Genomic DNA, 56,499 nt, shown 5'->3' on the forward strand with positions numbered 1-56,499 from the left:
CCAAACGCGGGCCCAGAATCAACGCACCAGCCAGAGCGCCGGCACCACCAACAGCATGCACCAGCGTCGAGCCGGCGAAGTCAGCAAAGCCCGCCTCCTCAAGCCAGCCACCGCCCCACTTCCAGGAGCCGACCACGCAGTAGGCGAAGACCACGAACAGCGGGCAGAAGATCAGGAAGGGCAGCAGTTTGATACGGCCGGCCACCGCACCCGAGATGATGGTGCAGCAGGTCGCCGCGAACATCGCCTGGAAGAAGAAGTCCGTCCAGACCGTGTAGCCCGTGTTGTAAGCAGGCGTGATGCCCGCATAGTCCGTCGAGCTATAGATGCCCTCGCCACCGATACCGAAACCGAAGGCAAAGATGCCAGGAATCTGCCAGTCGCTCGGATACATAACGATCCAGCCACAGACCCCGTAAGCCACGATGCCCAACATCACGATCATCACATTTTTAAAGAGAATGTTGACCGTGTTCTTAGCACGCGTCAGGCCCGACTCGACCATCGCAAACCCGAGGTGCATGATGAAGACCAGACAGCCCGCGATCATGATCCACAGGTTGTTGGTCTTGAAATCGTTGAGATTGAAGAGAACGGGTGCCGGATTGCCGTCATCGTCCTCGCCTACCACGTACTCGTACTCATCAGCGATCACAGGCGGTATGGCAGCATTCAACGCCGCCACCTCAGCCTCAACAGCAGCCGTATCAACAGACTCGGCCGCTTCGGAGGCAGCCTCCATGACAGCCGCTGCTTCATCCTGAGCCCAGACGCCCTGGGTCAAACCCAGCGTCAGCGTCACGGCCAGGAGCGGGATCAGCCATCCCCTGATGCGTTCCAACATTCGTGATCTCCTACAAAAAGGGGTCGAAAGATGCGCCGTCCTAGCGCGAGAGTGTCCTAATCTCAAGGCAACATACTGAGTGAATGCCTAGTTTGCAATCGCTATTTTTTCAGAACGCTTAGAAGCTAGGCGTTTAATGCCCCGCAAAGAGGGCCGGATACCGACGTTTTCCGCGATTACTCGCCGGAATGGGCCTGAAACAGCCTATTTTCGCAGCCCCACGAACCCTCCACCTAACGCCTCGGACAGCCATAAAGGCCTCACCCAAGGCATCCAGCCCCGCTCCGCGGTGACAACATGGCGGGCCGGCCACGGGTGACCGGGAGAAAAAAAGCGGGCACCCGACAAGGGTGCCCGCTCATCGCCCCCCAGGAACGCCCTGGGGGTGGCCTGCGTCCAATTTCAGTGGCTCGTCCGGCGAAGCCGCCTCATCGAGCCGCCGTCTTGGCTTCTTGCCACGACGACGCCTCACACAGTGCGAATCCCGGACCACTCGACCACCCAACCCACAAAATAATCCGCCAAGGTGCACGCAAAACGCCGTTAATCCCTGAAAAACAAGCACCTAGGCGAAACGACTTTTTCGCTCACAAAGCCAATGTGAATCAGGGATCATCCCTAATCCCCAAGGCAGAACGATTACTTATTGTGCACTCTGGAGAGTGATGCACAAATGATGTGCAGGCCATCGCAGATAGGCCGAGTCAGTTTTCGCGTAGATCAGGAGGACGAACCCGACGTGCGTGAAACGCCGTCATCCGTCAGAATGTCTACAGATGGGCCCGGATGTGTGCCCGGGTCGCAGTTCAGCTCGAATCGCCACGCCGACGCGTTGACCGCGTGACGCCATCAAGAGGTTTAGACGTGATCCATCGCTTCTCAGGGGCCCCCCGCACCGGGCTACGCAACCGCCGATTGCATCATCCACTCACCGCCGCGTGCCTCTGGCTGCTGGCTCTGGCCACGGCCCCGCTGGCGTCGGCCCAGACAGGCACCGCCGAACCGGTGCTCACGCTCGACTGGCGCGGGTTGCTCGAAGCGCCCGGCGTGCTCGAGCCTTCGATCGATGACCCGGTCTGGTCACTCGAGCCGCGGCCCGGCAGGCAGCAGGTCATGATCCCGCTGACGGTCACCGCGGGAACCGACCCTGCGGGCGAGCCGGTCGAGCTGCGGACGCCGGAAATGGGCCTGCGGAGCGCGCAGTTCCTGGGCTGGTACATCCCGCCGGCTGACTTATCTCAAGACGGGTCTGTTAGTGACACCGGTCGGCAGGCGGGCGGTATCGGCGGGCTTGGCGGTCTCGGGGCCGTGGGCGGCCTGGGTGGCGGGCCGGCTGGCGGGTTCGGCGCGACCAACGCCGGGCTGACCGGTGCCGGGGCTTCGGACGCTGAAGCCAGCCAGAGCCCTCGTCTGGCCAAGTCGATCACCCTTGATCCGTCGGGCAGGGTGACCTGGGGCATGGATCGGGTGATCGTGGGCGCGGCCATCGGATCGGGTGGAGCCGGGGGCAATCCTTACATCCTCAAGCTCGACCCGGCGGCAATGCGTGAGCTGCGGCCGACCCCGCCCGACCGCAGCCGGGGCAACACGGACCGGAACGCGCAACGGGAAGCGCTGGCGACGTTCCGGGCGGCGAACGCCGAGTACAACGAGCTGCGGAAGCAGGTCCGGGACCTGCCGGAGACGTTCGAGGCGACGCCCGAGCGCGTCTGGGCCGTCTACAGCCTGAGTGAGCGGGAAGACACCCTTGAATTCACCAACCCGCTTGGCGGGGGTGAGGCGTCGACCTGGACGCTGACCATCGCCGACCTGGCCGAGCTGCGAAGCCGTGTTGGGGCGAGTCGAGGCGGTGGCGGGCAGGAGCCGGCGGATGGCAACCTCGGGGCGCGGCTGGCGATGAGCGGGCATCCGCTTGGCCTGCGCGTCTTTGCGCTGGCCGAGGTTCAACGGGGAGCGCTGGCGAATCTGGACGAGAGCAACGTCATGATGCAGCGCGGGGTTGAGCAGCTCTTAAATAGTCCGGATGAACCGACACGGGCGATCATCGTGCAGGCGCTGGCTGACAAGGAAGTCATTGGCCCGGCGTCGATGCGGCTGCTGGAGCAGGCGTCGCACGACCCTGCGGCCGACATCCGGCTGATCGCGATGACCGGTCTGCTGCGTGGCGATGCGGGCGATGAACGGCTGGCGACGGCGATCGCGGACATTCTCCGGAGCGGTGAGATCCCGGCGACAGAGGTGCTTGAGCGCGTGGCGGCGCAGGCGGACCCGGTGTTGTCGGGTCAGGCGCGCACGCGTGGTGATGATGAGACCGACCCGGTGGCGGCCTGGACGACGCTGGTCGATGGGCTGCCGATCGTCGAGGTCGCGATGCGTGATGAGGCGGTGGTCTCGCAGGTGATTGCGTTGTCTTCGACGAGTCCCGCGGCGCGGCGCTGGCTGGAGCGGGGCCTGTTGTTGTCGGACGATCCTGTGTTGCTTGACCGGGTGTTTGCGGGTCTGGCGTCGTGGCCGGAGGATCGCGAGCGGCTGGTGCTGGAGGATGTCACGCATCCGTTGATCGAGCGGCTGGCGGTGTCGCCTAGCGACGAGGCGTGGGCCGGGCTGTGGGCCTACCGGCCCAACGGCGAATCGAACCGGTCGGGCGGAAGAGCGGGGCAGCCGGTCGGCGTGATGGGCGGGCTTGGTGGCGGTATCGGCGGAGGTATCGCTGCGACTCAGACTACGGATCCGGAGACGGCGATGGATCGCGTGATCCGGCTGGCGGTGGCGGAGGACCCGACGCCCGGGGCGGCGGTGGCGTTCATCGAGCGGGCCGGGAGGGAGGAAGCGGTCGGTCGGGGTCGGCTGATCCTGGCGGGCCTGGGTCGCGGGGAGGCGGCGACGCTGGCGGGCCAGCGGCTGCTGGCGAGTGACGTGTCGCTTGGCTCGGTGCTGAACGAGCTCCCTGCCGAGCGGCGAGGCGTGCTGGTGTCGGGGTGGTACGCCTCGCTGGGGCTGGAAGCGCCGGCGGCGGTGATGCTGCTGTCGGGTGAATCGAGCGGACGGGGCGGGGGCGATCTGCAGCGGTGGTTCGTGGAGCGTGTCGATGCCGGGGTGCTGCCTGATGGGGCGGCGTGGTCGGCGGCGTTTACCTCGGATGAGCCGTTGCTGGCTTATACGGTGAGCGAGAACCCGGACGTGGCGGAGGCGGCCTGGGTGACTTTGGTCGAGCGGTTCGGTGGCGATGTGTCGCTGGGCGAGCAGCTCACGGATGAAGCGGCGGCAGAGGGCATCACGGAGGTTCGTGCGGCGACGGTGTTCTGGGAGCGGACGCGGGCGCGTCTGAACGCGGAGCAGATCGCGGAGCAGAGCGGGTCGTATCGGCTGGAGGTGGAGCGGATCGGGCGTGACCTGTCGGAGAGCCAGATTGCGCAGCTGGGTCTGATCGAGTTGTACGAGCAGAGCGGGCGGCTGCGGGTGCGTGGCGACGGGCTGAGCATCGAGCCGGGTGAGGCGTCGATGACGATTGTTCTGCGGAACCCGAACGCGTTGGAGACGATGGCACCGGATGGCCCGACGGTGCTGGCGGGTGTGGACTGGCCGCGGACTCTGCTGCTGGAGAGCCGTGAGGGCGGGGTCTGGGAGGGGACGGAGCGGACGGGCGGGACGACGATCCGGGTGGTGTTAACACCTGTGGGGGAGTGAGTTAGGGGAACTGGCCCATTGGGGTATCGGCAAAGGGTCTGGTTCTGTGGGCACGCGACGTGCCCAGAGCCACCCATGTTTTATGGTGCCTCAGTACGGGATTAAGCTGGGTACACGCGACGACCGCGCTTCGGGCTCCGGACGAATGGTGAGGTTTGGGCTGTGAAGTTGGGGTAGGGGTTGTCCTTAGGGTGGCTTTTGTGGGTGGAAGTCTTAGGATGTAAGTCCTGCCTACTGGAGTGGTGACGCAGATGTACGTCGTTCGCTGCCCACATTGTGGACATGATTTGTCGCTGGCCTTCCTGCGGTTGGGTGCTGCGCGTCGTTGTCCTGCGTGCGAGAAGACGTCTCGGATTCAGTTGGGGCACGTGGTTGAGAAGCCGGATGGAGTGACGTTGACGGGTGACGAGACGCCGGCGCGGGTGCAGGTGGCGGATGCGGCTGAGCCGGAGGTGGAAGCGGCGGAGACGGCCGTGGCATCGGGCGGCAAGAAGCGGCGCGGGCTGTTGAGCTATCTGGGGCTGTGTGTGGGTCTGACGTTGGTGGTGGGTGGGATTCTCTGGGTGACGCCCGGGGATGGCATGGATGATCTGTTGGTGGTGGGTTCGATGCCTGCGAGCGGGCCGTTGGCGGCGGGGACTTCGTGGACGGTATCGACGCTGGAGGTGCGCTCGACCGAGCATGGCGGCGAGGTGATGCTGCTGATTCCGGAGCTGGCTCGGGGCGGGTTGTCGGGGGAGGTGGTGATGCGTTTGCGTCCGGCGGCTGACGATGAGGCGGTGGCTGGCAAGTCGCTTGAGGACGAAGCTTATGGCTGGGAGGCTCGGGTTCCGGGCTCTGCGGAGGGTGTGGTGGGTGTGTCGGTGGCGGGTGACGAGGGCGCCTGGTGGACGGTGACGGTGGTGGATCTGCTCGAGCCGTGATGTGGGTTGGTGTGGTGGGTGGGTTGTGATCGGCTATGCTCGGGGGACTTTCGCTGGCGTGTGACGGCGTTGGTTGTGTATTGTTGAGGCCGGGCTGCTTATGTTGTTACCGCTAAAGACTGATCGCCCGCAGCGTCGGACGCCTTACGTGAACTACGGGCTGATCGGTCTGTCCGTGCTGGCGTTTATTTTTACGCCCGGGGTTCGTGCGGCGTTGGGGACGGAGCCGTACCGGCAGGCGGCGCAGTTTTTTCTGTGGCCGGGTGCGGAGACGGTGTGGCAGTTCATCACGTATCAGTTTCTGCACGCGGACTGGGTGCACCTGACGGGGAACATGGTGTTTTTGTATGTGTTCGGGAACGCGGTGGAGGATCGGTTGGGGAAGGTGGCTTATCTGTTTTTCTACCTGGCGGGCGGCGTGGTGGCGGGGCTTGGGCATGTGCTGACGGATACGTCGCCGGTGTTGGGGGCGAGTGGTTCGGTGGCGGCGGTGACCGGGGCTTATCTGGCGCTTTTCCCGCAGAGTGTGGTGACGATTCTTTATGTGCTGGTGATCATCGGGACGTTTGAGGTGTCGGGGATGGCGCTGATTCTGTTTCGGGTGGCGCAGGATCTGTTGTTCTATTGGATGGGGATCGGGCGGGTGGCGTACATGGCGCATCTGGCGGGTTATGGGTTTGGTTTCGCGGTGAGCATGGGGTTGCTGTTGACGGGTCTGCTTAAGCGCGAGCCTTACGACCTGCTTTCGCTGATTGCTCATCGTCGTCGGAAGGCAGAGTTTTCGCGGATGTCGAAGCGGGGCTACAAGCCGTGGGAGGGCATTGAGGCTCAGGGGGGTGTGACAAAGGCGGATGAACCGTTGAGTGAAGCGCAGCAGCGGGTGGCGGCGGTGCGGAAGCAGATTGGCGAGGCGATGGGCAAGGGGGAGCTGAGTCGGGCGGCGGTGTTGTATACGGATCTGCTGACGATCGATGAGAAGCAGGCGCTGGCTGTGGATGCTCAACTGGATGTGGCGAATCAGTTGATGAGTGATCAGCGCCATGACGCGGCGGCGCGGGCGTATGAGAACTTTTTGTCGGTGTATCCGACGTATCACGAGCGGGCGCAGGTGCAGCTGATTCTGGGGCTGCTTTATGTGCGTTATCTGGATCGGCCGCAGCGTGGGCGGGAGTTGCTGGCTTCGGCGGAGCCGCGGTTGTCGGGGGATGAGCGCGAGCTGGCGAAGCGGGTGATGGGGGAGATTGATTCGGAGGAAGGTTGAGGCGGCTGTTGCTTTGAGCTTGCTTCTGGGTGCTTGTCCCGAAGCTCGCGCGTCGGGCTCGTGATGGTTGTCGTGGAGGTTGCTGGGGTGGGTTTACTGGCGTTGGATGGTTGAGGGGCGGTTGGGTTGGTTCTGGTCGAGGTCGGCGGTTTCGGGTGGGACGAAGCCGGGGGGTGCGGGGAAGGCGCGGGCGAAGTCGATGCCCTGTTGGGCGGCGTGTTCCTGGAGGACGGACTGGAAGCCGGCGTAGGTTGCTTCCCGGAGTTGGACGGGGGTGTTGGCGTAAGCGCGGGCGCGGTAGATGATGGGGACCGAGGCGTTGCGCATGAAGGCTTCGTAGGACTTGGTGAGCATGACGTTGAAGGGTTCGAGCTGGAGTCGCTGACGGGGGGCGTTGGGGATCTGGTAGTCGCGTTCCTGCTGGTACCAGCCGTGCATGGTCTGGGCGATCTCGACGGAGCGGGCGAAGATGTCGGGGCGTGATCGGGCGAGGCCCTGGTTGAGGCCGCGTGCGATTTGGGCGTCGATGAAGGGGACGACGGTTTGGCGCTGGTCTTTGTCGAGCCAGAGCTGGAGCATGACGAATTCTTCGAGGGCGAGGGTGTAGCGGCCGTCCATGTGGTTGTCGCTGAATTCGCTGCGTGCTTTTTGGTAGTAGTTCTGGGCCTGGTCGACGTCGCCATAGAGGTAGGAGTAGACGATGGCTTTGTGGAGGAAGTTCTCGTAGCCGGAGGCGAACTGGCTGATGACGCCTTCGCGGTCGAGGTCGACTTCGCCTGAGCGTTCGGAGCCTTCGTAGACGGCGAGTTCGTAGGGTTCGATGAAGCGTGGGTCGGGGAGTTGGTCGACGGTGCCTGCGAAGGGGTCGTAGGTGACGCGGCCGGAGAACATGAGGACCTGGAGGCCGTGGATGACCTGGCGGTCGGTGTTGAGGATGTCGTAGCGGTCCTGATCGAAGACGACGCGGGTGCGTTCGATGCCGAGGGCGGCCCAGTAGATGGCGTGGGCGGCGGGGTGTCGCCAGTCGAGGGGCCCGTACTTTTCGAGGAGGAAGAGCATGAACTGTGGGTCCATGCGGTACTCGTTGACGAGGGCCTGGGCTCGGAGGTAGGGGACGAGGGCGCGGAGTCCGGGGACGAAGTTGTTGTCGAGCATGAAGCCGAGGGCGACCTGGCGTTCGGGGGAGAGCTGTCCCTGGTTGGCGAGATCGACGAGGGCCTGGGCGGAGTAGTACTGGGTGAAGATGAGGTTGACGCCGACGGCGCGGAGGAAGTTGGTGTCGGGTTCGATGTTGTTCTGCGCGAGGATGTCGAGTAGGGGGATGACCTCGGGGCTGTCTTCGGCGAGCATCTCCAGGGGGTCGCGGGTGGAGCGGACGATCTGTTCTTCGGCGAGTTCGAGGACGCGGTCGAACTGGTCGTCCTGTTCGCGGGCGATGGAGAGGATGTCGGTGCGGACGCGTTGGAGTCGGTCGCGGAGGCGGACGGCTCCGATGTCGAGGAGGTCGTCGATGGTGTCTTTGAGTTCGGGGTGATCGTTGGCGAAGCCTTCGAGGATCATGCGGGCTTCGTGGGGGGGTCGGTTGAAGACGAGGTAGCGGTCGGCGGCCTGGGCGATGGGTCGGATGCGGTTGGCGGCTTCTTCGGCGGTGGCGCCTTCGGTGGGTGCGCCGAGGACTTCCTGCCATTCGCGGGCCCACTGGAGTTTGTAGTACCAGTTCATGTCATCCGAGAACTGGCCCATCTTGTGGAAGAGGATCCAGGCGAGTTCGCGGTAGAGGCGGATGGCGGTGGGGTTGTTGGGGATGCCTTTTTCACGGAGGAGTCGGATGCCTTTGGAGACCCAGTCCCATCGTTCCTCGGGGGTTTTGGTGATGACGGAGATGTTGTAGGCCATGTTCCAGGCCTGGAAGGACCAGACCTGTGGGAAGCGTGGCTGGAGGGTGGTGATGACGCGGGCGAGCTGGTTGGCTTCGTAGAGCTCGCCGTCTCGTTTCATCATCTCGATGCGGTACCAGGCCCAGTTGGCGAGGATGCCGCGGAAGGAGCCGAGTCCGGCTGCGAGGAGGGTGTAGGTGGCGGGGATGTCGTCGCCGGTTTCGATGTCGTAGGTGAGGTGGAGGTCGAGTCGTTGGCGGTTGATTGAGGGGGTGATCATGGTCGCGCCGGCGAGGAGTGCGGCGGCGGTGATCAGGCTGATGAGCTGGATGGTGCGGGTGTTACGCATGGTGGTCAGATGGAGGGTTTACGATTGTTTCGAGGATAGAGTTCGGTGGTGTGGCTAGACGATGACCTCGGCGGGTTCGCGTTTGGATAGTAGGAGGTAACCGATGAGGTAGATGACGGCGGTCCAGATGCCTGCGACCCAGAGTAAGGCGCTAAGAACGGTCATCCAGGAGATGTAGAGGCCTTTGGCGATGGACTCGGTGGCGGTGTATTCATGGAAGGAGGGGACGAGGAGCATGAAAGCTCTGCCGATGCCACGGATGACGACTTTGGCGGCGTCGACGATTTCGCCCTGGGTGAGCATGGTGAAGAAGGTGCTGGGGTACCAGGCGATGACTTCGAGGGTGCTGGCGGAGGAGGGTGGTCGGTCGCCGAACCAGGTGAGGGATTCGTCGAGGAAGGCGGAGCCGGAGGCACCGGCGAAGATGAGTATGGCGAGGAGGCAGGCGACGGGGAAGCCGAGGAAGGAGGCGGCGGCGAGGCCGGCCATGGCGAGGAAGGCGAGTCGGGTCCAGAGCAGGAGGGAGGCTCGGAAGAAGTTGTTTTCGAAGGTGTCGACACGGTAGAGGAGTTGCATGCCGTCGGCGGGGTTGAAGCTGATGGAGGGCTGGCCCGGGGTTGAGTTGATGAGTTGGATGCGGAGGACGCCCTGGTCGTCGATGACGGAGGTGGGGATGTCGAGGACGTGGTGTGTGTCCTCGGAGAGGGTGATGCGGCCGTCGGGGAAGACGCGATCGATATAAGGCCGGTTGTTGAGGCGCATGCGGAGTTCGACCATGCCGTTGGGGACCTGTCCGGCGGCGTTGGGTTCGATGCGGAGTTGGATGTTGCCGCCTAGGGCTTTGGCTTCGCGGAGGTTGTCGAAGGTGTAGGTCTGGCTGTTGCGTGGTGCGATGGAGAGCCAGTCGGCGATGGCGATGAGGCGGATCTGCTCGACGGCGGTGGGTGAGAGCCGGTCGATGGGGTCGTCGAGGTCGCCGTAGGTATCGGGTTGTTCGAGGCGGAGTCGCTGGACCTGCTGGAGGAAGCGTGCGTTGAGTTCGTCGGCGGAGGCCATCTGGGGTTCGATGGCGATGCGTGCGGCGAGGACCTGGGTGTCGACGCCTGCGCGGTCGGCGGGGTCGATGGCGCGTTGGGCGGCGACGACGGTGGTGAAGGCGTAGATGCCTCCCGAGGCGACGGCGACGAGTAGGGCGTTGAGCATGACGATGCCGAGCCATTTGCCGAGGAGGTATTGCCAGCGGGCGACGGGCTTGGTGAGGGTGAGGAAGATCTGTTTCTGGCTGAACTCGGTGGCGACGGAGCCGACGGCGAGGAAGATGGTGAGGAGGCTGAGTAGGCCGGAGGCGGCGATCATGGACCAGCTGAGGAAGGAGGCGACGCGGTATTCGAGTCGCTCGGCGGGGTCCATGATGAGGGGGAGGGCGGGGACGAGGAGTAGGAGGAGGATGAGGAAGACGAGGGGGACGCGCATGCGGACCGACTCGTCGATGAGGGTTCGGGCGATGCCGAGGATGGGGTGTCCGGGTCGGAGGAGGAATCGGATGAGGCGCATGCCGAGGACGTAGGCGAGTCCCATGACGTAGACGCCGACGGCGAGGGTGACGCCTGGGATCCAGCCGAAGAGCAGGCAGGCCTGGACGGCGATCCATGTGAGGGCGGCGGAGCCGACGTAGGCGGTGATGGTGGCGACGAGGTGGAGGTTGCGGAAGTAGAAGCAGGCGGCGGTGAAGATGACGAGTCCGAGGCAGAGGCCGATGAGGCTGATGAGGTTGCCGGTTTCGGCGAAGCCCTGGAGTCCGAGGATGAGGGAGGTGAGGGAGCCGGCCCAGGCGACGAGGGTGGCGATGGCGAAGAGGCCGGAGTAGGTGCCGTAGCTGTCGCGGGGGTGCTTGAGGTAGTTGATGATGAGGACGACGAGTGAGGCAAGGGTGAGAGCGATGCCGACGATGACGCCTGGCAGGAGATAGCCAAAGTAGGCGAGACCGAAGACGGCGACGAGGGCCGTGAGGATGAGGCCGACGGCGGCCTGGAGGAGTTGTTCTGGCAGTCGTTTCACGGTCGCGCGTCCTCAGGAAGCCTTACGAGGAAGGGCGATCCTGGTTCGGGTTGGGTTTTTCGATCAGGTCGTCGATGAGGGATTCGTCGATGTCGTTGTCGGTGGCCGGTTTGGCGGTCTGATCGTCGTGTGGCTGAGCTTCGGCTCGGGGTTGTTTGGCGGGCGGGTCGAGTTTTTCGAGGAGGGTGTCGAGGACTTCGGTGGCCTCTTCCATCTCGGGGTCGGCGGGGGGTGGCGGGGGGACGACCTGGACGCCTTTGGGTTCGGGTGCGGCGACGGGCTCGGGGGGTGTGTCTGGAGTTTTGACGAGCTGTTCGATCATCGCCTGGGTGTCGTCGGTGTCTTCGTCGGTTTGGCCGGTGGCGAGGAAGCCGGTGATGGCTGCGCCGGAGCGGGCGCCGGAGGTGGCGAGGCCTTCGCTTTCGGCCTGCTTAACGATGTCGAGGAAGAGTTGTTCGAGGGTGTTGCGTGGCTGTCGGACGGCGTCGATGGCCTTGCCGTGGTGGCGGAGGGTTTCTTCGAGTGCCTGGATTTCGGCTTCGGAGAGGTGGGCGGTTTCGACGGTGGTTTTGCCGGAGTCTTCGAGGAGCTGGTCGACAGGTCCGTTGGCCCGGACCTTCCCGCCAAACATGATAGAGACGCGGTCGCAGACGGACTCGACATCGGCGAGGAGGTGCGAGCAGAGGATGACGGTTTTGCCGCGTTCCTTGAGCTTGAGGAGAACTCGTTTGACGTCGGCGGTGGCGATGGGGTCCATGCCGGTGGTGGGTTCGTCGAGGATGAGGATGTCGGGGTCGTTGACGAGTGCTTGGGCGAGGCCGATTTTTCGCTGCATGCCCTTGGAGAACTCGCCGACGGGTCGTCGTTCGGCGTGGGTGAGTCCGACGAGTTCGAGGAGGGTGTCGACGCGGGTTTGTCGCTGGCGTCCGTTGAGGCCGAAGAGTCGGGCGTAGTACTCGAGGGTTTCGCGTGCGGTGAGGAAGCGGTAGAGGTAGGACTCCTCAGGGAGGTAGCCGATGGATTTTTTGACGGCGACGTCTTCGGGGTGTTTGCCGAGGACGGCGATCTGGCCGGAGCTCGGGCGGAGCAGGCCGAGGATCATCTTGATGGTGGTGGATTTGCCGGAGCCGTTGGGTCCGAGGAGACCGAAGACTTCGCCTCGGTAGACGTCGAGGTTGATGGCGTCGACGGCTTTGACGCGGTCGCGGAGCCAGAAGTCTTTGAAGGTTTTGGAGAGGTCGATGCAGCGGATGACCGCTTCGGCTGCTCGTTGCCCCTGGGCGATATCGGTTTGTGTGGAGGTGGCGGTCATGGGTTGATCCTAGCGCACGCCCTGGAACTCGTTGGCCTGGGCGTCGATGGCCTGGATGCGTTGTTCGTCGATGCGTCGCTGGACGTCGGGGTCGCGGTTGACTTGGATGCGGATCTGTCCTGGGGCGAGGTAGAAGGCTTCGTTGGACTCGCCGGAGAGGATGTCTCGTCGGGCGGCTTCGCGGATGCGGTTTTCGACGATGGTGGGGTTGGTGCGGTGCTCGGCGAGGATGGATTCGAAGCGTCGGACTTCGGAGCGGATGGCTTCGACTTCCTGGGTTCGGAAGGTGGCGGCGGTGTTGATGATGGATCGGACCTCGCCAACGATGGGGAGCCCGCCGAACTCATCGGGGAGCATCTGGTTGGTGAGGGCGGTATCGAGCTGGTCCTGGAGGAGGTCGACTTCGTCGGTGTCGCCTGCTGTCTGGGCGAACTCGTAGGCCTGGATGAGGTCGAAGAGTCCGTCGGCGCCGGGGCCGGCGGTGTCGCGGAGGATCTGGGTGGCTTCCTGGCGTGCCTGGTTGATGAGGTTGGCGCGTTCGGACTCGGCGTCGTTGACCTCGCGGTAGGCGGCGAGGACGGAGAGGGGCATGGTGGTTCGGCTGGCGGCGAGGGTGGTGATCTCGATGCCGGTTTCGAGTTCGGCGAGGGTGTCCTGGGCGATGCGTCGGGCGCGGTTCTGGTTGATGCGTCCGCGGACGGCGTCGTCGGCGTTGATTTCGGCGACGGCCTGGATGATGGCGGACTCGACGGCGGAGCGGACGAGTTCGTCGGCTTTGTCGGTGTCGCCGACGTTGGTGACGTAGTGGATGGGGTCGTTGGGTCCGTCGCCTATGCGGTAGCCGATTTCGAACTGTGCGTGGACGATGTTGGCATCGCCTGTGATGAGGGCTCCGTCACGTTCGGGGTTGAGGGGGCCGGCGCCGGCGGCCATGTCGTCGAGGGTGCGTCCCTGGTTGGCCTCGGTGACCTCGAACCAGAAGGGTTCGTTGATGCTGATGGTTCGCGGGGCGGTGGGGATCATGATCTTGTCTTCGATCGGGTAGGGCCAGCCGAGGTGCCAGCCGGGTCCGTAGACCTGCTGGCCGGGTTCGCCGGCGATCTTTCCGAAGAAGAGGCGTACGGCCTTTTGCTGCTCCTGGACCTGGAAGGTGCCGGAGAAGGCGTAGAAGGCGACGAGGATGACCATGATGAAGGAGAGCAGTCGGAAGGAGACGCGGAGGGCGTCGGCGAGCGACTGCTGCGCGGCGTCTTCTTCCTGGCGGTCCTGGGGGTGTGGCTCGGGCTGGTAGGGGGTGGCCTCGGGCCCGGGTGTTTTGGGGTGTTCTTCGGTCATGGTTTACTGCTGCTCCTCGGCGTTGAGGAGTGAGCTGGCGCCGAGTTGTTCGGCGTTGAGGAGGAACTTGGTGTTGTTGGCAAGGATCTCGCGGAGGGATTCCATGGTGTTGAGGAAGATGGCGAGTTCTTCGTTCTGGGCGAAGGCTTCGTAGTAGGAGGCGGCTTCCTGGAGGCCTTCGGAGCGGATGCCCTCGGCGCGTCGCTGGGCGAAGGCGAGGATGCGGTCGCGTGCTGACTCGGCGTCGGAGCGGATGGTGGAGGCGCGGGCACGGCCTTCGGCGCGGGCTTTCTCGGCGAGTGCCTGGCGGGTGGTGCGCATGCGCTCGAAGACTTTTTCGGTGGTTGACTCGGGGAGGGTGAGGCGTCGGAAGGAGACGCGTTCGATGGCGATGCCGTAGTCGAGTCCGGCGAGTTTGTTGCGGAGTTCCTGGGCGGCGGCGTCCTCGATCTCGCCGAGGGCGAGTTGTGCGGGGTCGTTGTTCACGAGCTGGTCGAAGCGGTACTGGCTGACGACGGCGGTGAGCTCGCGGATGAGAGGGTTGAGCTGTTCTTCGGCCTGCTCGACGGTGCGGAGGCTGCGGAAGAAGGCGAGGGGGTCTTCGATGCGCCAGACGAGGTCGGTCTTGACGATGACGGCGTAGCCATCGGCGGTCTGGAACTCTTCGAGCTGGTCTTCGAGGACCTGGAGCTTGGTGGAGAACTTGTAGACGCGGTTGACGGGGATGGGCCACTTGAAGCGGATGCCGGGGTCGCGGACGACGTCGTTTTCCTCATCGACAACGCGGTCGAAGAAGGTGACTACGGCGACTTCGTCGTAGCGGACGGAGTAGCTGAAGGTGTAGATCAGCAGCACGATGACGACGACTGCGGCGATGATGATGGTGTTGAGGTGTTTGGTCATGGCTGTTTGTTTTGCTCTTTGGCTATGTGGCTTTAGAGATAATGGATTGGTTTAGTTGCCCAGGATGGATTCGAGCCCTGTGCGGGTTTCCTGGAGGTCGAGTTGGATGACGCGTGCGTTGGCTTCTGCCTCGGCATCGGGGTCGGTAAGGACGATCTTGGGTCGGTCCTGGAGGGACTCGGTGAGTGCTTCGTAGTAGCGGCGGGCTTTGAAGTAGTCGGGGGCCCGGGAGTAGGCTTCGAGTTCAGCGGGGAACTGCTCGGCCTTGGCGCGTTCTTCGATGGCGTATTGCCAGCGGAAAGCGCGGGCTTGAGCGATGCGTTGGGCGGCTTCGCCGCCGGCTTCGGAGACGAGTTGTTCGATAAGTGCTTCCTGAAGGGCGATCTCGGGGCCGAGGTTGGCGCCGTTGGCGGCCTGGAGGCGGAGGGATTCGAGCTCGGCAATGGCTTCGCTGATTTCGAGGGCCTGCTCACGGGAGCCGGCGACTTCGGCGAGGGTGGTGATGGCGTCGCGGTTGGCGCGGTTGACCTCGGAGAGGCTTTCCTGGAGGGCGTCGATCTGGTCGTGGAAGCTCTGGGCGACTTCACCCTTTTGTGGTGGGTGCATGCTGATGATGGAGACGGAAAGGACCTCGACGCCAAGCCCTGAGGCTTCGGCTTCGGACTGGATGCTGCCTCGGAGTCTTCTGGAGGATTCGATGCGGTCGGCACGTAGGAGGTCGTCGATCTGGCGGGTGGCGAAGTACTGGTTCATCTGCCGGCTCGAGATCGCTGTAAAGAGGCGGTCGGGGTCATCGGCGGAGGTGATGAAATCGAGCAGGCCGTCGTTGGGGTTGATGCGGTATTTGACGATCACATCGCCGCCGATGAGCTCGCCGGCTGCGACGTCTTCGCTTTCGGGTTGATCGGGGAAGCGGGAGGGCGCCGTAACCAGGAAGTCTTCATCACCCATGATGTGGTCGTTGGTCCAGAGTATGGCGGCGTCCTCGATGCGTTCGTAGCCCTCGGCGGAGCCGATGCGTAGGGCGTTGACGCGGTAGACGTCGTAGCGGTCGATGGTGCTGATGGGCCAGGGGGCTTTGAAGTGGAGGCCGGCGTTGAGGACGCCGCGGTCGCGGTCGAGGGCGCCGAAGGTGATGATGACGGCCTGCTGGTGGGGCTGGACGACGACGATGCTGGTCATGGCGAGGAGGACGGCGATGCCGGTGAGGAACATCGGCGTGACGAGGCGCATGACCTGCTGATAGGCCTGGGATCGGGAGAGGTCGAAGCCGAACTGGTAGGCGATGGTTTCGGAGACGATCTTGCCGATGGACTCGGGGCTGGACATCCAGCCGAGAAGTCGGGAGTCGAAGCCGGGGCGGCGGAACTGTCCGGGGCGCTTGGGCTGGTAGAGGGCGAGGGTGAGGTTGGCGACCATCTCCAGGCCGACGAGGGTGGTGATGGCGGGGATGGCGAGAGCGAGCCATTCGAAGGCGGGTTCGAGGCCGAGGAGGTGGGCGACGGCGGCGATGATGGCGAGGATCGTCAGGAAGACGATGCCCATGAGAGCGCTGGCGCCGCCTCGGAGTGCCTGGTACTCGTCGGTGCGGGTCATGCCGGATAGGAATCGGCCGACGAGGAAGGTGATGAAGGCAATGGTGGCGAGGAGGATGATGAGGAGCCCGCTGTGGACATCGGGTCGGATCCAGGGCTCGATGGCGTCGTTGGCGACGCGGAGGTAGTGGTTGTAGAGGAGTGCCGGCCCGACGATGAGCATGAGGCTGGCGGTGAAGATTGATGCGATCGTCAGGCCCCATTTGTTGAGCCAGTCGAGACGCTGTCGGGCGAGTTGGAGGTTTGCGCCGGCCTCTTCGAAGAGTGCGGCGGCGCGGACATCGGCGCGGGAGAGGCGTTCTGCTTCGAGGGCCTCTTCCTGTTCCAGACGCTGCTGGTAGAAGAGGAGTATGAGGGTGATCCAGATGGGTAGGCCGGTGGCGGCGTGCCAGGTGAGGGCGGTGATGGCGCCGGCCTGGGCGTAGAGGCCGAGGAGGCCGAAGGCGGCGAAAAGGGCTGCCTGGGTGCAGAGGCCTGTGATGGCGGCGTTGGTGGCGCGTCGGTAGGTCAGTGCGTCTTTAGCCATGATCTTTTGGACGATCCTTGTGGGCGTCGGGTTCGGTCCTGGTTGCCGGCGGGCGATTTTGTCGTTTTGGGTGTCGGTTGCTGGCGGGGATTGTAGTCTCCGCGGCGATGGATGCCGAGCTAAGTCGTTGCGATGCGTATGATAGTCGCGAAGTGCGGGTTGTCTCTGGTGGTTTAGACCCGGAAGGGCCTCTTGATGTTCCAGCAGTTCTGGTCGATTGCGTTGAACACGTTCGCTGAGGCGGTGCGTCAGCCGATTTATGTGGTGATCACGCTGGTGGGCATTCTGCTGCTGGTGATCAACCCGATGCTGGCTGCGTACACGCTAGAGAACGACAACAAGCTGATGATCGATCTGGGGCTGTCGACGGTGCTGCTGGCGGGGCTGTTTTTGTCGGCTTTCTCGGCGACGGGGGTGCTGGCGACGGAGATCGAGAATCGGACCGTCCTGACCGTGGTGAGCAAGCCGGTGAGTCGACCGGTGTTCGTTTTGGGCAAGTTTTTTGGGGTCACGGGAGCGATTGGTCTGGCGTTTGGGATTCTTGCGGCGGTTTTTGTGCTGACGATTCGGCATCGGGTGATGCAGACGGCTCGGGATGACTTTGATCTGCCGGTGATTCTGTTTGGCGTGGGGGCGTTGCTGGTTTCGCTGGGGGTGGCGACGGTTGGTAACTATCTGTACCGATGGGTGTTCACGTCGGTGTTGATGAAGATGCTGGCGGTGACGCTGGCGGCGGCGTTTTTGCTGGTCCTGGTGATCGGTAAGGATTGGACGCTGCAGGCGCCCTGGCATGATCTGACGGAGCATGACGGGGAGTTGGGGCAGACGCTGGCGGGGTTGATTCTGGTTTTCCAGGGGGTGCTGGTGATTGCGGCGGTGGCGGTGGCGGCATCGACGCGGCTGGGTCAGGTGATGACGCTTTTGATTTGCTTCGGGGTGCTGGTTTTGGGGGTGACGGCGGGGTTTTTATCGGGCTGGGTGGATCAGCAGGTGCGTGTGCCGGTGGGGTATGGGACGTGGGCGACGTTCGGCGCGATTTTTGAGGCGGATGCGGCGGCGGGGGTGAAGGCGGTTTATCTCGGGGTGAAGGGGATGTATCTGATGTTGCCGAACTATCAGTTCTTCTGGCCGGCGGATGCGATCACGCAGGGGAATCCGTTCACGGCGGCGTATATCGGGAGCGTGGTCGCGTATGGGATGTTGTATGTGGGGGTGATTCTTGGGTTGGCGGTGGCGTTGTTTCAGACGCGTGAGGTTGGGTGAGGGTAGATGGCTTGCGGGAGGTGTCTTGGCGTGGCAGCTACGGGGGGATTGTCCTGAGGCTTGCGTTTCAGGCTCGTGTTTGGGAATCGAGCATCGTTTGGGTGCGACTTGTTTGCGGTGACAGCCCGCGGTGCCGGAAATGACTGGATGGGTGGTTAGGTGCAAGGCACCCCGGGCTCCCGCCCGGGGCTCGTGTGCGGATGCTGGGACGGGTTTGGGATCAGGCGGGGGCGAGGCCGGGTGGGGTTGTGGTGGGTTGTGGGGCGGGGGCTGAGGCTTTGACCTGCTTGAGGGCTTTGGCTTCCATTTCTTCGATTTCTTCGCCGCAGCGGACGAGGCGGGCGGAGTTGAAGATGACGACGAGGGAGCTGACGACGTGGAGGATGGCGGCGATGATGGGGCTGACGTAGCCGGCGGCGGCGAGGGCGAGGAAGATGATGATGAATCCGCCCCCCAGGGCGACGTTCTGGAGGACGACGGCGTGGGTTCTGCGGGAGAGGTCGATGAGGAAGGGGATGCGGTTGAGGTTGTTGTTGTTGATGACGATGGAGGCGGAGTGGATGGCGACGTCGGAGCCGGCGGCGCCCATGGCGATGGAGATATCGCCGGCTGCGAGGGCGGGGGCGTCGTTGACGCCGTCGCCGACCATCGCGACCTGGTGACCGCGGGCTTTGAGGTTGTCGACGAGTTCGAGCTTCTGGCCGGGAAGAACTTCTGCCTGGTATTCGGTGCTGAGTTGGGCGGCGACTCGTTTGGCGACGGACTCGCGGTCGCCGGTGCACATGACCATGCGCTTGATGCCGAGGTTGCGGAGCCAGTCGACGGCGTGTGAGGCTTCGGGCCGGGTGTTGTCGGCGAGTCCGATCCAGCCGAGGAACTGGCCGTTCTTGACGACGCAGAGGACGGAGAGGCCTTCGGTTTCGGGGCTTTGGGCGATGGCGGCGGCCTGATTGCGGGCGTGGTCGTCGATCTGCTCGGTGGCGAGCCATGAGCTTCGGCCGACGAGAACCCAGCCGTCGGTGAGTTGGGCGCGGACGCCTTTGCCGGCGACTTCCTGGAAGTCCTGGGGTTCTTCGAGGTTGAGGCGGGCTTTGCGGGCGACGCCAAAGACGGCGCGGGCAACTGGGTGTCGTGAGTTCTGTTCGGCGGTGGCGGCGGCACGGAGGAGGTCGACGCCTTCGACGCCTTCGGCGGGTGCGAGGCGCGAGACCTGGAGGGCACCGGTGGTGAGGGTGCCGGTCTTGTCGAAGATGACGGAGGTGAGTCCGCGGGCGGCTTCGAGGTTGACGACGGATTTCACCAAGACACCCAGGCGTGCGGCGGCGGAAAGCGCGGCGACCATGGCGGTGGGTGTGGCGAGGATGAGGGCGCAGGGGCAGGCGATGACGAGCATGGCGACGGCCCGCTGGGCGGCTTCGGTGGGGTTGGTCTGGCTGGTGAAGAACCAGACGATGAAGACGAGCATGAGGACGGTGGGTGTGTACCAGGAGGCGTAGCGGTCGATCATCCTCATGAAGGGGGCCTTGGTCTGTTCGGCCTGGAGGATCATTTCCTTGACGCGTCCGAGGGTGGTTTCTTCACCTGCGGAGGCCACGCGGATTTCCATGACGCCGGTGAGGTTGATGGTGCCGGAGAAGACTTCGTCGCCCTCGGCTTTCTCGGCGGGGATGGATTCACCGGTGATGTTGGCCTGGTCGATGGTGGAGGCGCCCTTGAAGATGACGCCATCGGCGGGGATGTTGTCGCCCGGGCGGACGCGGACGATGTCGCCTGGGAGCAGTGCGGCGGCGTCGACTTCCCGTTCCTGGCCGTCGACGATTTTGTGGGCGCGGGTGGGTGTGATTTTGACGAGTTCCTCGATCGATTTCTGAGCGCCGAGGGCGGTTCGGTTTTCGATGAGGACGGAGATAATCATGAAGAAGGCGATCGCGCCGGCTTCGATGTATTCGCCGAGGGCGAAGGCGGCGAGCACGGCGAGGGCGACGAGCTCGTTCATGTGCATGTGGCCGTGGAGGATTTCCTTGACGGCGGTGTAGATCAGGGGTCCGGCGAGGAGGATGGTGGCGGCGGCGGCGACCATCTTGGCGGTGTCCTGGTTGTCGTAGAGTTGGGAGGCGATGAACGCGGCGATGAGGAGCGTTCCGCCAAGGAGTGTGAGGATGATCTGGAAGCCGAGGCGTCCGCCTTGGGCGTCGAGATGGAACTGGTCTTTAACGAAGTCGTGTGCCATGCGGGCATGATAGCCCGAGGTTTGTGTAATTGGGATGGGGTTGGCGTTGGTGGTTTGTAAACGACAACCGCCGGCCTGTTGGAGGTCGGCGGTTGGTATTGGTTGGGTGGAAGGCCGGGCCGTTGGCGAGTGAAAGAATCAGAGAGGGTTTGGGCTGTCGGGAAGACGAACTTGGCCGCGATGCTTTCCAGGTCCCAGATTGTCAAAGTGCCCCTCAGGATCCGTCCGCCCGTCGTTTTTGGGCTGCGGGCCGGGCCATGGCTGAGGGGTCCGGTGAGAGCCGTTTTTGTGTTCGGCTCTGGAGATAAGGATACAAGAGTCTTTTGCCTTGTCAAGCTGATTGGGTGGGTTGTGGAGAAGTTTTTTGGGGTGTTGGATGGGTCAGACCGTTGGGTGCGATGCTCGGCGGAGGCGGTCGGCGATGGCGGGGGCGATGCCGGTTGATTGGCTGGTGGTCTGGGCGACGATGAGGTCGAGTTGGAGGCTGTCGAGTTCGCGGAGGGCGGCGAAGAGACGGGTGGCGGCGAGGTTGAGGTCGCTTTCGGGGGAGAGGCAGCGGGTGGTGGTCCAGGGGTGAGCGTTTTCGGCGTCTGGATCGGGGGTGAGGGTCAGCAAGGCTGCCCCCCCCACTTTTGCCCCCCCCACTTTTTGCCCCCCCTTCTCACGGGCTGTTGTCGGGTCTGGTGGTCTTGATGCCTGGCGGATGGCGTCTGGTGTCGGGGGCTGATCTATATACAACAACACCGGGGTTCTGGGTGCGTAATGGCGGGGCGACTGGCCGGGGGCGGATTGGGGGGTCGCGGGGTTATCGGACGGTGATGGGCGTTGGAGGGGGCCGGTGATGGCTTCGATGGTTTCGATCGAGAGCCCGCCTGGACGGAGGAGGGTGGGTTGGGTGGTCGCCAGGGAGATGACGGTGGATTCGAGGCCTGTGGTGGTGGGTCCGGCGTCGAGGATGAGGGTGGGCTTGTCGGGGAGTTCATCGGCGACGTGCTGGGCGGTGGTGGGGCTGATGCCGGTGAAGCGGTTGGCGGAGGGTGCGGCGAGTGGGCCGATGCGTTGGATGAGTTCGCGGGGGACGGGGTGGTCGGGGCAGCGGAGGGCGACGGTGGGTGTGCCGGCGGTGACGATGTCGGGGACGAGGGGTTTTTTGGGGAGGACGAGGGTGAGGGGTCCGGGCCAGAAGGCGTCGGCGAGTTGTTGGGCGGTGTCGGGCCAGTCGGCGGCGAGGTCGGGTGCGGTGTCGGCGGTGTGGATGTGGACGATCAGGGGGTCGAAGCGCGGGCGGTTTTTGATGGCGAAGATCCGGGCGACGGCTTCTGGATTGAGGGCGTCGGCGGCGAGGCCGTAGACAGTTTCGGTGGGGATGGCGACGGTCTGGGCGTCGCGGAGGAGGCGGGTGGCTTGAGCGAGGCTTTCGGTTTTGGGTGGCTGGATGCGGCTGGGGCTCATGGGCATCAGGGTACCGCGGGGGCGGCCTTTATCGGATGGGGGTTGTGGGTTGAGGGTGTGGTTAACCATTGATGGTTGAGTCGGGGTTGGATCCGGCCGATGTGGTGCTTATCTGACCGACTTCTGGTGTGGAGCATCTATGGATCGGCTTGGCGTACTACGACACACGGCGGCTGCCTGCCCGGTGAGCTGGCGGGTGTTGGTGGTTGAATCGGACGCGGCGGAAGCTGAGCGGCTGATCGGTTATCTGGAGGGGGTGCGGCCTAACTGGGTTATTGAGCACCTTGAACGGTTGGCGGATGCTGTCGATCTTGAGGACGAGCCGGATGTGATCGTGGCGGCGGCGACGCTTATTGATGGGAGCGGGTTGGATCTAGCGGAGTCGTGGCGGGATCGGGGGCTTGAGGTGCCGGTGATCATTCTGGGGGCGAATGAGGAGACGGAGCGGGCTTCGGAGGCGATTCGCCGAGGGGCCTATGATTTTGTGGTGCGGACCGAGCATCTGGCGGAGCTGCTGCCGACGATCATCGAGAAGAATCTGGAGATGCACCGGATTCGGGAGGACAACCTGAATCTTCAGGCGCAACTGCAGATGACGCTGACGCAGATGCGTCACAAGAATCAGCAGCTTGAGGATGCGGTGAGCAAGCTGGAGACGGTGGCGGCGACGGACCCTTTGACGGGTCTGGCGAATCGGCGGGCGTTGGCGGAGGCGCTGGATCGCGGGGTGGCGGAGGCGCAGCGTTATGGGCGTGATCTGGCTTGTCTGATGATGGACCTGGATGGGTTTAAGGAATTGAATGACTCGGCGGGGCATGCGTTCGGGGATCTGATTCTGCGGGAGCTTTCGCGGGTGCTTCAGGCGAACTGTCGGCGGTCGGACTGTGCCGGGCGGATGGGTGGGGATGAGTTTGTGCTGTTGATGCCTGAGACGGACCTGGGTACGGCTCGGACGGCGGCGGAGCGGATTCGTGAGGAGTTTGAGGTGGCCAGTCGGGCGCAGTTGCTGCGTCACGGGCAGTCGGGGTCGTCGAGTGTGAGTGTGGGCTTGGCGACGCTAAACGAGTCGGGTTGCCAGAGCGGGGAGGCATTGCTGGCGAAGGCGGATGCGGATCTGTATGCGTACAAGCGGAAGCATCGGGTGAATCGGAAGCGGGGTCGGGCGGAGGCGTCGGGGATGACGTTTCGGCTGGTTGATGATTCCGAGGGCTAGCGGGGTGTGATTATTGGTCGTGTTTCTAGGGGGGGCGGGCTAACGGCGCTTTCTGCTGGTGCTGATGAGGGTCGTGTTAGCTGGCGGGTCGTTTTGGTTGTCTTGAAAGCGTGGGTTGGTGGTGATGGTACTCAAGGGTGGGGTTGGCTTGGCCGACGTTAGAGCGGTGCACCGCTGGGTTAGCGGTTGAACGGAACGCTATCGGACGGAGGCCCAAGATGGCAGCGACAGAAGAACAGAGCAACGAACTGGCACAGAAGATTGCGGAGGCGGAGATCGATGGTAAGGCCAACGGTGTGGATGGCGAGCTGCTTCAGCTCGTGAGCTTTGTGGTGGGTGAAGAGGAGTATGCGGTTTCGATCCTGAGTGTTCAGGAGATCAACAGGATGATGCAGATCACCCAGGTGCCGCAGAGTCCGTCTTATGTGGAGGGTGTGATCAATCTACGGGGGAAGATCATTCCGGTGATCGATCTTCGCAAGCGTTTCGGGATGCCGGTGCTCGAGAACACGGCGGACGCGCGGATCATCGTGGTTGAGGTGTCGAATCGTGTGATTGGTTTCACAGTGGACAGTGTGAACGAGGTGCTGCGTATCAGCTCGGACATCGTAGAGCCGGCGCCTTCGCTGGCGACGTGTGTGTCGAGTGATTACGTGCAGGGCGTGGGCAAGTTGCAGGATCGGCTGCTGATTCTGCTGGACCTCGAGAAGCTGTTTGATGACGAGGAGCTGAGCAACCTGGACCAGGCCACGAAGCGTGCGGCGTGATGTGATTTGAGGGTTGATGTACCGGCGTTAGCCGGAGGTGATTGATTCTGTCTTGACGATCTGAAGGAGAGCCGATGCCAGCTGGAGCGACCCTGAAACTGAGTGACTCGCAGTTCGAGCAGTTGCGGAAGATTGTTTATGACCGCGCGGGTATTCACTTTCAGGAGAGCAAGAAGTACGTGCTTGAGAGCCGGCTGTCGCGTCGGGTGGAGGAGCTGGAGTTCACGGATTTCGATCAGTATCTGATGTTCCTGACGGCGGGTCCGTATCAGACGGACGAGTTTCAGGAGATGTTCAATCGGATCACGATCAACGAGACGAGCTTCTTCCGGAACGATGCGCAGCTGGAGGTGTTTGAGAAGCGTGTGCTGCCTCAGGTGCTGGAAGCGCGGAATACGAAGAAGCAGCTGAGGATCTGGTCAGCGGCGTGCTCGAGCGGGGAGGAGCCTTACACGCTGGCGATTCAGCTGCATCGGTCGCTTGGTGTGCGGTTGGCTGACTGGAAGATTGAGATCCTCGGGACGGACATCAGCGAGAAGGTGCTGATGACGGCGACGCAGGGCGTTTACAACAACTACGCGATCCGGTCGATGGATCCGTTGGTGTTGTCGCGTTACTTCACCAAGGAGGGTGAGAACCACGTGATTGATCCTGAGGTGAAGTCGCTGGTTCACTTCGAGAAGCTGAACCTGAAGGACACGTTCGCGGCAAAGCGTTTCGGGACGTTTGATGTGATCTTCTGCCGGAACGTGATGATCTATTTTGATGATGAGATGCGCACGCGTGTGGTGAAGACGTTCCACGATCAGCTGGCTGATGACGGGACGCTTTTCATTGGGCACAGCGAGACGCTTCGGAGTTTGGACGTGGCTTTTACGCCGATGCAGGAACCGCAGGCGTTTGCCTATACAAAGTCCTGAATGGGTATCAGGGAAAGAGAGTAACGCACGATGGATGGTGTTGATCCGAGTTTACTGCAGGACTTCCTGACCGAGTCGGGCGAGCTGATTGATCAGCTTGACAGCGATCTCGTGAAGCTGGAGACGGCGGATGAGGTTGAGCAGAAGGAGCTGCTGAACAGTTGTTTCCGTGCATTGCATACGATTAAGGGTGCGGCGAGCTTTCTGAATCTGGAGAGCATCATTCGGTTTGCGCACGCGCCTGAGGATGCGTTGAATCGGATGCGTAAGGGCGAGATTCCGGTCACGGATGTGACGATGGACGTGCTGCTTCAGAGTGCGGATGTGGTTCGTCGGATGATTGATGATCTTGGTCAGGGCCGGGAGGTTGAGCCTGCTCCGGAGCCGTTGATGGCGTCGATCAAGGAATTGGTTGATGCGCCTGCGTCGGCGGGATTGGCTGAAGCGGCGGCGGAGCCGTTGGCTGTGGCGGTTGCTGAGGAAGTGGTTGCAGCTGGTGATGGTGCATCGGGTGGGGGTACGGCGACGAAGCCGTTGACGCTCGGCGAGCAGAAGCTGGACCTGCTGGACTTCATGGTGACGGACCTGAAGGAGACGGTAGAGCAGCTTGATGAGGCGGTGGCGGGTCTGGGTAATGATGCGACGCGGGCCGATGCGGCGGAGCACCTGGTCGAGATTGGTGACAGTCTGGTGAAGACGGCGGCCTTCTTTGAGCTGGATGATCTGAGCAGGCTGGTGTCGTCCTTGTTCGAGAAGGCCGAGAAGTTCAAGTCGCTGGAGGGTGCGGCTGTCGACGAGGTGATGGTGCGTGTGCGTGCCATCGCGTGGCTGGTTGAGCGGTCGGCGGAGGCGCTGACGAATCGTCGGGCGCTGGACATGGATGTTGATGGCCTGGTGCTTCGGCTCAAGGCACTGGCGGATGGGGAGGCGATTGAGGACGTGGTCGCTGGGAAGCACGGCGGGGAGGTGAAGGCGCTGCTGCTGCTTGATGGCGTGCTCACGGAGGCTCAGTATGGCGAGCTCTCGGGCGATGCGGTGGCGGAGGTTGAGTCTGCGATTTCGGCTGTGACGGAGAATCTGTCCGAGGTGGCGGCGGCGGTGGATTCGGCTGCGCTAACGGAGGCGGCTGCTGCGTCGGCACCGGCCAAGGCTCCAGAGGCTGCGGGTGGCAAGAGCGAGCCGGCGCGTGCGGCGGCGAAGCCTGTTGCGGAGCAGACGATTCGTGTGGAGGTGGGGCGGCTGGAGTCGCTGTTGAACCTCGTGGGTCAGCTGGTGCTCAACAAGAACCGGTTGCTGGGCCTTACGCGAACGATTCGTGACAGCGGGGTCCCGCAGGAGTTGGCGGAGAACTTTGCTGGTGCTTCGGGTGAGTTGGATCAGCTGATGGGCGAGTTGCAGATGGGTGTGATGCGGACCCGGATGCAGCCGCTGGCGAAGCTGTTTGATCGTTACCCGCGGGTTATTCGGGATGTGGCTCGGACGACTGGCAAGAAGATCCGGCTCGATATTGAGGGCAAGGACACCGAGGTCGACAAGAGTGTGCTGGAGCAGTTGTCTGACCCGCTGGTGCATATTCTGCGGAACTCGGCGGACCACGGCGTGGAATCGATCGAGGACCGGAAGGCGCAGGGCAAGCCGGAGGAGGGTGTGATTCGGCTGGTGGCCGAGCATCAGGGCAGCCATGTGCGGATTGCGATTATCGATGATGGGAAGGGTCTGGACCGGGAGGTACTGGGTGCCAAGGCTGTCGAGCGCGGACTGGTGACTGAGGACGCGTTGGCGACGATGGAAGATGAGGACGTGTTTCGTTTCATCTTCCAGGCAGGCTTCTCGACGGCGAAGGCGGTGAGTGATCTGTCGGGTCGTGGGGTGGGGATGGATGTGGTTCGGACGAACGTTGAGAAGATCAACGGGACCATCAACATCAGCTCGAAGAAGGGTGAGGGGACGACGATGGAGATCCTGATTCCGCTGACGGTGGCGATCATGCCAGCGATGGTGACGGGGGTTGGCGGTCATCTGTATGCGATTCCGCTTCAGAGCATCGTTGAGATCGTGCGGCCGGACGAGCATGGTCGTCACACGGTGAAGGGCCAGGAGGTGATTCGTCTGCGGGATACGGTTCTGCCGTTGATCGACATGGTGGATTGCCTGGGCGAGCGTCGGTCGGATGACGCGGGTCGGTTCGCGGTGGTGATTGGTGTTGGCAATCAGCGAGCGGGGCTGCTGGTTGATCGGCTGGTGGGGCAGCAGGAGATTGTGATCAAGCCTTTGGATGATGGCTACACCCAGGGTGGGCCGTTTAGTGGCGCGACGATTCAGGAGGATGGCGAGGTGAGCCTGATTCTGGATGTGGCGCAGGTGCTTCGATACCAGAAACCGGTTTTGGAACAGATGGCGGCCTGAGCGGTCATAACCAAGGAGACAGGTGTGGATTCTTCATCGATTACCCCTTTTGTGACATCGACCACGAATGTGTTTGAGACGATGCTTCAGCTTCCGGTTGAGATCGGGAAGCCTGGCATCAAGAAGGAGCCGGAGCCGACGCATGACGTGTCGGGGATCATCGGTCTTTCGGGCGACATCGAGGGTCTGGTGGTTGTGAGTTTTCCTACGGCGACGGCCGAGCGGATTGTGAGTCTGTTCACGGGCGAGAGCCTGGACGCCTCGAACCCGGATTTTGCGGATGCGGTTGGTGAGTTGGTGAACATGATTTCCGGTGGTGCGAAGGCGCAGTTTGAGGGTCGATCGATCTCGATCTCTGTGCCTTCGGTGGTGGTCGGGAGCGGCCATACGATCTTCGGCAAGTCGGACATGACTGGCGTGACGATTCCGTGCAGTTGTGACGTTGGCGAGTTCAGTGTGGAGGTCTCGATGAAGCAGTGGGTGGCTGCAGCTGCCTGAGTGAGCTCTCTCGGAATGGATGTTGAAGGCGGCCGGTCGGGCTGCTGGCTGACGACAATTATCTCACCCCCCCTGCTGAGGCAGACGGGTATCAGGAGTCAAGAACGATGAAGGTCATGTTGGTTGATGATTCGAAGACGATGCGCAATATCCAGAAGGGCATTCTGGCCCAGCTGGGCTACAGCGAGATCGAAGAGGCGGCGGACGGTCTGGATGCGTTATCCAAGGTTGGCGCTTTTCAGCCGGAGCTGCTGCTGGTTGACTGGAACATGCCGAACATGGATGGTCTGACGTTCGTGAAGAAGTACCGGGAGCAGGGCCACAAGACGCCGATCATCATGGTGACGACCGAGGCGGAGAAGACGCGTGTGGTCGAGGCGATCAAGGCTGGCGTCAACAATTACGTGGTGAAGCCGTTTACGCCTGACGTGCTGAGCGGTCGTATTGCGGAGACGCTCGAGCGCACCAAGGCGGCTTGATGAGCTGAGCCGTTTGGAGGGCTGTCGTGTCGGGTGCAGATCGAGAGCGCGATGTTCATGTCCGCGTGGCGAGTGATCGCATGAGCGCGACGCTGAAGGTGCCCCGTGGTTTTGACCCGGTGCATCTGACTGTGGATTACGTGGAGCAGGCGGCGGTTGGTCAGGGCGTATCGGTGGACGAGGCCGTGCGTGCGGAGATACGTTCGGTCATTGATGAGCGGAACGGTCGGGATGAGATGGTGGCCGAGATCGCTCACGGCATACCCGCGACTCCTGGTGAGGACGGCTGGGTGGAGTGGCTGGTGGAGGCGTCGGAGCCTGCCGAGCGCAAGGGTGAGGCACGTGAGGAAGTCGGCGGGGGTGACGAGCCGAATTCGGTCAGCTTCTATGACCGCAGTGCCTTCGTGCTTGTCGATGAGGAGCAGGTGATTGGCCGTGTTCACCCGGGCACCGAGGGCGAGGATGGTCGTGATGTATGTGGCGAGGTGGTGAAGTCGGTCCGTGGGAAGGATCTGAACTTCACCCATGATGATTCGATTGAGATTCGCGGCGGGAAGGATGTGGTTTCGCTCAAGCGTGGGGTGCTGGAGCGCAAGCCGGGGAAGGTGTGGGTTTCGACGACGCTTGAGGTCAGCGGTTATGTTGATTTTTCGACGGGCAACATTGATTTTTGTGGAGACGTAGAGATTTCGGAGGGGATTCGTGATCGGTTCACGGTGAAGGCTGAGGGGTCGGTTGAGGTTCGGGGGCTGATCGAGTCGGCGACGATTGCCTGTGGCGGTGCTCTGCTTGCCAAGGGCGGGTTTGCGGGCGGTGAGCGCGGGACTGCGGAGGTTGGTGGCGACTTGGAGGCGCGTTATCTGAATTCGGTGCGGGGTTCGGTGGCGGGTGATCTTCGGATCGGCAAGGAGCTGATTGGTTGTGATCTGACGGTGGAGGGTGGGCTGGAGGCTGAAGGCGCGACGCTGATTGGTGGCACGCTTCGATTGGTTGGCAAGGGCAGGGTGAAGGAGACGGGGTCTGTCGGGGGGATTGCGACCGTGATTGAGCTGGGGGCCCTGCCGAAGCTGGAGCCGATGGCGGAGGGTTTGGTGTCGGTGATCGAGGCGACACGTCAGCAGCTTGAGGGGCTTCGTGCGGAGAACGAGAATCTGAAGTATCTCAAGAAGCCTGACGCGGCGCAGAAGGAGCGGATGACCGAGATCATGTGCGACTTCTCGATGGCGGAGAGCAGGCTTGAAAAGGCGGAAGCGGCGCTCGAGGCTTTGCAGGCCAGGATGGATCGTGAGCGGGTGGTTGATGTGGAGGTGAGCGGGAGGATCCATCCGGCGGTGGTGGTTGGTTATCGCGGGGAGAGGCATCGTTTTCGTAACGAGGTGAAGGGCCCTGCGCGTTTGTGTCTTGATGGCTCGGGCAAGCTCGTGGTTGAGCGTGCCAGCGGGCTTACACCGATCGAGGACCTGACGGGTCTGGTGACGGCGAGAGCTGCTTAGACCGCTTGCTTAGAGAGGCTGTTCGATGATTAAGGTTGTGGTCGTTGATGACTCGTCGTTCATGCGTCGCGCGATCGGTGGGATGATTGAAGAGGCCGAGGGGCTTGAGCTGGTAGGCACTGGCAGGAACGGTGCGGAAGCGATCGAGCTGGCGAAGACGCTGAAGCCGGATGTGATGACGCTTGACATCGAGATGCCGGAGATGGATGGGCTGACGGCGCTTCGTGTGATCATGCGCGAGTGTCCGACGAAGGTGTTGATGTGCAGTTCGCTGACGACGGAGGGGTCGGTGGCGTCGCTACGTGCACTGCGGATTGGTGCGGCGAGTGTGATTGCGAAGGATCATTCGACGTTCTCGACCAAGATGGGCGAGATGAAGGACGATCTGCTTGAGCTGATTCGTGAGATCGGGCGTTCGAAGGGTCGGTTTATCGCGAAGCCTGCGGGTGGTGCGGGGGCGAAGTCGAGCGAGCCAGTAACCGGCACACCGGTGTTGCCTCGGACGATTGCACCGTTGAGTGATGTGGGTGTGGTGGCGATAGGATCGAGTACGGGTGGGCCGCCGGTGTTGGAGTCGCTGCTTGAGGGTTTGCCGGCTGATTATCCGTTTCCGATTGTGATTGCGCAGCACATGCCTGAGGTGTTCACGGCATCGATGGTGAAGCGGTTGGATGCGACGTGCAAAATTGAAGTGGTGCATGGTGACGCGGGTGAGGAGCTGCGTCCCGGGCGGGTGGTGATTGCGCATGGCGGGCACCACTACCGGGTGGCGGGTCGGCCGAGGGCTGCGCGGCTGGAGCGTGTGGAGAATGAGCGGGAGGTGTACAAGCCATCTGTTAATATCTTGCTTGAATCATGCGGCAAGGTTTATGGGTCATCGGCGCTTGGGATTGTGCTGACGGGCATTGGTCGGGATGGTGCTGAGGGGGCGAAAGTGATTAAGAGCGCGGGTGGGACGGTGCTGGCGCAGAACGAGGCCACGAGTGTGGTGTACGGGATGCCGAGGGCGGTGGTGGAGGATGGGACGGCGGTCGCGGCGATGGCGCCGGAGGAGATCCTCGCGGTGCTGTTGGCTTCGGCAGAGAAGCGAGCGGCGGCCTGAGAGGGCAGGACCTGCTTGCTTAGTCGAGGTCGGGGATGCCCAGGCGGGTGATGAGGTTGTCGAAGTCTTCGAGGGAGTTGAAGGCGAGGGTGAGGGTGCCTGCGCCTTTGCCGCCTTGGGTTTTGAGGCTGGCTTTGAGTCCGGTGTGGGTGGTGATGTGGTCTTCCATGGCGGCGAGGTGGGCGTGCCGAGCGGGAGCTTTGACGGCTGGGGCTGATTGAACCGAGTTCCCTACCTTGCGGGCTTCGGTTTCGACGCGTCGGACTGACCAGTTCTCTCTGACCGCCCTTTCGGCCAGGCTGGTCTGGAGCGTTTGGTCCTCGATGCCGGCGACGGCTCGGGCGTGGCCCATTGCGAGGCTGCCGGTGCGGACAAGGCCCTGGACGCTTTCAGCTAATTGCAGTAATCTCAGGAGGTTAGAGACGGTTGAGCGGTCAAGGCCGATGCGTTGGCCCAGCTCATCGTGGCTGATGTGGTGCTGGGTGATGAGCTGCTGGAGGGCGGTGGCGCGCTCGATGGGGTTGAGGTCTTCACGCTGTAGGTTCTCGATGAGGGCCCATTCGGCGGCCTGCTGATCTTCGAGGGTCTGGACGATGGCGGGGATGTTCTGGAGTTCGGCGAGTTGTGCGGCGCGCCAGCGTCGTTCGCCGGCGATGAGCTGGAACCGCCCTGCTGCGTCCGGGTGGTTGCGGACGAGGATGGGCTGCATGACGCCTTGGTTGCGGATGGAGGTGGCAAGCTCATTCAGACGGGCCTCGTCGAAGTGCTGGCGTGGCTGGTAGGGGTTGGGTTCGATGCTAGTGATGGACAGGTTCTGGACCCTGAGCCCGCCGTCGCCTTCTAACCCCCCTGCCGCTGTGCCCCCTTTTGCTCCAGCGGCTCCGTTGTCTGAGATTGCTTTAGGATCCGTGACTTCTGCCGGCAGGTCTGATTCGGATGCAGTACGGCTCGCGTTTGCTGGCGCTTGTGTCGCTGGCTTCGGTGGCTCGGCGGGCGCCGGATCGATCTTGACGGGCTGGCTGACGAGACTGGCTAGGCCTTTGCCGAGTCTGGTTGGTCTTTTGGCGGGCATGGGGCGTCCTCCTTGACGGCGGGTTTGTTCCACGTGGAACCATCAGACTCGCGGCGGGAGACGGTGTCAAGAGGAGCAAGGGGTTCCACGTGGAACGTTTGTAGGGGTGGCTGATGCCTGAATCCGGTAGAAAACAGGCCTGGGTGGCTGAAATCGGGGTTTCAGGGTCCGATAGCCTGTGTGTGAGTTATTCGGACCCATCACAGAACGGTCAGATTCCAAGGGGTTTTCCTTCGCTTGGGGCGGATCCCAGCGGGGGTGTTGGGGGTCAGGCCCTGGCATTTCTTGATCGAGCAGAGCGGTCGCTGGCTGAGTTGGAGGAGGCGGCAAGTCCGTGGCTGCGGGCTGAAGGGCTCGGCCTGGCGGCGGTGCTGGCGCATGAGATCAACAATCTGCTGACGCCTGTGAGCTTGTATACGGCTCGGGCGAAGCGGTCGCCTGAGGACCCGGAGTTGGGTCTGCGGGCGCTTGAGGAGGCGGAGCGGTTGGTCGAGCGGGTGGGGCGTCTGACGGAGACGGTTCTGTCGCTGGCCAAGGGGGATGAGCAGGGCGGTGAGGTGTCCTGTCTGGCGATCGAGGCTGCGAGGGAGGCGGCGGATGAGCTGCGGCCTGAGCTGGAGGGGTTGTGTCTCGATCTGAGTGGGATCGATCAGGGGCTGGTGGTGCCGATGGAGCGATCGGCGCTGGAGCGGGTGCTGGTCAACCTGGGGCGGAATGCGATCCGTGCGATGCGACGGGAAGGCACCGGATCGCGGATCGTGTTTGATGGTTCTGAAGCGGGCGGGCGGATTACGCTGAATGTGATTGATGATGGACCGGGTTTGGAGGGTGAGCTCGCGTCATCGATGTTTGAAGCCTGGTCTAGAGGGGAGGGCGGTTCGCATGGGTTGGGGTTGAGCTTGTGTCGGGAGTTGGTGGTGCGTCGGGGCGGCAGCCTGAGCTATGAAGCTGCTGAGCCGACTGGGTGTGTTTTTAGCATTACTTTTTGATTTCTTGTCTTGTGTCCAGCGGGCGTGAGCCTTGCTTTCTTTATGAGGTCTAGCTGCGGTGCTTTGCGCAGGTTTGTGTGATGCTGGTTGGCTGGGTGGATGAATCGGTTTTGGTCTGAAATACACCGGTTTCCCACGTAGTGGGGAAAAGTGTTGCAGGGTGGGGAAGGTGTCAGTAGAGTGGGGGAGATGGATCGACGACACCATCCTGTTTCAGGGCGCCAGGGAAGGCGTGATGACCTGGAGCAGAGGGGCCTAGCGTGGTTCTTACCGGCAGCTACGAACACACGATCGACACGAAGAACCGGATTGCGATTCCGGTGGATCTTCGGGCGGCGATTCAGCGTTCGGCTGGTGGCGGGGATGACGTGGCTGGCCTGGTGTTTTACGTCAATCCTTCGGATCGGCAGGACGCTTTGCGGTTGTTTCCCGAGGCGGCCTTTGAGAAGCGAGCGGCGGAGCTGGAGCATTCTGAGCTTCCGGCGGATGAGTTGCTGGCTTATGAGGAAGTGTTTTTTGGGCTCAGCTTTCGGGTTGAGACGGACAAGCAGGGACGTGTTCGGCTGCCTGAGACTTTGTTGGACGCCGTGGCGATTGGACGTGATGTCGCTGTGGTCGGGCAGAAGGACCACATTGTGCTGATGCCGCAGGAGGCCTGGCGTGCGACGAAGGCGGCCAAGCTCGGGCAGAAGCAGTATTTCAGGAACCCGCGTGCGGCGATGCGTTTGGTCGGGCGTGAACCGTCGGATGGTCCGGCGTTGTAGGGCAGGAAATTTGCTGGTCGGCAGGACGCTGGCCGGTTGATGAGCAAGGCGGCCTTGGAAGGTCGCGAAGGCTTCAGCGAAGGTAGAACGGATTCGCGGCTAAGACATCTGACAGGCGACGCTCGGGCCCGGGTTACGGACGATTTGGGCTGTCAGGGTGCCGGTAGCATCGGTGATCGGGCTGGCTGGGAGCTTGCTTTGATCTAGAACGCCGGATGGCCGTCTTTTGGGCTTGGCACCTTCGTTGATTTTATCAGGGCGGTCGCGGATGGCCGCCTGCCGGCTGTTGTTTGTGTCTACGCGGTGGATTTCGTGTGGCAAAGGGTGTCTTCTCGGGGTATCTTACGGCTATGAAGTCTTTACATCGTCTTGTTTCCGGTGCGGTTGGTGTTTCCTCGCGGCTTCGTCTGCTGGCTGTGTGTCTGTCTGGGGCGGTGGCTCTGGGGGGGCTGACAGGTTGTGAGAGCCTGGCTCTTGATGTCAAGGATGTTTATTCGCGGACGGATGCGGCCGGGGTGGCGGATGAGCCTGAGGCCTCGCCCGTTCGGATGGTGATGGACGGGATGACGACCTCGGAGGCGTTGTCGCGGGCGGAGGAGATGCTGCGTGGCGAGGGTTTCTGGATCGAGCGGACTGATCGGCTGGATGGCTTGCTGAGGACGTTGCCGGCTCCGGTGCCGGTGGCGGGCGAGGTCTGGGAGGGCCCCGCGGCGAGTGCGGAGGCGCAGGCGGCCGCGACGTTGTCGCCGATGCGTCGGATCGCGGAGGTGAAGGCGGAGCCGGTGGATGCGGGGTGCGTGGTGACGGTGACCGTGCAGCACGAGCGTCTGCGGGTGGTGGATCGGCGGATCGATGGTTCGTTTGGGAAGCGGGTGTACTACGACACAGGCGGTCGCTTGAATACCAATGCTGTTGGTATATCGCCCACATGGACGGGAGATCCGCGTAGCGAGCGGACGATGTGGGTGCCGGCGGGTCGTGATGTGGGGTTGGAGCTGCGGCTGCTTGAGGTATTGAAGGGGTAGGGGGGGGGCAGGGGGGTAGGGGGGCTTTGAGCGTGTTGGAAGGCCCGCGCACAGCCGTGGTGACACACCGCGGCTCGAGATTCGTTCATTTCTTGATCTTCGTAAATTTGTTGATGCTCTCCGTTGAACCTGCGGGGGCCGACGCGGCCCGGCTTGCTGCGGTTGGGTGAGGTTTGGGGCGGGGGGATCGCCTAGACTTGTCTCCACGATTGTGAAGGAGCTGGTTTTGGTTCAGACGGAAGAGATGCTGGTTCGGATTGGTCACTCGCCTGATCCCGATGATGCGTTCATGTGGTACCCACTGGCGAACTTCACGGGTCCGAACGGGGTGGTGCATCGGCCGCAGATCGATACGCGGGGGTTTGGGTTTGAGCATGTGATGGAGGACATCGAGTCGTTGAACCAGCGTTCGGAGCGGGGCGAGCTGGAGGTGACGGCGCTGTCGATTCATCAGTTTCCGTATGTCGCGGATCGGTATGTGCTGACGAGCTGCGGGTCGTCGATGGGGGATGGGTATGGTCCGATCGTGGTGGCGAAGGCGGAGGGAGAGGCAACCGCCCCCGGAAGGCAGCAGGGGGGTGATGGTGGGGCGGCTGGGCTCAAGTGGCTCAAGGGCAAGCGGCTGGCGATCCCGGGGATTCGGACGAGTGCGTGGCTGTCGATGCAGTTGCGTCTGGCTGAGGCGGGGATGAGCGCGAAGGACGTGGACTGGTCGGTCGTAGCGTTTGATGAGATTCCGGAGGCGGTGCTGTCGGGGCGGGCGGATGCGGGGCTGTTGATCCACGAGGGGCAGCTGACGTACGAGCAGCAGGGTTTGAAGCTGGTGGAGGACCTGGGTGTCTGGTGGACGCAGACGCGTGGGCTGCCCTTGCCGTTGGGGGGTAATGCGATTCGGAAGGACCTTGGGGATCAGGTGGGACCCTTGTGTCGGGTCCTGCTGGACTCGATCGAGTGGGCGCTGGCTCATCGGGAGGAGAGTGTGGGGTTTGCGTTGCAGTGGGCGCGGGGGATGGAGAGTGATCTGGCGGATCGGTTTGTGGGGATGTATGTGAATCAGTGGACGCTGGATTATGGCGAGCGGGGTCGTGCTGCGGTGACGCGTCTGATTGAGGAGGGTGTTGGTGCGGGGCTGGTGCCGGATAAAGGGCCGGTGGTTTTTGCGGAGCCGGGGTGAGTTGGAGGGACTGACAGACGGTGTCAGGCGGCAGAGAGCACAGCTGCGGTGACCCACCGCGGCTCGAACGGATTTTGTTTAATGAGGCGTGCGCACTTGCCAGCGTTCGTTGGTCACGACCTATCCTGTTGTCAGCATCGTGGCACCAGGCGTGAAGTCATCGAAGCTGTTGGCTCTGTGGGCAGCGGACTGCCCACAGCCACCCAAGACGTGGGTGATTGGGCACGACTGTAGAAGCGTCGTGGCACGCCGAAGGAAAGTCATGGGGTGGGTACGGCCGTGAGGGTGTTCTGTCGGAGTTGGCGTATCTGGTTTTCGAGTTGGGTGATTCGGGTGATTTGGTCGGTGGTTTGAGCCGGCGTTTGCTGGAGGGCGCGGGTGAGGATGGCGTTTTCCTGCTCGGCGGCGCCGGCGCGGGCGGCTTGGGACCAGCTGATAGAGAGGGTGAGCAGGAGGAGGGCGGCGAAGATGGCCCAGCTGGTGAAGGTGAGTTTGCGGAGTCGACGGTGTTGGTCGTCGAGTCGTTCGAGCTTGTCGTGGGCTTCGTCGGTTTGTCGCTGGGCGAGGACGATGGCGGCCCCGGCGAGTCGCTGGTAGCGGTGGGCTTCGGATTCATTGTCGCCGGTGGGCGCGGTGTTGGCGAGGAGGTCGCCTGGCGCGAAGGTGCGTGGTTGATCGGGGTCGTAGAGGGCCTGGATGGCTTGCTCGGGGGAGTTGGTGGGGCTGTGGGGCTTTGGCTGTGTATCTGTGGTTCGGTGGTCTGGTGGAGAGTCTTGTTGGGGTTCGGGGGCGATGGCTGAGGGGATTCGGACCTGTTTGCGGCCGTGGGCATCGACGCGGGCTTCGAGCATGGCTCGGGCGATGCGTCGTCGGATGGTAGAGGTGCTGACGTTGAGGGCTTGGGCGGCTTCGGTGATGGTGACCCAGGTGTCCGGCACGGTGATCTCCCTCGCGCGTTGTGTTGCTGCTTAGGGATGATGTCGGATGGATGGGGTTAGGGGTTAAGCCGTAGGTGTGGAAGCGGGTGACTGGTTGAGGGTTAGCGCGGATTCAGTAGAAGCGGATTTTGGTGGCGTGTGAGTTGAGGTCGAGATTGACGATGAGGTAGCGGAGGGCGTCGGCGAGGTGGTCGGGTCCGTCTTTGACGGGAGTATCGGTGTGGGGGGCGCGGTGGTCGAAGTGGTAGGTCTGGAGGGCGTGGATGAGGTGCTCGCAGCGGGGGTCGATGGTGAGGCGGTTGCGGTCGAGGTAGGTGCGGACGCGCTCGATGCCGTCGCGGAGCGGGTGACGGCGGGAGCGGATGCGGAAACCGCGATCGCGGAGTCGCTGGATATCGGAGCGTCCGGTCTGGGCGTTGCGTGCGGAGCCGGCGGGATCAACGGCGAGCCACTTGGGGTTGGCGTGGCCGCGGGCGAGGATGCGGTCGATGTGCTGATCGAGGGTGAGATCGGTTCGGCGGTACTCATCGATGATGTGGAGGTGTGGGAGGCCGGTCACGGATTGGTATTGGCGGGCCCAGATGAAGGCGGTGGGTGAGCGGAGGCCGAAGTCCATCCCGGCGAGGAGACAGGGGGGGTTGGTGTCGGCTGCCTGTTCGGGTTCGAGGTGCATGACGAGGACGTGTCTGGCGGGGTCGAAGGAGGGGTAGACGGCGTCTTCGATGGTGGGGCGTTCGCAGAGCATCTCGGACTGCCAGGTGTTCTCGGAGGTTCGGGCGCGGAGCTGGATGAGGTCGTCGATGGGGATGAAGCCGTTGGCGTGTTTGGCTTGGCCCTGGCATTCGGGTTGGAGTGGGCAGGGATCGCAGGGTTTGTCGGGTGGGCACTGCGCGGCGACGTCGAGTGTGGTCCAGCGGAGGATGCGTCGGGTGGTGGTATCGGCCTGGGGTTGATCGGGGCCGGTGTGTTGTCCGGTGAGGGTGGCCATGAGGCCGGAGGGTCGGTGGGCGGTCGAGAGGGCGTGGACGGACCCGCGGACCTGCCAGTCGCCACAGGTGCCGGAGCGTGTGGTGAGCTGGGCGGCCTGCCAGATGTCGGTTTGGAACTCGTCGACTTCGTCGCAGCGGAGTCGATGGACGCGGGTACCACGGATGGAGCGGTGGGATTGAGCGAGGAGTTCGACTCTGGAGCCGTTGGACAAGGTGAGGCTGCGTTGGGTGGGTGCGGTGGCAAGGATGGCGTTGTCGGAGCCGGGTTGGGTGTCGTGGAGGAGCGGGGCGTGGAGGAGTCGGAGTAGGTGCTCGTGCATGCGGAGCGATTGGTCGAGCGACCCGCCAAGGATGCGGAGCTGTATGCCTTGTTTGAAGAGGAGGTCGAGCAGGGTGGCGATCGCGCCGAGCATGGTTTTGCCGCTGCCTCGTGAGGCCCAGACGACGAGGTCGGCGGGGAGGTTGTGGAGGTTGGGCGGGAGTTGGTTGGCGGGGTGGTGGTCGGCGAAGAAGCTGGCGGCGAGGTAGTCGAAGGGGGCGTTGGAGTCGTCGAGGAGTGGTTGGCGGGTGATGTTGACGCCAAGGCCGAGGTGGACGAAGCGGTGGAGTTGATGGGGTGTGTGAGGGCAGGCGGTCTGGATGAGTCGGAGGCGGGCACCGGGTCTGCGTGCGAGCGTTCTGGAGGCATCAGGCATCGGCGATGGTCTCGGTGTCGGCGGGTTGGTCGGTGACTGCTTCGTAGAGGAGTTGGCGGAGGTCGACGGGGGTGTCGTCGGGGTTGCTGGTTTCGGCTGGCTGGTCGGGGGGTGGGGTGTGTCGATCGAGTTTGAGGAGGTCGACGCAGGCTTTGCGTGCGGTTTCGGCGGAGGTGGGTTCTTCGGCGGAGGCGAGGGTGAGCAGGCGTGAGGCGGCCATGAGTCGGCAGCGGCCGAGGAGGAGCTGGGTCTGGAGGTCGGCGAGGGAGCAGAGGGCGGTGAGGGTGGTGACGGTTTTGTCGCGGGAGGCCCACTCGGCGAGTTGGGCGGTTGAGAGCTTGTGCTTCTCGGCGATGCCGACCCAGTCGGTCTCGGCGCGGATGAGGTCGGCGAGGAGGGCGCGGGCGCGGAGGTTGGAGAGTTTCGGCATGGGTCAGTCCTTGTTGTGCGCGGCCTGGGTCGCGCGTTCGACGATTGCGATGAGTGCGTCGCTTCGTGGTCCGGGGTGTTCGCGGAGAGCGGCTTCGAGCTTCTGTCGGTTGGTGGGGGTGAGGAAGAAGTGGACGGCGACCGGTTGGGCATCGGGATGGATGGGGGGTTTGAGGGCGGGGGCTTTGTGGGTGAGTTCGATCAGGCGTTCGGCGACGGAGCGGTCCTCGGGCAGGAGGGGCGAGATCTCCGGGAGGGGGATGTGCTGGGTGAGTTCGGCGAGGAGTTCGCCTCGGCGTTTGGGGTTGTCGGCGCCGCGGAGCTGGTTGAGGGTGGCGAGGAGGATGAGGGCGCGGGCGTCGTCGACGTGCCAGATGACGCACTGTGCGGTGGGGTGTTCGAGCTGGCGGAGCACGGCGATGCGATGGTGGCCGTCGAGGATCTGGTAGCGCTGGGTTTCGGCGGGTTTGTCGGTGTCGGGCGCAAGCGGCCTGACGATGATGGGTGGGTACTGGTTGGTTTCGCGGATGTGCCGGGCGAGGAGGTCGATCATGCGTTGACGCATGACGTTGCTGTTGAGCGGGTGTGCTTCGAGGGCATTAAGCGGGAGGTGGTGGATCTCCTGGTGCTGGTTGGCTGGGAGGCTTGCTGGCATGTTGGTGCTCGTGATGGTTGTGGTTGAGGTGGACGAAGTAGACGGGCTCGAGGAGGACGCGGGTGCGCGCGGCGTGGAGTTGGGCGAGCGGGTCAGTCGTTCGGCGGCCGGAGCGGCCGGCGTTGTGCTGGTACCAGCGTGCTATCTCGCGCGTGAGCCATGTCTGCTGTTGCGTTGGGCGCTCTTGGATGGTTTGCCACAACCGTGCGGGGTGGGCCAGGTCGGTGCGCACGAAGCCTGTTGTTGCGAGGGCGTCGAGCAGGCGCTGATCGCAGGGCAGGGGCGGACGGCGGTAGGCGGTCATGCCGGCGCGGGCGAAGAAGGGATTGATGCGTCCCATGGCGGCGAGGGCTTCGGTGATGGGGGTGGTGGCGGTGGCGAGGGCGTGGCGGACGAGTCGAACGGCGAGGCCGAGGCCTCGGAACTGTGGGTGGACGATAACGCGGCTGATGCAACGGACTTCCTGGTTGAGGAGTTTGGCGCGTTCGGCGGGTGGCAGCCAGGTGCCGTAGCGGTTGTCGAGGGCGTGGTCGCGGAGGTGGCAGGAGAGGGCGGGGAGGGATTCGGTGAGCACGGCGACGGCGGTTGGCTGGGGTTTGTGGTTGAGCCAGCGATCGGTTGCGGTGGGCAGGGTGGTCGAGGCGGTGAGGATGCGGGTGGCGGTGGCGGGTTTGTCGGCGAGGTAGTGGAAGGGGGCGAGCTGGCGGAGATCGGACCAGCGGCCTGTCGTGATGGTGATGTCCTCTTCGGGTGCGCGCTGATCGGTCGGGGGGAGTTGGCGGTAGCGTCGGGACAGTGAGCGGGTGGTTGGGCTTGGGGCGGTCATCTTGTGTGGATTCTGGTTTCGCCTGCTGGGGTGAGTTCGATGAGGGTGTTGGGGTTGAGGGGTTCGAGGAGGTCGTCATGGGTGGTGGCGGCGATGAAAGCGCAGGGGGTTTGGTTAACCCAGCGGCGAAGGGTTCTGGCGATGTTGGCGGCGGTGAGGCGGTCGAGTGGGGCGGCGAACTCGTCGGCGATGACAACTGGCGCGATCTTGGGCTGTTGGGCGATCTGATGCTCGGCGAGTGCGAGGGCTTGCGCGAGTTGAAGTCGGAAGTGTTGTCCCTGTGAGAGGTGCCGGGGCTGGCGGAGCAGGAGGGGGGCTTCGGCGAGTCCGGCGAGGCTCATCCATCGGGTGGTGGCGTCGAGATCGTTGGGTAGAGGCGTGGGGAAGCCTTCGGCGATGGGGCGGTTTGGCCAGGGCGGGAGGGCGTCGAGGCGGATGTGCTGGTCGGGTTGGAGGTGGGTTGGGATGAGAGCCTGTTCGAGGGTGCGGAGGAGTGTGGACTTGCCGGTGCCTGAGGGGCCGGTGAGGAAGATGAGCTCGTACGGGCGGAGGGAGAGGGTGAAGGGCTGGAAGAGGGGCGGCGGCTGGGGGTGTTCGGCGTCGAGGCCGAAGCAGGCGGCGGCTTCGGCGGCGAGGCGGCCGATCGCGGGCTGCGGGGAGAGGTCCGGGCTGATTTCGACGGTGATGTTGTTTAACAACAGTGAAACTCCGAGCGTCGATATGCGCGTGATGGCTGGTGCTGATCTGCCTGGAGTCGTGGCGTTTGCTTTGTGCGCACGATCGCGGCGTGGGGGTCGCCTGGGTGTAACCTTGATGCGGGTGGTTAGAGTCTGGCGAGGGCCTGAACGATGCGCATGTGCTCGCGGACACGGTGGAGGGTGAGGCCGGATTCGCGGGCGGCGGCTCGGAGGCTGCGGCCGTGTATGGCGACGCGTCGGGCGGTGGGTCGGACGGTTCTGGGGAGGATGTCTTCCTGGGCGGCGACGAAGCGGAAAAGGTCGGAATTCAGGCGTTTGACGATGTTTCGGATGCGCCGCTGAAGGGTGCGCGGGGGCAGGCCGGTGAGGCGAGCGAGGTCGGCGATGGAGAGGCCGTGGCGGTAAACCTGCTCGAGGAGGAGGCGTTCGTCGCTGGGCAGGAGTGGTGCGAGCCGGAGGACGCGTTCGGCGTGTGATCGCTGGCTGACACGGGCGCTCAGGTTTTTCTGGGTGGCTCGGGTGATGGGGTCGGAATGCGTCATGTCTCTGCCCTTGAAGTTTGGTAAATGTTTGGTATTCTAAGTGTGTCCGGCAGGTTGTCAACCCTTTGTATAGAGATTATTAAACCATGCGAAACGGTCGATCTACCTTATTCATTGTTATTTATCATTATTTTGCTTTACCTTGAGTTAAGGTTGTTCATACAGGGAGTCTGGGATGTCTGCGGCAGGTACTGAATCGTCACGAGAGCGTTTCGGGGAGCTCGTGCGGCGTCTACGTCGGCGGCGGGGTTTGACGCTTGATGCGTTGGCGGAGCGGTGTGGTGTGACGAAGGGGTATCTCTCATTGATTGAGAATGAGCGCGTCGGTACGCCTAGCGATGAGGTGGTGAACGGGTTGGCGGCCGGCTTGGGTGTGAGTGATGGCTCCCTGCATCGTGCGGCGGACTGGGCGACGACGCCCGACGCGATCCGCAGGGAGGTTGATCGTTTGCGTGCTGGCTGGGCGGTGTCGCAGCGGCTGGCTCGGCGACTTCGTTCGGGCGCGGGTGAATCGGAGCCTGGCACAGGGGATGACCTCGGCGGGGCGTGTTTTGTGGATCTTGATGCGATGTATCGGTCGGGTGAGCTTGGGGAGGCACGGCATGCGGATGGGGTGGCGGAAGCTGGTGGTGAGGCTGCCGACCGCGACGAGACGCTGCGGTTGTTGGCCGAGGCGATGGGGAGTCGGGTGCCTGTGATTAATCGGGTGCCGGCTGGGTATCCGGCGGCGTTTACGGATCTGGATTTTCCGGCGCGGGTGGCGGATGAGTATGTGCACTGTCCTGATCTGCGTGACCGAGATGCGTTTGCGGCGCGGGTGGTGGGGGATTCGATGGAGCCTGCATACCGGGAGGGAGATGTGGTGGTGTTTTCGCCTGAGGCGGATGTCGTGGATGGGTGCGACTGCTTTGTGCGTTTGGAGCCTGACCACGACACGACGTTCAAGCGGGTGTTTTTCGATGAGGGTGGGAAGCTGGTTCGTTTGCAGCCGTTGAATGCGGCGTACCCGCCTCGGGTGGTGGAAAGGGAGGGTGTGGCGGGTTTGTACCGGGCGGTGTGGCGGATGACGCGGCTATAGCTCTTTGCTGCGGTCGTGCGCATTGCGGTTCTCCCCAGGTGGTTGGGGTGTCGGGTGTGTGCGCACGTTGATCGGCTATGCTCGGCGGATGAGTGTGTCTGAGGTTTTATGGATCCTGCTGGCCCATGCGTTGGGTTTCTTTTTGCAGGGCATAGCGGGCTTCGGTTCAGGGCTGGTGGTGGTGCCGATTCTTGTGTGGGCGGGGATGGAATTGCCGTTGGCGATCGGCGCGCTTTTGGGGGGCGTGGTGATTGCGACGGGGCAGGGTTGTTGGCGACGGCGGGCGGACTATCGGTGGTCGGATGTGTGGTCGATCTCGTGGTGGCGGTTGCTGGGATTACCGGTGGGGGTGTGGTTGCTGATGCAGTTGATGGTTTGGGAGCCGTGGCGGATCAAGCAGGCGGTTGGTTTGTTTCTGGGTGCGGCTGTGCTGACGATGTGGCTGGCGAAGGTTCGGCCGCGCAAGCATCTTGCTTACCGGTGGACGGTTCTGGCGGGATTGGGGAGTGGGGTGACGGGCGGGTTGGTGGGGATGAGCGGGCCGCTGGCGGCCTTGTGGGTGATGGCACATGACTGGCCGGCGGAGCGGGCGAGGGCGACGTTGTGGGGGTTGTTTTTGGTGTTCTCCCCGGTGGCAGCGGTGGTGCTGACGTGGCGTTTCGGGTGGGATGTGGCGTGGGCGTTTTTTGTGGGGATGGCCTGTTTTCCGGCGGCTGCGACGGCGGATGTCGTCGGCGATCGCATCGGTCGCAAGCTGTCACAGGAGGGTCTGCGGCGGGTGGCCTATGGCCTGTTGATGGTGATTGCGTTGGTGGCGGTTGTTGAGCCGTGGGTGATGGGGCGTGGCGGCTAGTCGTTCTGCTTGCGGTATTCGGTGGTGAGCATGCCGGCGAAGCCCCAGTTCTCGGGATCGACCTCGTCGATGACGATGTGGGTGTGCTCGGGTTTCTTGCCCAGGACGTCCACCAGTGCGGCGGTGATGGGTTTGACGAGTTCGGCTTTCTGTTCTGCGGAGACGCCGTCTCTGGTGATTCTGACGTTGACGTAGGGCATGGTTGCTCCGGTTAATCGATGGTTGTGCGTCGCGTGGTGAGCGTGGCGAGGAAGATGCTCATGGCTGCGGCGGCGGAGGGCTCGGGGATGATGAGTGACGATAGGTCGCCGTTGGGATTGTGGGCGACGGTGTCGATGTAGAGGGTGCCGGACCAGTTGGTGCCGCCGGTGGTGTCGGGGGCGGAGGAGAAGTAGAGGGAATCGATGAAGGTGTTGGCTCCATCGATGTCGCCGTCGCCGTTGTCATCGGGTGTCCAGTGGTCGTCGTTTTCGAGGTTCCACTGGTAGAGGTGCCATTGGCCGTCGGCGATGATCGGCAGGAAGGTGGCCTGCTCGCGTCCGTTGACGGTGGGGCTGCCGTCGTCGAGGAGCATGCTGACGAAGAGGGGTTCGGCGCCGGGATCGCGTCGGATGAAGAGGCCGACGTAGCCGGTGGGTGCGAGGGCTTTGCCGTCGATGGTGTTGTTGTTGGGTTGGGTGCCGCCTGAGGGGTAGCGGAACTGCATTCGCGCGGGATCGGCGTTGGTGTTGGTGATGTCGATGCGGAGGGCGTTGTCGCCGGCCTGGGGGTTGCTGGCATCGAGTGCGGTGGTAATGGCGGCGACGTTGTTTTTGCCTGCTACGCCTCGGGTGGAGCTGAAGCGGCCTTTCGAGGTGTTGAAGTCGTCGATGATGGTGAGTTCGGAGAGGGTGTCGATGGGGTTGGGTGCGAGCGGGCGGGGTGGCTCGGGCAGCGGGGTGTAGTTGGGGTTGGGTGTGGCGAAGACGCCGAGGTTGTTGGCAACGAGTCGGGGGTTGCCTGGGCGCAGGAGCGAGGAGCCGTCGGAGGGGCTGTTGATGACGCGGGCGTTGGCGATGTTGTCGTCGGAGTCGTCGAAGGCGAGGGTGGTTGAGCCGCCGCCATCGATGTTGATGGCGTTGTTGATGCCGAAGTGGAGGAAGAGTTCGGCCATCTCGGTGGTGCGCATGCCGGAGGAGAAGTCGCCTTGTCGGCCATCGACGGTCATGAGCATGATGCGGCCGTCGGGTGCGACGCCGAGTGCGGTGTGCGGGTTGAGTGCGTTGGTGTAGCTGTCGTTGGGTGCGGTGATGGCTCCGTTGGTGAGGATGCGTTGGTTGCCGCCTATAGCGTTGTAGAGGGGGATGCCTTCGAGGGTGTCGTAGGCGCCGGGTGTAGCGGCGGAGAGGGCGGCGGCGTTGTTATTGGCGTCGATGTTGAAGATGGGTTGGCCGGTGTACCAGTTGGGTGAGTAGCCGGAGCCTCTGGAGACGCCGGTGTGGGTGACGTTGGCCTGTCCGTTACCGGCGTCGCTGTAGAAGTCGCCGTTGATGCCGATCTGGACGCCGAAGGTGTTGACGAAGTCGGGTGTGGTGTAGCGGGTGACTTCGCCCTGGAGGCGGCCGTTGCCGGGTTGCATCAGGAAGCTGATGCCTTCGGCTTCGGGATCGATCTCGACGAGGTGGACGACGAGGGGTCTGGGGAGGTTGAGGTCGTCGCTGGCGGTAGAGCCGTCGGCGGCTTCGATGATCTGGTAGTGGGTGACGCCGAGGAAGGGTTCAGCGGTCTGGATGATGGCGGCGGGTGCGGTGGGGGTGATCAGGGCGGTGCAGAGGGCGGTGGCGAGCGCTGAGAACGCAGGGCGCATGGGTGATCTCCCTAATATCATATGGATCGTGCAACCTACCGACTATACCCATGGGGAGTCGATCGCCACGGGGTTGGCATCTGAATTAGGGGTTCATGCGGAGGGCTACTGGTCGTGCCGATGGATGAGCTCGAGGATGCGGAGGAGCTCGGCGACGGACCATGCCTGGGCGGGGCAGCCGACGGGGCGGTGGGGATCGGCGGATTCGAAGATTTCGGGGAGTTGGCCGGTGCCGGTGTGGCGGAGGTGATCGAGGAGGGGGGTGATGGCGGCGAGGGCTCGGGCGCGGGCCGGAGAGGAGAAGTCGTGAGCGCGGAGGAGGGCTTCGGCGTAGGGGCCGATGAGCCATGGCCAGATGGTGCCCTGGTGGTAGGCCTTATCGCGGTCGTAGGGTGAGCCGGTGTAGCGGGGATGGTGGTTGGGGTGATCTGTGGGAAGCGTGCGGAGGCCGAAGGGGGTGAGGAGTTTGTCGGTGACGGTTTCTACGACGGCCTGGCTGTGTTTGGGGTCGAGCGGGGCGTTTGGCAGGGAAATGGCGAGGAGTTGGTTGGGTCGGAGGGTGGGGTCGCGATGGGTTTTGCCGTCGGCGTTGGTGTGGATGTGATCGAAGAGGGCCTGGGTGCGCTCGTTCCAGAAGGTTTTGGTGAAGGAGCGGTGGGCGTGCTCGGCGAGGTGTCGGCAGCGGTCGGCGGCGTCGGGGTGTGCGTTCGCGAGGACCTGGGCGAGGCGGGCGTTGACGGAGGCCCAGAGGGCGTTGATCTCGACACACTTGCCGGGGCGTGGGGTGAATACGGTGCCTTCGGCGGCGGCGTCCATCCAGGTGAGCTGGGTGTTTGGGTCGCCGGCGTTGATGAGGCCGTCCTCGTCGAGGGCGATAAGGGGTTGGTCCGAGGTGTGTTCGGGGGGCGAGGTGCCGCGGACGTGGTGATCGATGATGTCGAGGCAGGCGTCGGCGAGCCAGGTGGTGAGGGATTCGGTGTCGGCGGAACGTTCGGCGTACTCGAGGGCGGCGTGGATGAACCAGAGGGAGGCGTCGGCGGTGTTGTAGTGGGCGAGGGATCCGTCACGGTCGTCGAAGCGGTTGGGGATGAGGCCGTTGGCTCGGTGCTGGGCGAAGGCGGCGAGGGTGTCGCGGGCTTCGGTCAAGCGGCCAGTCGTCAGGAGCAGGCCGGGTAGTGCGATGAAGGTGTCGCGGCCCCAGTCGGCGAACCAGGGGTAGCCTGCGATGAGTGTGGTCAGTTGCCGGCCCTGAGATTCGCGGCGGACGGTGAAGTCGGCGGCGGCGATGGCGAGGGTGTGGCGGAGCTGGCGATCGGGGTCGGCCTGCTCGGGGATGGGGAGTTTCTCGGCGATGGCGACGAGGCCGCGTTGGTGGGGGTTGGCGCTCTGGGGTTCGGCGGCGGGGGTGTTGGGGTCGGTTGAGAGGGAGGCGGTGAGGGTGAGGTCATGGTCTTCGGCGGGGGGGAGGTTGGCTTCGAAAGCGCCGGGGACGAAGAGGTCTTCGCGGTCGTCCTGTCCGCGCTCAGCTTCGAGGGGATATCGGACGTTGTGCCACCATGTGGGATCGGGCTGGAAGGGGGCCTGATCGGTGCGGAGGGTGAGGTGGAGGTGATCGTCGGCGGCGATGCTGAGTTCGTTCTGAGCGATCTGGAGGTCGAGGGTGGGGGACTCGTGTTCGCGGAGGAGGTGGTGGAAGTCGCGGAGGGCGACCATGGGTCGGATGCGGAGGGCGGCGCCTTCGGGTGTGTGCTGGAGGCCGTTGATGCGGTAGCGGAGGGTGATGGCGGAGGCGTTGTGGTGGAGGGTGAGCTCGCGGGTGAAGCGGATGCCTTCGGCGGAGCCGGCGGCGTGGCCGATGTGGTATTCCCAGACGACGGAGAGGCCTTTTTCGAAGCGGACGAGGTGGTCGATGCCGTTGGGGGAGAAGACGGGCTGGCCGGTGTCGAGGGAGCGGAACTGGCAGGTGGCGAACTCAAGGGTCCGTAAGGTGGTTCGGGAGGAGCCGTTGGTGCCGACGAGCTCGGGGATCTGGAGTTGTTCGAGGGTCTGGCTGAGGGCGAGGATGCGGCCGACGGGTGGGGTGGTGGCTGCGATCAGTAAGCCGTGGTATCGGCGGGTGTTGCAGCCGGCGAGGGTTCCCATGGCGAAGCCGCCTTGGGCGTTGGTGAGGAGCCATTCCCGGGACAAACAGCGGTCGCGGCCGAGTTCGGCGGTATCGACGGCGTGAGTTTGCCAGGGGTCGTGGGTCATGGGTCTATTATTGATCGTTTGTCTGGGGTGACGGGTTGAGGAAAAGGGGTAAGGTTGGGGGAATGTCCGGAGTCGTTCGATCGGCCAGGAGTGTGTCGATGGTGATCGAGGTTCGCGAGATTGAGATGCCGTTGCTGAGCCGGACGGCTGCCGGCTGGGCGGAGCGGGTGCTGGGTGATCCGGTGGCGCTTTTGAATGATCATGCGCATCTGGAGAAGAAGGCGGCGTTGAACGCGATGGAGTTGTTGAATCAGTGGCCGGCACCGGTGCCGCCTGAGGCGTGGGTTCAGCAGATGACGGCGGTGGCTCGGGAGGAGATTGAGCATCTGCAGACGGTTTTGCGGCTACTGCATGGTCGGGGTGGGGTGTTCAGCAAGGGGCACCGGAATCCGTACGCTGGTGGGCTGCGGGATCTGATTCGGAAGGGGCCGGGTGGTCGGATTGAATTGATTATGGATCGGTTGCTGGTTTCGGCGCTGATTGAGGTGCGGAGCTGCGAGCGTTTTGCGGTGCTGGCAGAGGTGGCGACGGATGAGGAGTTGGCGGGTTTGTACCGGGACCTGTGGGCGAGTGAGCATGGGCACTATCGGACGTTTTTGAATCTGGCGCAGCGGCTGCCTGGGGTGAATGATGAGGCGGTGGCGACGAGGTGGGCGGAGATGCTGGCGGCGGAGGCGGCGATTCTGGCGGAGCAGGAGCCGGGGTACGGAATGCACTCTGGGGTTGATGGTTGAGCAGATCTGAATGAAGGGTTTGATGTGAGCAGTCCATCCGTGGAACCGAGTGATCTGGCGGTCAAGGCGGCGCAGCAGGCGTGGTGGGATCAGAACAAGCGCTGGTTCATCCCGGTGCTGGTGGGGGTGCCGTTGCTGGCGACGGTGTTGGGGCTGGTGATCGGGGTGCTGTATGCGGGGCGCGCGTTGTGGGAGGCGGAGGTGACGGCGATGTCGCTGGAGCGGGTGCGGGCGTCGGCGGAGGTGGTGGATCTGGTGGGCGAGCCGATCGAGACGGGGTGGCTGATTCAGGGGTCGGTGGATGAGGCGGCCGGGGTGGCGGAGCTGCGTTATGTGATTGAGGGGCCGAAGGGGGACGCAGGGGTGCGGGTGAAGGGGGCGTTGGTGGACGGGACTTGGGTGGTGACAGGGTTGGATGTGGGGGCTGGGGAGCGGGTGGTGGTGTTGGAGGGTGAGGAACAATCGTCTCTTGAATAGTTAATCACACAGCAGGCACGAAGCAGTATCAATGACATTCCAGCAAGCGTGGGATCAAGCAGCATTAAATCATTGGTACTGCGCCACGATAGGCCTGCAGTATGTGGTCGCGCCATTGATTGGCGTGGCTTACGTTTTGGTTTTTCGTCATCGTGTCGTTGATGCAAGAAGGCTTTTTCTTTTGATTGTGATGCTCGCGTTGTTTGCTCTTGTGTGGGAATCAACAACCCAGAGCATCCATGTAAAATGGGTACTACGCCACGCGGCTTCGCGTAGCGATGAGGAGAAGGCGTTGGTTGCGTTGCGTGACACGGGCAACCTTGCTTTTGCCCCATTCGTTGCATTCATGCGTGGGTTAGCGGCTTGTGGGTTGTTGGTGCTGGCTGCGCTACTAACCAAGTGGCTCCTAAGACCGGTGCGTCGTGGGCTTTGAATCCATCATGGAAGCGGGCCGACACGGCCCGGCTCACCATTCACTGGGGTATGTGAGCTCCTAGCTGGGCCGTTAGCGAATTTTGATCGTGGCCAGCGCAATGGCGACGAGTAGGGCGGTGGTGAGCCAGAAGCGGATGACGGTTTGTTGTTCGGTCCAGCCGCCGAGGTGGAAGTGGTGGTGGATGGGGGCGCAGCGGAAGATGCGTTTGCCGCCTGTGAGTTTGTAGTAGCCAACCTGCAGGATGACGGAGAGAGCTTCGAGGACGAAGATGCCGCCGATGAGGAGCAGGAGGAATTCTTGTCGGATAACGACGGCGATGAAGCCGATGAGGCCGCCCAGGGGCAGGGAGCCGGAGTCGCCCATGAAGACGCGGGCGGGGTGGCAATTGAACCAGAGGAAGCCGAGGCAGCCGCCTGTCATGGAGCCGGCGAGGACGGCGAGTTCGTCGGAGAGGGGGATGTAGGGGACGAGGAGGTATTTGGCGAGGACGAAGTCGTTGAGGGTGAAGCCGGCGATGAGGCAGAGGACCATGAATGCGAAGGCGACGATGACCATGACGCCTGAGGCGAGTCCGTCCATGCCGTCGGAGAGGTTAACGGCGTTGGACATGCCAACGATGACGAGGACGGCGATGGCGACGAAGGGGATGGTGCCGAGGACGATGAGGGTTTCAGCGGGGACAAAGGTGGTGCCGTCCCAGGTCCAGGTTTTGAAGAAGGGGAGGGTGAGGGAGTGGGACATGGTGGCGGCGTAGTCGTAGTCGGCGAGGCCGCCGAACTTGTTGGCGCCGTGGTGGTGGATGAAGAGGCCGAGGATGACGGCGATGGCGATCTGGAAGAGGAGTTTTTCCCAGGAGTGGAGGCCGTCGCGGGTGCCGGGTTTGCGGCGGGCGGTGGTGAGTTTGAGCCAGTCGTCGGCGAGTCCGAGGAGGAAGAGCCAGATGAGGCAGATGAGGCCCATCTGGACGTAGAAGGAGGTGAGGTCGGCGAGGAGGAGGGTGGTGGCAAGGATGGCTCCTGAGATGAGGATCCCGCCCATGGTGGGGGTGGATCGTTTGTGTTTCATGACCTCGTTGAGGTCGGCGTTGTGGAACTCGGGGTTGTCCTGGATTTTCTGGGCGACGAGCCAGCGGATGGTGCGTTCGCCGAAGGCGATGACGATGGTGAAGGAGAGGATGATGGCGAGCAGGGCGCGGAACTCGACGTAGCGGAAGACGCCGAGGGGGCCGAGGAGGGCGGATTCATCGATCCAGGATCCGAGGGCTTGGATGAGGGCGTGGATCATGGTTAGGCGGCGTCCGTGTCGCTGGGGGTCCCGTCCCTGGGGTCAGTGTAGATCATCGGTTCGGGAAGTGAATCTTGCTTCGATTGCTCGTCGGAGGCGGAGGAAGTCGAGTCCGAGGGAGGCTTTGATCAGGATGCTGCCGGGTTTGTCGCTGATGCGCTCGGTGATGCGGGTGATGGCGTCGTTGGAGGGTTCGGGTTCGATGACGGGGCTGAGGCGCTTGAAGGCGTCGTGTTGGGCGGCGGCTGCGTAGTGGGGGCCGACGAGGAAGAGCTGCTGGATGTCGTCCGTGTGCCTGGCGAGCTTCGTGAGGATCTGTAGATGGGCTTCTGTGGTGTGGGTGCCGAGTTCGAGCATGTCGCCGAGGACGATGGTGCGGTGGGAGGTGGGGATGTGGAGGAAGGTGTCGATGGCGAGGGTGCTGGACTCGGGGTTGGCGTTGTAGGCGTCGTCGATGAGCAAGTGGTTGGGGAGTTGGATGGGTTCGAGGCGGCGGGCGACGGTGGGCAAGTGGGCGAGACCGTTGGCGGCGGCTTTAGGATCGACGTTGAGCTCGTGGGCGATGGCCAGGGCGGCGAGGACGTTGAAGGCGTTGTGGCGGCCGAGCATCGGGAGGGTGATCTCGATGTGCTGGCCATGGATCGAGGCGGTGAAGTCGATGCCTGTAGCGGTTTGGCGGAAGGTGTTGGGGATGAGGTGGATGGGTGCGGAAGTGTCGATGTCTGAATAAAGGATGGGTTGGAAGCGGGCGGTGCGTTCGGGCTGTTGTCGCTGGGCGACTGACCATGCCTGGGTGGAGCTGATGATGGTGGCGGGCGGTTGGAGGTGGAGGAGGGCGGAGGTTTCTTCGGCGGTGACGCCGGCGAGGTTGTGGAAGTGTTCGAGGTGCTCGCTGCCGAGGGTGGTGAGGATGAGGTGGGTGGGCTGGGCGAGTGTGGCGAGGGGCTGGAGTTCGCCGGGGTGGTTGGTGCCGAGTTCGGCGACGAGGAAATCGTGGTTCGGTCGGACTTGGAGGAGGGTAAGGGGGACGCCTAGGTGGTTGTTGAAGGATTTGGGGGACTGGCTGCCTGTGCGTTGGGCGGCGAGGGCAGCGTGGGCCATCTGGCGGGTGGTGGTTTTGCCGTTGGAGCCGATGACGGCGACGACGGGGATGTTGAAGGCGTTTCGGTGGGCGGCGGCGGCCTTGTGGAGGGCGGTGAGGGTGTCTTCTACGCGCAGTAGCGGGAGTGTTGTTGTTTGGGGGTAGGGCTGGCTGACGATGGCAGCGGCTGCTCCGGCTTTGGCGGCGGCTTCGAGGTGATCATGGCCGTCGGCTTTGTCGGAGCGGAGGGCGATGAATACGTCGCCGGGCAGAAGCGTGCGGGTGTCTATTGAGAAACCGGATATTGAAGCGCTGGCGTCGGTGGGGAGCGTGAGCCAGCGGCCATCAATGGTGGTGGCCAGGGAGGTGAGTGTTGTGATTGGCTGGGTCATTGGGCGCGCTCCTTGAGGGCGTTGAGCGCGTGCTGGCGGTCGTCGAAGGAGTGGCGGACGCCTTGGATCTCCTGATAGGTCTCGTGGCCTTTGCCGGCGATGAGGATGGTGTCGGAGGGGTTGGCGGTGAGGATGGTCTGGTGGATGGCGTTGGCGCGGTCGGGTTCGATGGTGAGGTGATCGGTATGAGATGCTGGGATGCCGGGGAGGGCATCCTTAATGATGTCCTGTGGGTCTTCGGAGCGGGGGTTGTCGGAGGTGATGACGAGGTGGTCGGCGTGTTTGGCGGCGGCTGCGGCCATGAGGGGTCTTTTGGAGGCGTCGCGGTCTCCGCCACAGCCGAAGAGGATGATCAGACGGCCGGGCGCGAGGGCTTTGAGCGTTTGGCCGGCGTGGTCGAGGGAGTCGGGGGTGTGGGCGTAGTCGACGAAGACGGCGGGTTGGCTGGAGGTTGATCGGGGGAGGGGAAAATTGGGGTTGGGGATGGGCTCCAGGCGGCCTGGAACTGGGGGAAGGGCGCGGAGCAGGGGGTCGAGGTCGTCGGGTAAGTCGATCAGGTTGGCGGCGGCGAGGAGGGCCTGGAGGAGGTTGGCGATGTTGTGGTCGCCGAGGAGTGGGAGGCTGGCGTGCTGTTCGCCCCAGGGACCCTTCAGGGTGGCCTCGGTGTGTCTGAGGGTGCGTTTGTGGATGGTGGCTCTGGCCGTGGACGTGATAGCGAAGCCGTGGGTTTGGGGTGCCTCTGGGCGGAGGGTTGTGAGGTGGAGGTTGGCGGGGCAGTCTCTGGCCATGCGGGGCCAGTGGGGGTCGTCGGCGTTGAGTATGGCGTGGTCGTGGGGGATGAGGCGGTCAAAGAGTCTGGCTTTGGCGGCGGCATAGGCGGTCATATCGCCGTGGTAGTCGAGGTGATCCTGGGTGAGGTTGGTAAAGATGGCGGCGGCGGGGGCGAGGTGGTCGGTGCGCCCCTGGTGGAGGGCGTGGGAGGAGGCTTCGTAGACGGCGGCCTGGCCGTTGGCGTCTCGGATGGTTGCGAGGAATCGGGTGAGCTCGATGGCACCGGGGGTGGTGAGGGTGGCGGGGTGGCGGGCGGCGATGAGGTCGTTGTGGATGGTGCCGAGGAGGCCGGTGGGGAGGCCGGCGGCGGTGAGCAGGTGCTGGAGGTAGAGGGTGGTGGTGGACTTACCATTGGTGCCGGTGACGGCGGCGAGTTTGAGGGCTCGGGCGGGATGGTGGTGGAGGCGTTCGGCGAGTTGGCCGCAGAGGGATTGGCCGATTTCGGGGGTGGTCAGAAGCGCGAGAGGTTCTCGGACGTTGGGTTCGTTATCGGGCGTGGTGAGAATGGCGGCGGGGTTGGCGGCGAGTGCCTGGGTGAGGTCCTCGCGTCGCTGATGGCGGCGGTGGATGAAGAGGGATGCGGGGGTGGCTTGGTCGGGGAGGTCGGTGAGGTGGGTGATGGGGAGGTCGGGATTGGCGCGCAAAAGCTGGATCGGCAGATCCAGCGTGAGTTCGCGGAGGGTGATGGGCATGGGCCTGGCTTCCTCGTCGAGGAGGTTTTAGCAGGCAGGGGCGGCGTGTGGTGGTTTGTTGGCCTGGCGTCGTTGTGTGGGCCTCAGGCGGCGATGGCGTGGCCGCGGGTGGTGACGGCGGGGACGGTGGTGGTTCGCGTCCAGGTGGAGGAGCGCCCGCGCCGCGAGGAGAGGCTGAGGCGGCGGAGGTAGTCGTTGAGGGTGGACTCGTCGAAGCGGGTGAGGAACTCGGGGGAAGCGGTGCGGTTGACGCGACGGATGGAATCGATCAGCTGGTGCTTGCTCATGGGCGGGTTCCTCGTGGTTTGGGTTGTCCGGCTGATGGAGATCGGTCTGGTTTTGGCAAAATCTGCATGGTGTAACTGAAGTGGACGTTGGGGATGGCCGACGCTGGTGGGATGTGGGTTGCTCATGGGTTGTGGGTAGGGGGTATGATCGTGGTTCCTTTGTCGGGAGGTTTTCGTGTCGATCAAGGTTCGGAGCCCGCATTCCGGGGTGGAGGTGGTGATTCGGCGTGAAGATGTCGGGCGTGCTTTGCGCGACGAGTCGGGGCGGGTGTTTTATGTGGTCGAGCGTGAGGACGGGGCGGGGTGCTACGGCTCGAAGACGCGGGTGGGGTCTGCGGCTGAGGCGGAGCGGGCGGCGGCATGGGATCGGGGGGAGGGTCTGCCGGAGGTCGTCGCGAGCGGGGGAGATGCCGGGGTTCACGATGCGAGGGGGCAGCGTCGTCGATCGAAGGGCGGGCTGGTGGTGGTCGTGATTGCTGTGGGGCTGCTTGGGGGTGGGGGCTGGTGGGCCTGGCAGAACGGGTGGCTGGATTTTGGTGACAATGGGGGCGTTGAAGCTGGGGCTGGGGAGGCTCTGCCCGCAGGTGCAGAGCTTTTGGATGATCCAGATGAATCGCCGGCTGGCGATATGCCGGCAGAAGGGATGACGCCGTGATGGGCATGTTTGAAGGATTGTGTGGACTGGCCTCAAAGGTTCGGTGGGTGAGGGTGATGCTGGTTGGGGCTTTGGTGGGGTTGGTGCCGGGTTGTGGTGAGCGGGAGCCGGAGGCGGATCTGATTTTTATGTCTGCGGCGGCACATATCACGTTGGACCCGGCGAAGATGTCGTGGTCGCATGACATTCGGGTGGCGAGTGCGTTGTACGACCCGCTGGTGCGGATGGACTTCAACTCCGGTGAGGTGGAGCCGGCGGTGGCTGAGTCGTGGGCGGTGAGTGAGGACGGGCTGACGTATACGTTCACGCTTCGTGAGGATGCGAAGTGGGCGAACGGGGACCCGGTGACGTCGGAGGACTTCATCTATGCGTGGCGTCGGGTGTCGCTGCCTGACACGGCGGCGAGCTACGTGAAGCTGATGTATGTCATTGATGGGGTTCAGGATTTTTACGCGTGGAGGACCGAGCAGATTTCGGAGTATGCCCGGGTGCGTAACATGGCGGGGGGTGCTGCGGGTGAAGCTGCGGCGGAGGCGGCGGAGGTGATCTGGCAGGAGGCGCAGGCGAAGTTTGCCTCGGATGTGGGGTTGGAGGCACCGGATCCGCGGACACTGGTGGTACGTTTGGAGCAGCCGACGCCTTACTTTTTGCAGATGATTGGCTTTGCGACCTTCATGCCGGTGCACATTGCGAGCGTGGAGGAAGCGACGACGCTGAATACGACAACGGGGATGGTGCAGGTGGATTCGGCTTACTGGCGCGACCCTGAGCGTGTCATCAGTAATGGGCCGTATGTGATTGAGGATGGTGTGTTCAAGCGCTATCTGCGGATGCATAAGAACGCTAACTACTGGAATGCTGAAGCGGTGAAGAGTGAGACGCTGCTGGAGAAGATCAATGAGGATCCGCAGAGCGCTTTTCTTGCTTACAGCGGCGGGGATGTGGACATCTCGATCGCCTTGCCCTCGCTGGGGCCGCTGCCTGCCGAGCTGGTTCGGGATGAGAGCCGGACGGACGTGCACACGGTGACGGCGGCTGGAACTTACTTTTACAACTTCAATTGCCTGCCGACGCTGCCGGACGGTTCACCGAATCCGCTGGCGGATCCTCGGGTTCGGGTGGCGTTGTCGATGGGTATTGATCGGCAGCAGATCGTCGGTCAGGTGACGCGGATGGATCAGCCGATTGCGCGGAGCTTTGTGCCGCCTGGCGCCGTGGCGGGTTACGAGCCGCCAGTTGAGACGGGGGTTGTTTTTGATCCGGAGGGGGCGAAGGCGTTGCTCGCGGAGGCGGGCTATCCAAACGGTGAGGGGCTGGATGGCCTGTCGATTCTGTACAACACGGGAGCCGGGCACGAGGAGGTCGCGATTGCGATCGCGGCGATGTGGGAGCGCGAGCTCGGCGTGGTGGTCACGACTGAGGGTGTGGAGGTTCAGACGTTTTCGGATCGCGTGAATCGGCAGGATTATTCGATTGCCCGGTCGGCGTGGTTTGGTGATTACATGGATCCGACAACCTGGTTGGATAAGAACCGGGCGAACAACGGCAACAATGATGCGAAGTGGAACAGCCCGCTTCATGATGGCCTGCTCGATGAGGCCCAGACGATCCGGGATCCCGAGGCGCGTTTTGCGAAGCTGGCGGAAGCGGAGGCGGTGTTCAATGCGGAGCAGCCGATCGCGCCGATTTTTCATTACCGGCTGGTGTATCTGTTTGATACCGAGCGCGTGAAGGGTGTTGAGTTGAATCCCTGGGCTCGGTGGCGGTTTGATCGGATCTGGGTGGAGCGTGGCGAATGAGCCGTCTGATTCTGTTTCGTCTGTTGCAGATGCCGCTGATTCTGGCGGTGATTTTCCTGGTGACCTTCACGCTGGCGTGGGTCGTACCCGGGAATCCGCTGGAGCGTCCGGAGGGGCAGCGGCCGCCGCCTGAGGTCCAGGAGGCGATGGCTCGGCAGTACAACCTTCACAGCCCGTGGGCGTTTTTGAGCAGTTATGTATCGAATGTGGTGGTGGGGAGCGAGCAGTACGGGCGGCTGGATTTCGGGCCGTCGCTTCGGTACACGGATCAGCGGGTGTCGTCGATCATTGGTCAGGCGTTGCCGGTGAGTGCGGCGTTGGGCTTGGCGGCGTTGGCGGTGGCGCTTTTTCTGGGGACGCTGGCGGGGGTGATCGGTGCGCTGAAGCCGGGTAGCTGGCTGGACATGTCGAGTCTGATGGTGGCGTTGATCGGTGTGAGTCTGCCGAACTTCGTGACGGGTTCGATTCTGCTGATTCTGTTTGCGGGGCTGCTGGACTGGTTTCCGGTGGGTGGG

General features: G+C 63.4%; 48 protein-coding genes (2 of these 48 running past the window's edge). 24 read left to right on the forward strand and 24 right to left on the reverse strand.

Annotated features, from left to right (window positions below):
* Positions 1-844, reverse strand: the 5' portion of a protein-coding gene (locus ACQZAB_RS04580; protein WP_428387486.1) for an ammonium transporter. It extends 692 nt beyond the left edge of the window; 844 of the gene's 1,536 nt are visible here — the first part of the coding sequence; it begins with the start codon at positions 842-844; the stop codon falls past the left edge of the window.
* A gap of 864 nt (positions 845-1,708) precedes the next feature.
* Here ACQZAB_RS04580 and ACQZAB_RS04585 point away from each other — a divergent pair.
* From ACQZAB_RS04585 to ACQZAB_RS04595, 3 genes are all read left to right on the forward strand, one after another.
* Positions 1,709-4,531: a hypothetical protein gene (locus ACQZAB_RS04585; RefSeq protein WP_428387488.1), complete on the forward strand. Its 2,823-nt coding sequence runs from the start codon at positions 1,709-1,711 to the stop codon at positions 4,529-4,531.
* Positions 4,532-4,818: 287 nt separating this feature from the next.
* Positions 4,819-5,454: a hypothetical protein gene (locus tag ACQZAB_RS04590; RefSeq protein ID WP_428387490.1), complete on the forward strand. Its 636-nt coding sequence runs from the start codon at positions 4,819-4,821 to the stop codon at positions 5,452-5,454.
* 100 nt (positions 5,455-5,554) lie between these two features.
* On the forward strand, positions 5,555-6,715 hold the full coding sequence (locus ACQZAB_RS04595) for a rhomboid family intramembrane serine protease (protein WP_428387492.1): 1,161 nt from the start codon (positions 5,555-5,557) through the stop codon (positions 6,713-6,715).
* A 93-nt stretch (positions 6,716-6,808) separates the two neighbouring features.
* On the opposite strand, the gene ACQZAB_RS04600 is transcribed toward ACQZAB_RS04595, so the two are convergent.
* The 6 genes from ACQZAB_RS04600 to ACQZAB_RS04625 are packed head-to-tail and all read right to left on the reverse strand — an operon-like array spanning position 6,809 to position 16,670.
* Positions 6,809-8,941 carry a hypothetical protein gene (locus ACQZAB_RS04600; RefSeq protein ID WP_428387494.1) on the reverse strand — a complete coding sequence of 711 codons (2,133 nt, stop codon included), beginning with the start codon at positions 8,939-8,941 and terminating at the stop codon, positions 6,809-6,811.
* A gap of 54 nt (positions 8,942-8,995) precedes the next feature.
* On the reverse strand, positions 8,996-10,999 hold the full coding sequence (locus tag ACQZAB_RS04605; protein WP_428387496.1) for an ABC transporter permease: 2,004 nt from the start codon (positions 10,997-10,999) through the stop codon (positions 8,996-8,998).
* 22 nt (positions 11,000-11,021) lie between these two features.
* Entirely contained in the window at positions 11,022-12,311 is a 1,290-nt protein-coding gene (locus ACQZAB_RS04610) for an ABC transporter ATP-binding protein (RefSeq protein ID WP_428387498.1), read from the reverse strand.
* Positions 12,312-12,320: 9 nt separating this feature from the next.
* Positions 12,321-13,646 carry an SPFH domain-containing protein gene (locus ACQZAB_RS04615; RefSeq protein WP_428387500.1) on the reverse strand — a complete coding sequence of 442 codons (1,326 nt, stop codon included), beginning with the start codon at positions 13,644-13,646 and terminating at the stop codon, positions 12,321-12,323.
* A gap of 3 nt (positions 13,647-13,649) precedes the next feature.
* Complete coding sequence (gene hflC / locus ACQZAB_RS04620) at positions 13,650-14,549, reverse strand: protease modulator HflC (RefSeq protein ID WP_428387502.1); 900 nt, start codon at positions 14,547-14,549, stop codon at positions 13,650-13,652.
* Positions 14,550-14,600: 51 nt separating this feature from the next.
* The gene (locus tag ACQZAB_RS04625) at positions 14,601-16,670 is read right to left on the reverse strand and encodes an SPFH domain-containing protein (protein WP_428387504.1); all 2,070 of its coding nucleotides are present in this window, start codon (positions 16,668-16,670) and stop codon (positions 14,601-14,603) included.
* Positions 16,671-16,865: 195 nt separating this feature from the next.
* On the opposite strand from ACQZAB_RS04625, the gene ACQZAB_RS04630 reads away from it, so the two are divergent.
* Positions 16,866-17,933 carry an ABC transporter permease gene (locus ACQZAB_RS04630; RefSeq protein WP_428387506.1) on the forward strand — a complete coding sequence of 356 codons (1,068 nt, stop codon included), beginning with the start codon at positions 16,866-16,868 and terminating at the stop codon, positions 17,931-17,933.
* A gap of 220 nt (positions 17,934-18,153) precedes the next feature.
* On the opposite strand, the gene ACQZAB_RS04635 is transcribed toward ACQZAB_RS04630, so the two are convergent.
* Positions 18,154-20,163, reverse strand: a complete 2,010-nt coding sequence (locus tag ACQZAB_RS04635) for a heavy metal translocating P-type ATPase (protein WP_428387508.1) — start codon at positions 20,161-20,163, stop codon at positions 18,154-18,156.
* Between the two features lie 381 nt (positions 20,164-20,544).
* Positions 20,545-21,615 carry an L-threonylcarbamoyladenylate synthase gene (locus ACQZAB_RS04640; RefSeq protein ID WP_428387510.1) on the reverse strand — a complete coding sequence of 357 codons (1,071 nt, stop codon included), beginning with the start codon at positions 21,613-21,615 and terminating at the stop codon, positions 20,545-20,547.
* Positions 21,616-21,754: 139 nt separating this feature from the next.
* Here ACQZAB_RS04640 and ACQZAB_RS04645 point away from each other — a divergent pair, with 139 nt between their 5' ends.
* The 8 genes from ACQZAB_RS04645 to ACQZAB_RS04680 all read left to right on the forward strand — a co-directional run bounded on the left by ACQZAB_RS04645 (position 21,755) and on the right by ACQZAB_RS04680 (position 30,493).
* Positions 21,755-22,828, forward strand: a complete 1,074-nt coding sequence (locus ACQZAB_RS04645; RefSeq protein ID WP_428387512.1) for a diguanylate cyclase — start codon at positions 21,755-21,757, stop codon at positions 22,826-22,828.
* Positions 22,829-23,046: 218 nt separating this feature from the next.
* The gene (locus tag ACQZAB_RS04650; protein WP_428387514.1) at positions 23,047-23,595 is read left to right on the forward strand and encodes a chemotaxis protein CheW; all 549 of its coding nucleotides are present in this window, start codon (positions 23,047-23,049) and stop codon (positions 23,593-23,595) included.
* 74 nt (positions 23,596-23,669) lie between these two features.
* The gene (locus ACQZAB_RS04655) at positions 23,670-24,515 is read left to right on the forward strand and encodes a CheR family methyltransferase (protein ID WP_428387516.1); all 846 of its coding nucleotides are present in this window, start codon (positions 23,670-23,672) and stop codon (positions 24,513-24,515) included.
* A 30-nt stretch (positions 24,516-24,545) separates the two neighbouring features.
* On the forward strand, positions 24,546-26,921 hold the full coding sequence (locus tag ACQZAB_RS04660) for a chemotaxis protein CheA (RefSeq protein WP_428387518.1): 2,376 nt from the start codon (positions 24,546-24,548) through the stop codon (positions 26,919-26,921).
* A gap of 51 nt (positions 26,922-26,972) precedes the next feature.
* Positions 26,973-27,419 (forward strand): chemotaxis protein CheX, encoded by a 447-nt coding sequence (locus tag ACQZAB_RS04665; RefSeq protein WP_428387521.1) that lies wholly within the window; start codon positions 26,973-26,975, stop codon positions 27,417-27,419.
* Positions 27,420-27,526: 107 nt separating this feature from the next.
* Positions 27,527-27,898 carry a response regulator gene (locus ACQZAB_RS04670; RefSeq protein WP_428387522.1) on the forward strand — a complete coding sequence of 124 codons (372 nt, stop codon included), beginning with the start codon at positions 27,527-27,529 and terminating at the stop codon, positions 27,896-27,898.
* A gap of 26 nt (positions 27,899-27,924) precedes the next feature.
* On the forward strand, positions 27,925-29,391 hold the full coding sequence (locus ACQZAB_RS04675; protein ID WP_428387524.1) for a DUF342 domain-containing protein: 1,467 nt from the start codon (positions 27,925-27,927) through the stop codon (positions 29,389-29,391).
* A 25-nt stretch (positions 29,392-29,416) separates the two neighbouring features.
* Positions 29,417-30,493, forward strand: coding sequence for a protein-glutamate methylesterase/protein-glutamine glutaminase (locus ACQZAB_RS04680; protein ID WP_428387526.1), 1,077 nt, complete (start codon positions 29,417-29,419; stop codon positions 30,491-30,493).
* Positions 30,494-30,512: 19 nt separating this feature from the next.
* Here the strand turns inward: ACQZAB_RS04680 and ACQZAB_RS04685 are convergent, their stop codons facing one another.
* Positions 30,513-31,565, reverse strand: a complete 1,053-nt coding sequence (locus ACQZAB_RS04685; protein ID WP_428387528.1) for a ParB/RepB/Spo0J family partition protein — start codon at positions 31,563-31,565, stop codon at positions 30,513-30,515.
* A gap of 182 nt (positions 31,566-31,747) precedes the next feature.
* Here ACQZAB_RS04685 and ACQZAB_RS04690 point away from each other — a divergent pair, with 182 nt between their 5' ends.
* The 4 genes from ACQZAB_RS04690 to ACQZAB_RS04705 all read left to right on the forward strand — a co-directional run bounded on the left by ACQZAB_RS04690 (position 31,748) and on the right by ACQZAB_RS04705 (position 35,517).
* Positions 31,748-32,554: a sensor histidine kinase gene (locus ACQZAB_RS04690; protein WP_428387530.1), complete on the forward strand. Its 807-nt coding sequence runs from the start codon at positions 31,748-31,750 to the stop codon at positions 32,552-32,554.
* Positions 32,555-32,814: 260 nt separating this feature from the next.
* Positions 32,815-33,318 (forward strand): division/cell wall cluster transcriptional repressor MraZ, encoded by a 504-nt coding sequence (locus ACQZAB_RS04695; protein ID WP_428387532.1) that lies wholly within the window; start codon positions 32,815-32,817, stop codon positions 33,316-33,318.
* A gap of 350 nt (positions 33,319-33,668) precedes the next feature.
* Positions 33,669-34,343 (forward strand): hypothetical protein, encoded by a 675-nt coding sequence (locus ACQZAB_RS04700; RefSeq protein ID WP_428387533.1) that lies wholly within the window; start codon positions 33,669-33,671, stop codon positions 34,341-34,343.
* 226 nt (positions 34,344-34,569) lie between these two features.
* On the forward strand, positions 34,570-35,517 hold the full coding sequence (locus tag ACQZAB_RS04705) for an MqnA/MqnD/SBP family protein (RefSeq protein WP_428387535.1): 948 nt from the start codon (positions 34,570-34,572) through the stop codon (positions 35,515-35,517).
* Between the two features lie 260 nt (positions 35,518-35,777).
* On the opposite strand, the gene ACQZAB_RS04710 is transcribed toward ACQZAB_RS04705, so the two are convergent.
* The 7 genes from ACQZAB_RS04710 to ACQZAB_RS04740 form a co-directional block, all read right to left on the reverse strand.
* Positions 35,778-36,455 carry a hypothetical protein gene (locus ACQZAB_RS04710; protein WP_428387537.1) on the reverse strand — a complete coding sequence of 226 codons (678 nt, stop codon included), beginning with the start codon at positions 36,453-36,455 and terminating at the stop codon, positions 35,778-35,780.
* Positions 36,456-36,567: 112 nt separating this feature from the next.
* Positions 36,568-38,139, reverse strand: a complete 1,572-nt coding sequence (locus tag ACQZAB_RS04715) for a terminase large subunit domain-containing protein (RefSeq protein ID WP_428387539.1) — start codon at positions 38,137-38,139, stop codon at positions 36,568-36,570.
* Positions 38,132-38,569, reverse strand: a complete 438-nt coding sequence (locus ACQZAB_RS04720) for a hypothetical protein (RefSeq protein ID WP_428387541.1) — start codon at positions 38,567-38,569, stop codon at positions 38,132-38,134. The genes ACQZAB_RS04715 and ACQZAB_RS04720 overlap by 8 nt, the downstream gene beginning before the upstream one ends.
* Positions 38,570-38,572: 3 nt before the next feature.
* Positions 38,573-39,223, reverse strand: coding sequence for a ParB/RepB/Spo0J family partition protein (locus ACQZAB_RS04725; protein WP_428387543.1), 651 nt, complete (start codon positions 39,221-39,223; stop codon positions 38,573-38,575).
* Entirely contained in the window at positions 39,168-40,049 is an 882-nt protein-coding gene (locus ACQZAB_RS04730) for a hypothetical protein (protein ID WP_428387545.1), read from the reverse strand. The genes ACQZAB_RS04725 and ACQZAB_RS04730 overlap by 56 nt, the downstream gene beginning before the upstream one ends.
* A complete protein-coding gene (locus ACQZAB_RS04735; RefSeq protein WP_428387547.1) occupies positions 40,046-40,747 on the reverse strand; it encodes an ATP-binding cassette domain-containing protein in 702 nt (233 codons plus the stop codon). Before ACQZAB_RS04735 ends, ACQZAB_RS04730 begins: the two co-directional genes overlap by 4 nt.
* Positions 40,748-40,872: 125 nt before the next feature.
* The gene (locus ACQZAB_RS04740; protein WP_428387549.1) at positions 40,873-41,289 is read right to left on the reverse strand and encodes a sigma factor-like helix-turn-helix DNA-binding protein; all 417 of its coding nucleotides are present in this window, start codon (positions 41,287-41,289) and stop codon (positions 40,873-40,875) included.
* Between the two features lie 175 nt (positions 41,290-41,464).
* Here ACQZAB_RS04740 and ACQZAB_RS04745 point away from each other — a divergent pair, with 175 nt between their 5' ends.
* Complete coding sequence (locus ACQZAB_RS04745) at positions 41,465-42,367, forward strand: helix-turn-helix domain-containing protein (RefSeq protein ID WP_428387551.1); 903 nt, start codon at positions 41,465-41,467, stop codon at positions 42,365-42,367.
* An 88-nt stretch (positions 42,368-42,455) separates the two neighbouring features.
* Positions 42,456-43,220: a sulfite exporter TauE/SafE family protein gene (locus tag ACQZAB_RS04750; RefSeq protein ID WP_428387554.1), complete on the forward strand. Its 765-nt coding sequence runs from the start codon at positions 42,456-42,458 to the stop codon at positions 43,218-43,220.
* On the opposite strand, the gene ACQZAB_RS04755 is transcribed toward ACQZAB_RS04750, so the two are convergent.
* From ACQZAB_RS04755 to ACQZAB_RS04765, 3 genes are all read right to left on the reverse strand, one after another.
* On the reverse strand, positions 43,217-43,420 hold the full coding sequence (locus ACQZAB_RS04755; RefSeq protein ID WP_428387556.1) for a tautomerase family protein: 204 nt from the start codon (positions 43,418-43,420) through the stop codon (positions 43,217-43,219). The genes ACQZAB_RS04750 and ACQZAB_RS04755 overlap by 4 nt on opposite strands.
* An 11-nt stretch (positions 43,421-43,431) precedes the next feature.
* A complete protein-coding gene (locus ACQZAB_RS04760) occupies positions 43,432-45,066 on the reverse strand; it encodes a phosphodiester glycosidase family protein (RefSeq protein WP_428387558.1) in 1,635 nt (544 codons plus the stop codon).
* 105 nt (positions 45,067-45,171) lie between these two features.
* A complete protein-coding gene (locus ACQZAB_RS04765; protein ID WP_428387560.1) occupies positions 45,172-47,316 on the reverse strand; it encodes an amylo-alpha-1,6-glucosidase in 2,145 nt (714 codons plus the stop codon).
* Between the two features lie 98 nt (positions 47,317-47,414).
* On the opposite strand from ACQZAB_RS04765, the gene miaE reads away from it, so the two are divergent.
* Genes miaE through ACQZAB_RS04780 form a run of 3 tightly spaced genes read left to right on the forward strand, consistent with a single transcriptional unit; the run spans position 47,415 to position 48,960 of the window.
* Positions 47,415-48,050 (forward strand): tRNA isopentenyl-2-thiomethyl-A-37 hydroxylase MiaE, encoded by a 636-nt coding sequence (miaE, locus tag ACQZAB_RS04770; protein WP_428387562.1) that lies wholly within the window; start codon positions 47,415-47,417, stop codon positions 48,048-48,050.
* Between the two features lie 24 nt (positions 48,051-48,074).
* The gene (locus tag ACQZAB_RS04775) at positions 48,075-48,527 is read left to right on the forward strand and encodes a cytochrome c oxidase assembly factor Coa1 family protein (protein ID WP_428387564.1); all 453 of its coding nucleotides are present in this window, start codon (positions 48,075-48,077) and stop codon (positions 48,525-48,527) included.
* A 31-nt stretch (positions 48,528-48,558) separates the two neighbouring features.
* Positions 48,559-48,960, forward strand: coding sequence for a hypothetical protein (locus ACQZAB_RS04780; RefSeq protein WP_428387566.1), 402 nt, complete (start codon positions 48,559-48,561; stop codon positions 48,958-48,960).
* 72 nt (positions 48,961-49,032) lie between these two features.
* Here the strand turns inward: ACQZAB_RS04780 and mraY are convergent, their stop codons facing one another.
* From mraY to ACQZAB_RS04800, 4 genes are all read right to left on the reverse strand, one after another.
* The gene (gene mraY / locus ACQZAB_RS04785; protein WP_428387569.1) at positions 49,033-50,247 is read right to left on the reverse strand and encodes a phospho-N-acetylmuramoyl-pentapeptide-transferase; all 1,215 of its coding nucleotides are present in this window, start codon (positions 50,245-50,247) and stop codon (positions 49,033-49,035) included.
* A 42-nt stretch (positions 50,248-50,289) separates the two neighbouring features.
* Positions 50,290-51,720 (reverse strand): UDP-N-acetylmuramoyl-tripeptide--D-alanyl-D-alanine ligase, encoded by a 1,431-nt coding sequence (locus tag ACQZAB_RS04790; RefSeq protein WP_428387571.1) that lies wholly within the window; start codon positions 51,718-51,720, stop codon positions 50,290-50,292.
* Complete coding sequence (locus ACQZAB_RS04795) at positions 51,717-53,243, reverse strand: UDP-N-acetylmuramoyl-L-alanyl-D-glutamate--2,6-diaminopimelate ligase (RefSeq protein WP_428387573.1); 1,527 nt, start codon at positions 53,241-53,243, stop codon at positions 51,717-51,719. The genes ACQZAB_RS04790 and ACQZAB_RS04795 overlap by 4 nt, the downstream gene beginning before the upstream one ends.
* A gap of 83 nt (positions 53,244-53,326) precedes the next feature.
* Positions 53,327-53,530 carry a hypothetical protein gene (locus tag ACQZAB_RS04800; protein WP_428387575.1) on the reverse strand — a complete coding sequence of 68 codons (204 nt, stop codon included), beginning with the start codon at positions 53,528-53,530 and terminating at the stop codon, positions 53,327-53,329.
* 175 nt (positions 53,531-53,705) lie between these two features.
* Between ACQZAB_RS04800 and ACQZAB_RS04805 the strand changes: the two genes are divergently transcribed.
* The 3 genes in view from ACQZAB_RS04805 to ACQZAB_RS04815 are tightly spaced (each overlapping or abutting the next) and all read left to right on the forward strand, a layout consistent with a single transcriptional unit that may run on beyond the window.
* On the forward strand, positions 53,706-54,185 hold the full coding sequence (locus ACQZAB_RS04805) for a hypothetical protein (protein ID WP_428387577.1): 480 nt from the start codon (positions 53,706-53,708) through the stop codon (positions 54,183-54,185).
* Positions 54,185-55,984, forward strand: coding sequence for a peptide ABC transporter substrate-binding protein (locus ACQZAB_RS04810; protein ID WP_428387578.1), 1,800 nt, complete (start codon positions 54,185-54,187; stop codon positions 55,982-55,984). Before ACQZAB_RS04805 ends, ACQZAB_RS04810 begins: the two co-directional genes overlap by 1 nt.
* A protein-coding gene (locus ACQZAB_RS04815; RefSeq protein ID WP_428387579.1) for an ABC transporter permease crosses the window boundary here: on the forward strand, positions 55,981-56,499 show its 5' portion. 420 nt of this gene lie beyond the right edge of the window; only the first 519 of its 939 coding nucleotides appear in the window; its start codon is at positions 55,981-55,983; the stop codon falls past the right edge of the window. Before ACQZAB_RS04810 ends, ACQZAB_RS04815 begins: the two co-directional genes overlap by 4 nt.

This window comes from Mucisphaera sp. (genome assembly GCF_965279675.1).
In the GTDB taxonomy this organism is placed as follows: Bacteria; Planctomycetota; Phycisphaerae; order Phycisphaerales; family Phycisphaeraceae; genus Mucisphaera.

Excerpts from the sequence above, each read along its gene's own strand:
- ACQZAB_RS04740 (WP_428387549.1), bottom strand. The coding sequence starts at position 41,289 with ATGACGCATTCCGACCCCATCACCCGAGCCACCCAGAAAAACCTGAGC.
- ACQZAB_RS04610 (WP_428387498.1), bottom strand. The coding sequence starts at position 12,311 with ATGACCGCCACCTCCACACAAACCGATATCGCCCAGGGGCAACGAGCA.
- ACQZAB_RS04660 (WP_428387518.1), top strand. The coding sequence starts at position 24,546 with ATGGATGGTGTTGATCCGAGTTTACTGCAGGACTTCCTGACCGAGTCG.
- ACQZAB_RS04765 (WP_428387560.1), bottom strand. The coding sequence starts at position 47,316 with ATGACCCACGACCCCTGGCAAACTCACGCCGTCGATACCGCCGAACTC.
- ACQZAB_RS04700 (WP_428387533.1), top strand. The coding sequence starts at position 33,669 with ATGAAGTCTTTACATCGTCTTGTTTCCGGTGCGGTTGGTGTTTCCTCG.
- ACQZAB_RS04685 (WP_428387528.1), bottom strand. The coding sequence starts at position 31,565 with ATGCCCGCCAAAAGACCAACCAGACTCGGCAAAGGCCTAGCCAGTCTC.
- ACQZAB_RS04780 (WP_428387566.1), top strand. The coding sequence starts at position 48,559 with ATGACATTCCAGCAAGCGTGGGATCAAGCAGCATTAAATCATTGGTAC.
- ACQZAB_RS04635 (WP_428387508.1), bottom strand. The coding sequence starts at position 20,163 with ATGGCACACGACTTCGTTAAAGACCAGTTCCATCTCGACGCCCAAGGC.
- ACQZAB_RS04745 (WP_428387551.1), top strand. The coding sequence starts at position 41,465 with ATGTCTGCGGCAGGTACTGAATCGTCACGAGAGCGTTTCGGGGAGCTC.
- ACQZAB_RS04810 (WP_428387578.1), top strand. The coding sequence starts at position 54,185 with ATGGGCATGTTTGAAGGATTGTGTGGACTGGCCTCAAAGGTTCGGTGG.
- ACQZAB_RS04655 (WP_428387516.1), top strand. The coding sequence starts at position 23,670 with ATGCCAGCTGGAGCGACCCTGAAACTGAGTGACTCGCAGTTCGAGCAG.
- ACQZAB_RS04800 (WP_428387575.1), bottom strand. The coding sequence starts at position 53,530 with ATGAGCAAGCACCAGCTGATCGATTCCATCCGTCGCGTCAACCGCACC.
- ACQZAB_RS04650 (WP_428387514.1), top strand. The coding sequence starts at position 23,047 with ATGGCAGCGACAGAAGAACAGAGCAACGAACTGGCACAGAAGATTGCG.
- hflC (WP_428387502.1), bottom strand. The coding sequence starts at position 14,549 with ATGACCAAACACCTCAACACCATCATCATCGCCGCAGTCGTCGTCATC.
- miaE (WP_428387562.1), top strand. The coding sequence starts at position 47,415 with ATGGTGATCGAGGTTCGCGAGATTGAGATGCCGTTGCTGAGCCGGACG.
- ACQZAB_RS04760 (WP_428387558.1), bottom strand. The coding sequence starts at position 45,066 with ATGCGCCCTGCGTTCTCAGCGCTCGCCACCGCCCTCTGCACCGCCCTG.
- ACQZAB_RS04725 (WP_428387543.1), bottom strand. The coding sequence starts at position 39,223 with ATGCCAGCAAGCCTCCCAGCCAACCAGCACCAGGAGATCCACCACCTC.
- mraY (WP_428387569.1), bottom strand. The coding sequence starts at position 50,247 with ATGATCCACGCCCTCATCCAAGCCCTCGGATCCTGGATCGATGAATCC.
- ACQZAB_RS04755 (WP_428387556.1), bottom strand. The coding sequence starts at position 43,420 with ATGCCCTACGTCAACGTCAGAATCACCAGAGACGGCGTCTCCGCAGAA.
- ACQZAB_RS04615 (WP_428387500.1), bottom strand. The coding sequence starts at position 13,646 with ATGACCGAAGAACACCCCAAAACACCCGGGCCCGAGGCCACCCCCTAC.
- ACQZAB_RS04630 (WP_428387506.1), top strand. The coding sequence starts at position 16,866 with ATGTTCCAGCAGTTCTGGTCGATTGCGTTGAACACGTTCGCTGAGGCG.
- ACQZAB_RS04640 (WP_428387510.1), bottom strand. The coding sequence starts at position 21,615 with ATGAGCCCCAGCCGCATCCAGCCACCCAAAACCGAAAGCCTCGCTCAA.
- ACQZAB_RS04680 (WP_428387526.1), top strand. The coding sequence starts at position 29,417 with ATGATTAAGGTTGTGGTCGTTGATGACTCGTCGTTCATGCGTCGCGCG.
- ACQZAB_RS04625 (WP_428387504.1), bottom strand. The coding sequence starts at position 16,670 with ATGGCTAAAGACGCACTGACCTACCGACGCGCCACCAACGCCGCCATC.
- ACQZAB_RS04720 (WP_428387541.1), bottom strand. The coding sequence starts at position 38,569 with ATGCCGAAACTCTCCAACCTCCGCGCCCGCGCCCTCCTCGCCGACCTC.
- ACQZAB_RS04595 (WP_428387492.1), top strand. The coding sequence starts at position 5,555 with ATGTTGTTACCGCTAAAGACTGATCGCCCGCAGCGTCGGACGCCTTAC.
- ACQZAB_RS04670 (WP_428387522.1), top strand. The coding sequence starts at position 27,527 with ATGAAGGTCATGTTGGTTGATGATTCGAAGACGATGCGCAATATCCAG.
- ACQZAB_RS04795 (WP_428387573.1), bottom strand. The coding sequence starts at position 53,243 with ATGCCCATCACCCTCCGCGAACTCACGCTGGATCTGCCGATCCAGCTT.
- ACQZAB_RS04750 (WP_428387554.1), top strand. The coding sequence starts at position 42,456 with ATGAGTGTGTCTGAGGTTTTATGGATCCTGCTGGCCCATGCGTTGGGT.
- ACQZAB_RS04730 (WP_428387545.1), bottom strand. The coding sequence starts at position 40,049 with ATGACCGCCCCAAGCCCAACCACCCGCTCACTGTCCCGACGCTACCGC.
- ACQZAB_RS04600 (WP_428387494.1), bottom strand. The coding sequence starts at position 8,941 with ATGCGTAACACCCGCACCATCCAGCTCATCAGCCTGATCACCGCCGCC.
- ACQZAB_RS04645 (WP_428387512.1), top strand. The coding sequence starts at position 21,755 with ATGGATCGGCTTGGCGTACTACGACACACGGCGGCTGCCTGCCCGGTG.
- ACQZAB_RS04790 (WP_428387571.1), bottom strand. The coding sequence starts at position 51,720 with ATGACCCAGCCAATCACAACACTCACCTCCCTGGCCACCACCATTGAT.
- ACQZAB_RS04715 (WP_428387539.1), bottom strand. The coding sequence starts at position 38,139 with ATGCCTGATGCCTCCAGAACGCTCGCACGCAGACCCGGTGCCCGCCTC.